This is a genomic window from Flavobacterium sp. EDS (genome assembly GCF_020991525.1).
Taxonomy (GTDB): Bacteria; Bacteroidota; Bacteroidia; order Flavobacteriales; family Flavobacteriaceae; genus Flavobacterium.
This window is the reverse complement of sequence record NZ_JAJMOZ010000020.1, coordinates 1-57,671: the sequence shown is the minus strand read 5'-3', so window position 1 is coordinate 57,671 and position 57,671 is coordinate 1. Positions and strand designations below refer to the sequence as shown.

Here is a 57,671-nt window from a genome sequence, read left to right as displayed (position 1 = left end):
TTAGTTCCCATGAAAACGAAGCGCTTTTGTTTTTAAGTTTATTTAAAGCTATTGGATCACTGCTGCCAGTAATTGAGGCAATATGCCCTTGAGGTTTAATGAGTTCTACCATAATATCCCAATAAGAATTTGTATCTACAAAATCGAGAATAAAATCAACATATTGGAATCCTAATTCTCTAACCGAAGAAATTAAGTCCTTATGATTAACCACATGATCGGCTCCTTGTTTTTTACACCAATCAATAGTTTCTGGGCGGGAAGCGGTAGCGATAACAGTTAAACCTGCTATTTTTTTAGCTAACTGAATCGCAATAGAACCTACTCCACCAGCCCCACCAATTATTAAGACTGTTTTACCTTTGTCTTTTTCAGGATTAATACGAATGCGGTCAAAAAGTATTTCCCAAGCTGTCAAACCAGTTAACGGTATAACGGCAGCTTCTGTGTTAGTAAGTGTTTTAGGTTTTCTGCCTACAATACGCTCATCTATAATTTGATACTCTGCATTACTACCTTGTTTGGTAATATCTCCAGCATAATATACTTCATCTCCTACTTTAAATAAGTTTACCCTTTCGCCAACAGCTTCAACTACACCTACAGCATCCCAACCAATAATTTTTGGAGATTCTAAAACAGTATTTACAGCACTGTTTTGGCGAATTTTAAAATCGACAGGATTTACAGATATGGCATTAATTTTTACCAATAAATCATTTGCTTCAGGTATTGGTTTAACAGCTTCAAATTCAATAAAACTATCTTGCACTGTTAGTGGTAATGAGGTTTTAAATCCTATTGCTTTCATCTTTTTATAGTATTATTTATTATATTTTTCTTCAGCATTATCAATGGGTGTTTTGGGATCATTTTGAACCATTTTGGCAATGTCATCTTTTCTCATAAATACAACTCCCTTTTTGTTTTTTGCATATTTAATAAAGCTATCCATAGCATTAACCATTGCAGGTGTTCCACCTATTCTGTCATGAAAACTAATAGACATCATTCTTCGTTTAGTTACACCTTCTACATAAAGTTGATCAAACTCCATTTTTAATTGTACGAGGAACTGATCAGGGCTCCAATGTTTCCCTTCTACATTTACAATATCATTATTGCGCAATGTGTATGGCATTACTACAAAATTTTTACCATTTACTTTGGTGATAAATGGTTCATCTCGACTTAAATCATCGATATGATACAAAAAGCCAAGCTCTTGCAATACTTTTAGCGTATTAGGACTTCTACGTAACCAGTTTGCATTATATCCAACTCCCCTTTTACCTGTAATAGCCGCAACGGTATCAATTCCTTTTTTTACAAATGCCAGTTCATCTGCATAATTCATATTCCATTGATTATTCCAGGACATTCCGTGAGCAGCAATTTCATGACCGCCTTCAGCAATAGCTTTAGCGATTTCAGGATATTTTACAGCAGCCTCTCCTACTACGTGCGAAGTAACTTTAATATTGTATTTCTTCCACAGATCTAACATTCTGTATATACCTTCATTTGCTCCATATCGAAACCAACTTTCTGCAGGCAAATCAGGCTGGCCTTTTGGTAATGGGTTTCCTGAAAAAGGACTTTCGGCGCCTTCAGGCTGCCCGCCTGTCTCAAATTGCATAGATACAGAAATCACTAGTTGTGCGCCATTTGGCCAATTTTTAGCATTAGTCTCTTTTTTAACTTGTGCATTAGATAATAAAAATAACATCGTAAAAGTTAATGTTACTATTGTTTTAAAATAAGTTGAAATCATATTTTATAGGTTTAAATTTTAGACAAAGTTAGCACAGTTCAATGCCTGTATCTTTGTAAGAAGTCATTGAATAGTTGTAAATTTAGATTAGATTAAATCACTCGAAATAGGTCAATAAAATAAATGTATTTTTTCTACCCAAACAAGGCAGTCCCGCTGTTCATTCTCTCTAACAATCCCATGCAAAGTGAACATGTAAATAGCGTAATTGCTATTGCCATAAGTCCAAAAATTAATAGCAATTTTCGAACAGACACTCTTGCTAAATTCTGCTCATCATCTTTTGAAATATATTGATAGATGTTTTTAAAATTTTTATAGACTACAATCCCTGTAAGACCAATGGCAAAAAAAATTATTGCTGTTATAACTGTCAAAACATAAAAACGGAATTGATTACTATGGATAAAAATATCACTAAGCGTAATTAAACTCAATATAAACATAGCTGCTACAGCTGTATAAACAGAAATTTTAAAGAATGTAAACATAGCTTTCTTAAGTATTAATTGATTAAAATAATCTATTTACTGCTTAAAACGATAAATATAATAAGGCGGTTTACCTTCATCCTTAACTCCTGTAAATGCAGGAGAGCTATCAAGTTGATTTACCGAAATGTACAACCAGCCATCAGGACCTTGATAAACATTATCAGGCCATAATAACTTATCATTATCTTGTATGATATTGGTTAATTTGCCTGTTGCATCCAATTTTGTAATTGCATGCTCCTGCAAGTTAGTAAAATAATGATTTCCATTTGCATCTGTAATTGCTCCATCACTAAATGGTTTATTTCCTACTTTTATAATTGAACTTCCAATTATACTATCATTCTTTCCTTCTCTTAATAATTTTGCAGGTACTTTATACCATGAATTACCATTCATTGCTCCAAAAAATATAGTTTCTCTATCACTAGAAAGTGTAATCGGATCAATAGCTACACGAGCTGGTTTTCCGCCAAAATATGTTATTTTACCTTTAATAATCATGTCTTTATCTTCAGCTTGCAATGAAGTATGATCACTAAACCTGCGTGCTTTTTTTGTTTTTAAATTCAATACAATAATTCCTGGATTAGCAATATCAGCCAAATAAGCAAAATTATTCTTTTCATCGATAGCTACATCCTGAGTAAATGTGCCTTTTGGAGCTACGGACGAAGGCAATTCAATTTTTTGAATTACTTTATTTTTATTAATGTCAAAAGCCCAAAGCCTTGTTTTTCCTAATTCCAGTCCCATATCAATAACCCATAATTGATTGTTTTTATCAAAAATTAAGCCCAGCATAGCATCAAATTGAGCATCATTGGCCTTTGCTCCATTTTTTTGATAAATATTTGAAGGATATGGAATTGCTTTCCCGTTTATAATTTCTACCAATTGTATTTTTTGACTTCCTAATGGATGTATTGTTGCAAAAACACGACCTTCAGCCGATACAGCAACATCACCAGGACGTACATCCATCGCAGCTACTACTTCAAGATTGTTATTCGTTTTATTTGTATCACCAAAGTAACTAGCGGTACCATCTATCCAATCTTTACGTGGAGGAGCAAAAAAATCAATATCAAGTGTTCCATCTTCTAGACATTCAAACTGATGCGGTATATTGCCCGGAATTATAAGTACTTCTCCAGCTTTAACAATATAATCTTTGCCTTGCATAGTTACTTTTACACTGCCTTTTGTTATGTAAGATGTTTGTTCGTTAGGGTGTTGATGTAGTGGTACTTTTGCACCTTTGTCCATCTTAAACAAGGCTAACATTCCTTGTTCACCATATACATATTTGCGTTGCAATTTATTTCCCAATTGCTCCCAGCCCAAGTCATCAAACTTAATATATTGTATTTCTTTGACATTTTGTGCTGTTGTTGTGTTTGTATGCGAAGTCATTACAACAACAACTACTAGTATTGCTAATTTTAATTTTATCATTTTATATTTATTTAAGTATTTAATAAGAGCTTTTTATATCGCTTTGTTGTGGCCAGGGTTTATCAAAGGTTTTATTTTTCTGTGGTAAAATAATCTCATAACCAGAATTTTCATCAATGCTTATTTTAATTTTCACAGAAGATAATTCACCTACAACTAAATGTCCTCCAAACGTTCTATCATCAGATAAAAAATGGAAATGGAAAGGCGATAAATCTATAGCTGCAAATGATGGAGGGTTATAGAAGCCAATCATCGTTCCCGAAATTCTTTCCCTTTTATAAAGAGGTCTCGTTTTCATTAATTCTGCTAAACCAGTAGTATTTTTATCATCAAGTTTTTCAGCGCCTCCTACTGTAATTGATTCAAAAGTGCATTCAATGCGCACTGCATAAGGTTTATTTGCAGATGGAAGTTTGCTTATTATTTCCTGCTGAAGCAATTCGATAGTCTTACTACCGGTAATTTCATAAGATATATCAGCTTTAAAGAATGCGACAGAAGCAAAAGGTACCATTCGCTCCGATTCAGCTTTAGTAACTTGTCCATTAGGAGCTATTCGATAAAAAATACCATCAAGTGCAATCATTTCACCATCTAAATAATTATAAGTACCTAGTCCAAAGTTACCTTTGCTTGCCAGTGTTTTTATAGTAAGATCACCTGTATAGACCCCATTACGCATAGCATCCATTATAGAATAATGAAAAATCGGTTTATCATCCTGAACTTGTGCATTTATAGTTAGAAAGCTGGTGATAGAAATAAAGAAACTAAATATTGTTATTTTTTTTGTCATTGTTTTATTTATTATCCTGTTTATAAAGAACAGATTATAAAAACAAAGATATTTTTTAACAACTAAGTTATGTTGTATGTTTTCATTGTATTTTTGTACAAATTTATTATCCATTATGAAACGTTTCACCAGTTACCATTCTTTAAATGTATTTCGATTGCAACTTGACAAATGGGAATTCCCAATACATAAACACAATTTTTATGAATTCATTTTTATAGAAAAAGGAAGTGGTAATCATATTTTAAACGATACGCTATTTAATTATAAAGAAGGAGATGCTTTTTTATTAAGACCAGAAGATGCTCATTCATTTGAAATAGAAGAAAATACTAGTTTTATCTTTATAAAATTCACAGAACAGCTTTTTATAGAAAAACTTGAAGGTGGTAAAACTGCCAAATGGATGGAAATAATAAAGATTCTACTCCAAAATCCATCTGCAGTAGATGGAACTTTAATAACAGATGAAGAAGATAAAAAGCACATTAGCAACTTATTACAAATATTATTATTTGAGTTTACCAAAACTTGTGCTTACAGTCGAGAAGTTGTATTAGAACTTTTTGGTGCAGTAATGATGATGGTGGCAAGAAGTCATTCAACATCTAAACATGGTGACCAATGTCCAAGTAATACAGAACTTGATAAACTAAATCAAATCTTAGGTTATACCCGCTTACATGCATTGGACGCCGAAAAAATGCGCATTGAAAACATTGCAGAGTTATTTTCAATGTCTCCTAACTACATTAGCATTTATGTAAAAAAACACAGTGGTGTTTCTATTCAACAGCACATTATTCAAACCAAACTAAAAGCTGCTGATCAATTACTTAAAAATGGCCGTCATAATATAAATGAAATTGCTGCTAAATTAGGTTTTACAGATGCAAGTCATTTTAATAAAATATATAAAAAATATAAAAAAGTGAGTCCAACTGGATTTATGAAGCCATGATAGAAAAGACTTCCGTTTTCTTTATAAAGCAAAACACATAATTCCTCCCCTACTACAATCTCTAATTTAAGAAACTCCTTTTTTAAAGTTTCTTATTTTTTTATGTTTTCTCTTTTTAATAGTATTTACGCTATTTAAATCTTGCAATGGTTTTTAAACAAATAAATACGAAAACACTCTTTTTATAACAAATAATCAATAATTTCAGGTTGTTTGATATTTCATTTTATTTATAAACTCGTAATCATAATTAAATTTAATTCATTTAATTATGATTAAAAAAACACTTACTATAATTTTAAAGTTAATTTATTAGATTATTTAATATCAAAATAAAATAAAATAGTATAATCTTATTTTCAGCTATACAGATAACTTTGGTCACATTATTAACAAACCCCAAAAAAAATTATGAAACCAAAATTATTATTATTTATGGCGTTCATTTTCATTCTCAAAGCAAACGCACAAGGGCTTCCTTGTAGAGCAAAAGAAGAAAATGACAAAATCTACAAACAGAATCCTAATGCATTAAAAGAGAAGCAAAACTTTGATGCTTTTAGTAAAAAATTCAGTGCAGAAAGGAAATCAACCTCTAAATTGCTACAAACGTCTTATGTAATTCCAGTTGTCTTCCATATTTATGGAGATATGCAAAGCGGAAAAACAGTTACATATGAGAAAATAGTAAATCACCTGGCACAACTTAATGATGATTTTAACGGACGTAATGCTGATTACGCAACCGTAGATCCATTTTTTCAAACAAGAAGAGGCACGCTAAACATTGAATTCAAGCTTGCTAAGATTGATCCAAGCGGAGGCTGTACGTCAGGAGTCGTTTTTCATTCAGCCAAAAATGGCTATGGAAACGGTGGCGGATACGATGATCAAATTGCCGCTGATGCATGGGACAATACAAAGTATATGAACGTATATATTCAAAATGATCTGTATCAGGATGGAGCGTTAAATAATTCTGGAGTAGCTTGGTATCCAGATTCAGGTATGACAGCAAACAATACCGCAAGGGTTGTTTTTAATGGAGCTTATTTATATGACAACTCCTATAGCAAAGAATTTTCGGCTACTCTAACACATGAATTTGGACATTTCTTAAATCTAATTCACACATTTGAAGGTGGTTGTACAGGTACAGATGAAGTGGCAGATACTCCACTCGAAGACGGACTACATACTCTAGCCTGCACACAAGGAACAAATTGTAACGGTGATCGGGTAAACAATGAAAATTATATGGGGTACAATGGAGCGCAAGGATGTTATAAAATGTACACACAGGGTCAGATAGACCGGATGCTCGCGGCCTTAGAACATCCCGCAAGAAAAACCCTTTGGCAAGAAAACAATCTCATTGCAACTGGAGTTAATTACAGCGGAAGTTTACTAACTGTAAATAAAAGTTCTTTTAAGGAAGCAGTAGCAAATGACGGTTCTTTTGACACATCATCAATAATAACGATATCAGGAACAAAAACACTAGCAATTAGCACTGGAACAATGATTTCAGGAACACATTTCACACATACTTTCCCTGCAGGAATTACCCCCATACTTACAGTTAATTCCAATTCACAAATAACAGTTACCTTAACAGGGAAAGCCACAAGTCATTTACTAACCAATAATACCAAAGGAGCTATTACATTTTTACCCGCAGCATTTACAGGTGGTACAACAGGTTTATCTTGCACAAGCTTATATTTCGATTTTAAATTTGTAAATCCTTATGGGATTTTTTTTGTTGATATGCCCGACGTAACGGTTTCATCAGCTTTAATTTGGAAATATTTTGAAATAGAAAAAGGAGACGATCCTGCTTTTGGTGGTTGGAGATTTGCTGCTAATGCTTTAAAAATTGAAACCTATGCCAAAAAATTAATATGCGAAACAGGAACTAAAAACATTACCCTGCTAGGGGCAAATGCACAAGTAGGCGCTACAAACAATTTCACAGCACCGGGAGCATATCCAAATCAATTGGATCTACGAACTGCAGCCTACACCAACTGGGACGGAAAAACAGGATATGTTGGTTTTGATTATTTGATCGATGGTTTAACCTGTTATGGATGGTTTAAGGTTACTGTTGCGGCAAATGGAGACGGATATACAATCTCAGAATATGCTTATAATACACAGCCAGGAGCATCAATTTATACAGGAATGACACCAAAAACTGCTGTAGTTTTATCTGCAAATACACTATATGAAGCTGACGCAAATGATGGTGGAATCACAACAAATACAGAAATTTCTCTTTCGACCAATAACGGAACATTTACCAAAAGTACTGGAACATTTACAGCTGGTACAGATTATACAATTTCGGGAGTCCCTGCAGGTTTAACAGCTGTTTTAACATTACAAAGTAATTCAAAAGTAAAACTTACATTCACAGGAAAAGCAAGTCCGCACCTACCTGCTAACGATGCTGCAGTAATCGTTACATTTAAAGACGCAGCAATAACAGGCGGAATAACAACTCTTGATAATCCTGCAAAAACAATAAATATAAAATTCGATGCTCCATATGGAATCGTTTATGTAGACAATCCAGATTTTATTGTTTCTCCAGCTACAACATGGGATTATATAAATTTAGGCATTGGTGATAATACAGAATATGGAGCATGGCGATTTGCAGCCAATGCATTAAAAATTGAAACCTACGGAAAAAGATTAGTAGGATTAACGGGTACAAGAAATATTGCGAAAATTGCAGCAGGAACAGCTATAGGCGCATCAAGTATATTTGTAACTCCGGGAGCTTCATACCCAGATCAACTAGACTTACGCACTGCTTCCTACACCACTTGGGATAATCAAACAGGCTATGTAGGATTTGAATACACCAGTAGAGGAAGAACTTGTTATGGATGGTTTAAAATAAAAGTAACAGCTGATGGTGATGGTTACTCAATTACAGATTATGCCTATAATACCAAACCTTTTGAAGCCATAATTGCAGGAGCAACAAGTGGAACAACAGTTGCAGCACCAACAAATTTAGTAGCAACTGCCAATTCTACTTCGCTTCAGGTGGTATTAACATGGACAGATAATGCTACTAATGAAACTGCCTATACTGTAGAAAGAGCTTCGGCAGACGGTATTTATAGTGTAATTGCAACACTTGGTGCAAATGTTGCTACCTACACAAATACAGGATTAACAGCTGGAAATACATATACTTATAAAGTAAGAGCAAATGCTAACACAACTTATTCAGATTACTCGAATGTTGCTACAGCAGTTATTTCAGGTACTAGTGCCTATTGTACAGCTAACGGATCCAATCAATATGAATATATTAAAGATATTGTAATAGGAAATTTTACAAATACATCTGGAGCTGATGCAGCAGGATATGGTAATTATACTTCTAAGAATATTACATTAACACCAAATGCAAGCATCCCTGTGAGTTTAACACCTGGATTCTCAAGTTCAAATTATTCTGAATCATGGGGAATTTGGATAGACTACAATAAAAACAACACATTCGAAGCATCAGAGAAAGTAATTAATGGACTTTCATCAAATGGCACAGTTACAGGGAATTTTACAGTGCAAAACAGTGCGACTGGAACAACCAGAATGCGCATTGTAATGAAGTACAATTCAAATCCAACTGCTGTATGTGGAAATATTGGTGATGGTGAAGTCGAAGATTATACAGTTACTTTTGGACCATCAAATCCAAATCCTGTAACTTTGGCAACGCCTACAAACATTACTAATTCTGGAATTTATGCTCAAGGGTTTTATGCTTCATGGACACAAGTAGCAAATGCAACAAGCTATGAAGTACAATTGTACAAAGCAGCAACTGGATGGGCAAGCACTGGTACATCTACTACTTATTATTTATGGATTCCAAAACAAGGAACAGAGACTGCTTACAGATTTAGGGTAAGAGCAGTTAATACTGCAGGAACAAGTGACTGGAGTAGTTATCTTGATATAAATCTTCCACTTGCAGGAACTGAAGCTAACACTGATTTAAGTACTAATAAATCTTTTACAATGTTTCCAAATCCTGCATCGGATGTTGTTAACTTCTCTTTTGAAAATATAAATAGTGCCAATGCAGTTATTACCATTTACAATAATAATGGAGTTGTAATAGATACTGTACGTAATACATCTAGTTATACCATCAAGAGTTTACCAACAGGGATTTATCATGTTATACTTACTGATGGATCATTTAAACAAAGTAAAAAACTATTGATTAAATAAAATTGTTTACACACAATAAGCAATCCTAAAATGAAACCGTTGAAAGATATTCTTTCAGCGGTTTTTTTATATGTTGTGAAGATTGAAATCTATTTTGAATCTGTGAAGACTTTCTTTTTTAAAGTTTCTGTCAAATTAATTGGTTTAATTATAATTTAAATCTTTTACAACTTCACCGTTTTCCATTTGCCGGTTCTAAAAACTAAAATGCTACTGGTAGCCAATACTATTTCCGAAATTAGGATTGCAATAAATATTCCTTTTGGTCCCCATTCGTAATAAGTCCCCAGTAAATACGATAATGGAAGCTGAATCATATAAAACATTAGGATATAAAGTACCGTCACCGTGTTTACACTTCCGGCTGCATTTAGCGCACGAGAGATTACCATGGTGTAACCGAAGAAAAAGTAAGCAATAGCCATATACTGCAGATAGGTACTTGCATAAGAAAGGATTTGCTCATCATGGGTAAAAAATCCTGCCAGAGTTTTAGCGTAAAACATTAAAAAAATGGCAATAAGCCCCAGAAAACACATATTAAAGGTTCCTGTTTTCCATACCGAAGCTTCTGCCCTTTCTGGCTGTCTTGCGCCAAGGTTTTGCCCGGTCAATACACCAGCCGCATTAGCAATTCCGTAAGCAGGTAAAACACTAAACATAATAATCCTATTGGCAATAATATAGCCGGCCAGTACATTTTCGCCAAGTTTTGCAACAATAACAATCATTAAAAATCTACTTGAAGAAGGTACCAGATTCTGAATCATTCCGGCAGTTGCAAGTTTTAAGATTCGTTTCATTAGGACAGGAACCATCAACATTTGTCGTTTTCCTATAATAATTGTGTCATTATTTTTAAACAGATACCATAACTGGTAACCAACACTAAAGGCATTTGCAATCACCATAGCTATTGCAGCTCCCAATAAGCCTAGCTTAGGAAATGGACCCAATCCGAAGATTAGTACCGCACATAGCAAACCATTTAAAACATTCGAAAATGCAAGGGTTCGCATCGCCATCGAAGCATCTCCGGAGCCTCTGAACACTCCGTTAATCAAAATACGCATGATCATAAAAATGAGTCCTGCAAACATAGTTTTAGAAAAAGCATTGCCATAGCTGACCAAATGATCAGATCCACCTGCAAAACGCATAATCTCCTGGTTAAAAATTACGGCTAAAACACTGCATATCACAGAAAGGAAAATTCCTAAATAAATGACCTGCATTGCGGTCTGTCCAGCTCTACGAGGTTTTTGTTCTCCTACTCTTCTTGAAATCATTGCGGTTGCCGCAATACTCAAACCCATTGCTACTGACTGAATAAGAATTACTACAGAGTTAGTAATCCCTACGACTGTAATGGCATTTTCGCCCAGACTACTTACAAAAAGAAGATCGACTAAAACAAAAAGTGACTCCATACTAAGCTCTAACATAGTAGGTACGGATAATAAAAAGGTCGCCCTGTTTACATTCCCTGAGGTAAAATTCTTTTCAGTTCCTTGCAATGCAATCCTGAATAAAGTAAATATTGAACGTATTTTTACTAGCACAGTTATTTGTTTTAAAAGAGAAATATTAAGATTTTTTTTGAGAATGATAGCGGTACTGAAAATACACGAATCAATTCGCACTGGTGGGGTTATTATCTGCCTTTATTTTTTTGTAAGTGAAGTTCTAAGCCTTATCCTTATTGCTATAGCTGCAGATTTTCTTTTTAAAATTTAGCTCAACTTTTGTTTCGCATGGTTTTCAAGGTAATTTCAAACCCTTTATTAAATATGCCAGGAAACTTTTTTATCTATAGCTGTTCTTCTTTTGGTTACAGAAAGTGCCGACTCCTCAGGATAACCTATAAAAAACAATCCTAAAGATTGTTCATTAGCCTCAAGACCAAAGGTTTTCACGTATTCTATTGCAGCAGCACTTGAATCCCAATAGGAACCCAATTGATACGAAGTTGCACTAATAGCCATATTTTGCACAGCGCAGGAAACTGCAGCCAATTCTTCCCATTCAGGAATATTCACTTTGGTGCTTTTAGAAAGAATCACTCCTATAAGACAGGCCGCTTTAAGTGGGTATTTTTTAAGATAATTATACTTTGCCGCTTTTTTATCGACATCGGCTATATCCTCATACAGATACTTGTAATAGTCTGCCATATAATTTCCATATTTTTCAAGTTGACTTCCTGCAAGCACAATAAATCTCCAAGGTTCTGTCATTTTATGAGTAGGCGCCCATGTTGCATTAGTTAGAATTTCCTGCAATACAGTATCCGAAAGACTTCCCCCTATATAAGAATCAGCATAAATACTTTTTCTAAATCTAATTAGCTGAGTTGCAACTTCAGATGAAGAACCTATGATACTTGTTTCCATAAACTTTAATAAAGATTTAGTGATAATTTAGATAAAATTAAGTACGAAAAATATGCAAAATAAATTTTGTTATTTAAAATTATTATAAATAACTTTGCTGAAGTAAATCGTTATTTGTAATTAGAATAAATAAAAACAAGACAAATATATATAGTAATTCTCATAAAAACAATATAAATCTTGTTATCACATCCAAAAAAAACTATGTAATCTACTACAGAACCAGACAGCCTAACAAAACACAACCTTCTAATGTTAACTAATTACCCCATAATTATGAAAAATAGAACCATTAGCTTCCTACCCTTAACGGAAAAGATCATTATCAAAATCTTAACAGATTAAAGCAATTAAGTATAGCGCTTAAAAAAAACTTACCTAATCAAAAAGCACACTTTGAAAAGCTAATCATATCCATTAAACCATACCCAATGAAAGAAAAATCCCGAATCGTAAGACATGAGAACGGTCAATTAAACCCTCAACTAGTCACATCACATCTTCAACCTGAAATATGGGAAAAAGTAAATAGAATACAGCTAAGAAAAATGCTATGTGAGTATTCACATGAATTATTACTTAGTCCTCAATTACAGAATACTAACGGAGTATGGGGATTTTACTACCTTAATACACAAGATGGAATAACAGAATATCAATTTCGTGCACAAATACTTGCATTAGATCATTGGCATATTGACACAGACTCTATTGCTAAAACAGTACACGGAAATCCTGAACCTCTTGATGCTGTCGCTTTTCTTCTTGAATTTACAGAAGAATTAGGCTTTACTGATCTAAATCTGCCTACTTACCTTGAAGAAGTAATCAGCTGTCTCTATGGTAGTGCTTATATGCATACTAATAGCGAGTTTTCAGCTAAAGATCTAACAGAAGCAAGTTACGCCGATGTAGAACATGCTATGACAGCCGGGCATCCTTGTTTTGTTGCCAACAGTGCCAGAATTGGCTTTGATGCAGTAGATTATCAGAATTACAGCCCTGAAGCAGCAACACCGCTTTCGCTGGTTTGGGTAGCAGGCCATAAAAATTACACCGAATTTACGAGTATTCCTCCTCTTAGTTACCAACAAGTAATGAAGCAGGAATTAGATACAGACTTAAAAGCATCATTTGATTCAATTCTTATAGAAAAAGGGCTTCAGCCAGAAGATTATATCTTTTTCCCTATTCATCCGTGGCAATGGCACAATAAACTGATTTATTTATTTGCGCCAGATATTGCAGCATCAAAATTGGTTTGTTTAGGTGATAGTAAAGATTTGTATATGCCTCAACAATCAGTACGTACATTTTTTAACGTAAGCAATGTTAAAAGATTTTATGTCAAATCAGCTCTCTCTATTCTTAATATGGGCTTTATGAGAGGACTTTCGCCTTATTTTATGCGAACAAACCCACCAATTAGCGAATGGGTTGCGAACCTTGTAGAGAATGATCCTTATCTTCAGAAAAAGGGTTTTACTACTTTAAAAGAAATCGCTGCAGTTGGTTACACCAATGCGTACATCGAAGAGGCTATAAAAGTAGATTCTCCTTATAAAAAAATGTTGTCTACGTTATGGAGAGAAAGTCCGATGGACAAAATAGCAAATGGTGAACGTCTTATGACTATGGCTGCACTGCTTCACATAGATACTAATGGAAACTCATTGCTGGCGGAATTAATTAAATCTTCCCCTTTAGATGCAAAAGAATGGCTTCAAAGCTATTTGCAATCTTACCTTAGCCCGCTTTTACATTGCTTTTATTACCATGATATGCGTTTTATGCCACACGGCGAAAATCTGATTCTGGTATTCCGTGACAATGTTCCAGTTAGGGCAATTATGAAAGACATTGGTGAAGAAGTAGCTATTGTAAATCAGGAAAAAGAATTACCAGAAACAATCAAACGTATCATTATCAATGTTCCTGAAGATCTTAAAATCCTATCAATTTTTACTCAGATATTTGATTCTTTCTTCAGATACCTAAATCATGTATTGGTAGAACATGTAAATCTGCCTGAAGAAGATTTTTGGAGTCTTGTAGCAGAATGCGTAACAGAATACCAATCAGAATATCCTGAACTGGAGGATAAATTCAGAAAGTATGATTTATTTGATTCAGAGATCATTAAAACATGTTCAAATAGATTGCAAATGCAAAACAGCACAAAAATGCTTGACGCTACCAATCCCTTCAAGAATCAACAATTTGCTGGTACTCTGAAAAATCCACTTTCCATTTATCAGACAAAATTAATCTAGTCCTTCTTTAAAACCATAATACGCTAAAACCATGAATATAGATACGCAAATCTCACCAATACAAGCGTCCAGCCATTTAGAAAAAACAGTTTGGGACAAAGTAACTCGTTTGCACCTTAGAAAAATACTTGCCGAATTTTCTCATGAACGACTAGTTATTCCAAAACTAATCGGAAATAAAGACGACTGGGAAATCTATCAGCTGACAAGTACAGACGGAAAAAACGTCTATCAGTTTAATGCTAGAATTTTAGCTTTAAACCATTGGTATATTGATACTCCATCCATTGAAAAATTTACCGAAGGGGAAACTGCTACATTAGACGCGCTAAGTTTTATCATTGAATTTAAGGCAGAACTTGGAATTCCTGAAGAATCGTTACCTGTTTACCTGGAAGAGGTGTGCAGTACACTGGCAGGAAGTGCTTACCTAAATTATTATGGCAAACCAAATTCAAAAGAACTATTAGACGCCAGTTATCAGCAAACTGAATCTACCATGACAGGTCACCCCCGATTCATCGCTAATAATGGAAGAATCGGTTTTACTTCCAGCGATCACAGAGAATATGCTCCAGAAGCGGCTGCACCATTTTCTTTGGTCTGGCTTGCCGGTCATCGCTCGACTGCTGTGTTTACTGCCGTATTGCCTTTAGATTATGATAAAGTAATGTTACAAGAACTTGGTGAAGAAACGTTGAATAATTTTAACGATCAACTTCTTGAAAAAGGGTTAAATCCTAATGATTATTTTTATATGCCGGTGCATCCATGGCAATGGTTTAATAAATTAGCCAATATATTTTCAGCAGATATCGCGACTAACAGACTGGTTTGTATGGGATACAATGCCGATAAATACCAGCCGCAACAATCGATACGAACATTCTATAATATAACCCATCCTGAAAAATTCTATGTTAAAACGGCTTTATCTGTGCTCAACATGGGTTATGTACGTGGACTATCTCCTAAATTTATGGTGTCTAACCCACCAATCAATGAATGGATTTACAACCTGGTAAAGGATGATAATTACTTACAATCGAAGGGATTTATCATTCTGAGAGAAATTGCCAGTTTGAGTTTTGCTCATCAATATTATGAAACAGCAGTCCCGGGTGATACTCCTTACAAGAAAATGTTTGCCTGTTTATGGAGAGAAAGTCCTGCCGATAAGGTTTCTGAAAATCAGCGTTTAATTACAATGGCAGCATTACTTCATATTGATAATGAAGGTAAAGCTTACCTTCCTGAATTAATACAGGCATCTGGTTTAACAACTTCAAATTGGTTAAGACAGTACTTTAGCTGCTATTTGAGCCCTTTACTTCATTGCTTTTACAAATGGGATATGGTTTTTATGCCTCATGGCGAAAATTTAATCTTGATTCTGGAAGATCATAAGGTTGTTAATGCCATTATGAAAGATATTGGTGAAGAGGTTTCGTTACTTAACTGTAGTTTAGATATTCCTGAAGAAGCTTTGAGACTTGCTGTTAACGTTCCTGACGATCGCAAAACCCTGCCTTTATTTACACAGGTATTCGATTCTATATTCCGATTTATAGCGGCAATACTTGTAGAACATGCTGATTTTCCAGAAGACGAGTTTTGGAAGCTTGTAGCAGAGTGCATCTTAGATTACCAATCTGCACATCCTGAATTCAGTGAATCTTTCCAGAAATTTGATCTGTTTGTTAATGAATTTAGCCCTGATGCTCTAAACAAATTACAATTAAATAATAACAGACAATTGAGAAATCGTGCCAATCCATTTCAAAACCTGCCTTATATCGGCATTGTAAAAAACCCAGTAACACCATTTTACATTAATTAATTTAATAAATAATATTTTCGTGAATTATTTTACATCATTAAACAAGTACATACCCGCGTTGCTTATTACTGCTGCGTTCTTATTATTGTCTTTACAAACTCAGGCACAACAAACCCAATTAGGGGTCATCAAGGGTCAAGTTATGACAGAAGACGGAAAGAAGGTACTGTACGGCACTGTTAACCTAAATGGAAAATACAGTGTAAAAATAGACAAGGATGGTTGGTATATGTTTGATAAACTTACATCAAAAATGAACACCCTTACGGTCAATATCATGGGGTTAGCCCCACAGACAAAAACGGTTACTGTAGAAACTGGGGAGGAAATTTTATTGGATTTTAACCTTACCGCAAATGCCGAAATTCTTAATGAGGTTTTTATTGTAGGTAACAAATATAAAATTACTTCAAAAAAGAAAAGTGAGTATGTGTCGAGGCTTCCGATTTCAAACCTTGAAAATTCACAAGTTTATAGTGTAGTAGACAAAGAACTTATCAAAGAGCAAATGGCTTTAACAGTCGAAGAATCTTTTAGAAATGTTCCGGGAGCTGCACCTGCAAAAACGGGGGCTGGAATGCCCTCTTTTTTCTCGAGAGGTTTTCAAACCAGTGAAAATTTCCGTAACGGAATGGCAACTTATCTGCGCACAGGTGTAGATCTTGCTGCTGTAGAACGTGTAGAAACTTATAAAGGTCCAAGTTCTACCCTTTTCGGAGCACAGATGACCTCATTTGGAGGAATTGTTAATTACATTACCAAAAAGCCATACGATCATTTTGGAGGCGAAATAGGCTATACCATGGGAAGTTGGGACTTGAGCCGTATGACATTAGACATCAATACCCCAGTTAAGGATGCCGAAGGTTTACTGATTCGACTAAACGTAGCTCGTCAGACCGAAAATACCTTTCAGGATCAGGGGAACTCTACTACTTTACTTATTGCGCCAAGCATTACTTATCAGGTATCTGACCGCTTGAAGTTTACGCTGAATGCTGATTTTCAAAGTGCACAAGGAATTACTCCAGCCGGTTGGATTACTTCTCCTACATTGGGGCTAACTAGCTTTAAAGATCTCAATCTGGACTATCGCATATCACTTAATGACAACTCTCTCGTAAGTAAGCAGGCTTCTACCAACGTATTGCTTGATGCAGAATACAAAATTTCTGACCAATGGACCTCTCAGTCCAGATATGCTTATAGCGGTGGTTCTTATGATGATCTTTATATTTTTGATTTCATCTGGCAAAGTAGCTCATCTGTAGATCGCGTATTAAGAACATTTACAGATGAAAAAACAGTGCGAAAAAATTTCCAGCAAAATTTTACAGGAGATTTTAAAATCGGGAACCTCAGAAACAGACTTGTTGTCGGTTTTGATTATTTATCTAGTTACAGATCAACCCGATATGACGGATTGGGATATGGCGGTAAAGTATTTGAACCAGCAAACCTCGATAATCTTGGTGCAACACCAGTGATTCGAATAGAGGACGTTGAATCGATTTTAGCAAAAAGAAACACGGGACAAAACCAGACAAAAGAATCTACTTATAGTGTTTATGCTTCTGATGTTCTAAATATAACAGATCAGCTTTTAGTTATGGCCAGTTTACGTGTAGATCGTTATATTGGTGATGGAACAACAAATACAAAATCCCGCACAACTGTAGGTGACTACAATCAAACCGCACTCTCTCCAAAATTTGGTCTAGTATATCAAATTGTTGAAGAAAAAGTAGCGGTTTTTGGTAATTATATGAATGGATTTAAAAACATTGGTAGCAAACTTCAGCCAAATGGAGAAGTTTCAGTTTTTAAACCCCAAGAGGCTGCACAACTGGAAGGTGGTGTTAAACTTGATTTATCAGACAAACTCAATGCAACTGTAAGCTATTACCAGATTGATGTAACAAACAGTTTAAGAAATGATGTAACAACTCAGGGAACCTATGTTATCCAAGACGGAACGCAAAAAAGTAAAGGACTTGAAATAGAAATTATCGGAAGACCTTTTTCAGGTTTCAACTATGTAGCTAGTTATGGATATAATGATAACGAGTTTACCAAGGCAGCCGAAAATGTATTGGGCAAAAGAGCTGCAGGTACTCCAAAAAATGTGGTTAATCTTTGGGCTAGTTACACTATTGTTAATGGTAAAGCTCAGGGATTGGGACTCGGAATTGGGAATTCTTATGTTTCTGATGCTTTTATAGACAACACAAATACCTTTACACTTAACTCTTATAATCTTCTTGATGCGACTGTGTTTTACAACCGTCCGAAATATCGAATTGGTATTAAAGCCAATAACATTCTGGACGAACAATATTGGGTGAGTGACGGTTATTATGCACGTCCACAAAAGCCAAGCAATTTTATGATCAACTTTACTTATAAATTTTAGTTAAATGGAGCATATCGATCAGAGCGCTTTTAAATCTCAAAGAATACTATTGGGAGTAGTAATGACTTTTGCTATTCTGGATCATACCCGACTCTTTTTTCATTACTGGAACACTAATCCGGCAGATTTAGATCATACCACTTTCTCTTTGTTCTTTACCCGATTTATATCACATTATTTTGCGCCAACAGTTTTCTTTATAGCTGGTATTGAATTATTTCACTGGATGGGTAAGAGAACCAAAAAACAAAATGTATGGCAGTTATTTAAACTGGGCAGTGCACTGATCCTTATTGAAATTTTCGCAAACAATTTTCTGTATATGTTTGATCCTTATTATCGTACGATTGGTGTTTTCATCATTGGTTCATTAGGTTTGTGCCTATACTGTATGGCAGGGTTACAATACTTCAACAGAAGGTTAATTTTATCGATCGCTTTGACTATTATAATAGCGCATCATTTACTGGATTCTTTGCAAATGAAAGGAGATTCTATAAATGCTATTTTCTGGTATTTGTTGCATCAACAAAAATTTATACCTCATGGTCAGAGCTTGTATATTGTAAATTATACGCTACTCCCCTGGTTAGGTGTTCTTTTACTGGGTTATTTTTTTGGATTCTTTTGCAGGTCAGAAAGTTCACTAGTAATTAGAAAAAAAGTACTGTTGTGCAGTGGTTTTACTCTTATTGGATTATTTTTCTTATTGCGTGCCCTAAATGGATACGGAGAATCTTTCCCATGGAAAGGAGGAAATTCAGACCTAATCAGTCTGCTGTCGTTTTTTAATCTCACGAAATATCCAGCTTCATTCGATTTTCTGGCAATCACATTAGGTCCGATTTTCTTGTTCTTAGCTTATGCAGAAAACTGGAAAGGTAGAGTTGCTAATTTCTTTTTTACATTAGGACAGATTCCTTTGTTTACCTATCTCTTCAGTACCCTTATCATTCATTTAGCAGCTATGATTTGGTTATGCTTTAATGGAAAACCATTACAAACGATGGTAATAACGACGGCTTCTTATGGCAAAGATAGTCCATTACTTAATTATGGCTACTCTCTGGCTACAGTCTATATTTTGTGGATTGTATTCGTTTTGATCTGTTATTTCATGATAAAAAAAATAAAACCAATGAATCAAGATTTACTATAAAAATTGTAAATAGTACATTCTAGTAAATAAAAAATGCAGAGAACATAGTTAATATGGTCTCTGCATTTTTTTATTCAGGTTAAATTTACGAGGTCATAAAAACCAAAGTGCAATTTTTACCTCCTTGTTTTATTAAGTTTCTAAAATAATGCACAAAAAGTATATTCATGAGATTGTACAATGAACAAATACCTATAAGAAGCTTCATTCTTAACTGCAAAAAATAAGCGAATCCACTTCTGAATCCGCTTATCGTTGTATTTAACAAAAAAAAACATTGACTTTCGCCCTAATCACTTTGGATTAAAACTACAATACTTATTAATGGATAACTCCAAAATATTACATCTAAATCGATTGCAAAGCCTTATAATAATCCTCGCGTGTACAAAACTCAAGATGTGCTTTTTTGTGAGGTAAATCAATTTCAGTCTGGAACACAAATCCGGCTTTTCTGTTCAATGCATGAATTTTATGATTACGTGCATCAGGTTCAACAACAACACGTTGGTTTTTAGCATCACAAAAAATAAAATCCAGTATTACGGTAAAAATCGTCCAGGTAAACTTATTAACGGGTATTTCTAAGGGCGCTACTAAAATATGCATCCCCTTATCCCCTTTTTCTACTTTATAGTACTCTCCAATACTATCTGTTTCGGGATTGTAACATTCTAATAAAAAGGAAATATCACCATTAAAAATCCCCATGTAAACATTCGTTTTTTCCAGAATTTCTCGGTACGAATCGTACACTTCCTGCAAAGAAAATCCATTCATTCCCCAATAAACTGCATATTCACGATTCACCCAATTATGAAGCAAAGGCATATCAGTCTCTAAGTCTATTGGACGCAATTCAAAAACGCCCATACCAGGAATTGTTTTGACAAAAACAATATCAGAAACAGCTTTATTTTCTATATCAATTATTTTATTATTCATTATCTCTTATCAAGTTAAGCTTATTATTATTTTTAATGAATGTGACATAATCTGATCTTACACTTTCCATAAAAATGATGAAACAACAACCAAGATTATCTCAGTCGATTACAGTCTTATTATCGAATAGCTGAGAGCGTTATTTACAGAATCTCTTCAAAAACATTAGACTCTACAACTTCAGCTACAGCAACACCAAATTCCTGAAAAGCAATTTTTGTTTCAATTGCATAATGCTCAACACCCGTAATTTCTTTGATAATATAAGAATTTCGGTAACAAACCATTCCTAAGTCGGGCGTAACGAATCCATGCGTGTGTAATTCTGCATTCTGAACAAAAATTTCTTCTCCATTTTTGTCAATACTATAATTTCGATTGGCAGCAAAACGTCCTTTATCGTCCCATTGAATTCTATCTGTAATTCCTTTTAGGAAAGGAGGCAATTTATAACCGTAACCTGTTGCTAAAACTAATGCGTCGGTAACATGACGGTATTTTTTATCTTGTTCGGTCTGATGCAATTCCAATTCAAAAGATTGTTTACTTTCGTCAAAATCGGCTTTAATACAAGCGGCATTTGTTCTTAAATTCACATCAATTTCTCCAATCACCTTTTTAGCATAAATAGTGTCGAAAATAGTTTCAATCAGGTCTTTATTAATTCCTTTGTAAAGCAATTTCTGCTCTTTTAACAAATAATCTCTCTTCTCAGCGGGAAGATTGTAAAAGTAATCCACATATTCAGGAGAGGTCATTTCTAAAGTAAGTTTACTGTAATCCATTGGAAAGAAACGGGACGAGCGTGTAATCCAGTTCAACTGATATCCGTACACATCAATTTCCTGCAATAAATCATTAAAAACTTCGGCGGCACTTTGTCCACTTCCTAAAACGGTAATCGATTTTTCTTTTTGTAATGCTGCTTTATTCTGCACGTAAGCAGACGAGTGAATTGCTTTTCCTTTAAGAGTTTGACAGGATTTAGGAATATGTGGTGCAGTTCCCGTACCTAAAATTATCCTTTTTGTCTTGTAATAAGTAATCTTGTTTGTTTTGGTGCAAACTGTACTCACAATGTAAACAGACTCATTATCATCATATTCAATCATCGAAACTTCTGTATTAAAAAATACATTTGGGAGTTTCTTGATTGCCCATTGACAGTATTGGTTATATTCGTTTCTTAACAATAAAAAGTTTTCACGAATGTAGAACGAGTACATTTTGCCCTGTTCTTTTATATAATTCAGAAAACTAAAAGGGCTAGTTGGATCTGCAAGTGTTACTAAATCAGCCAAAAAAGGAATCTGAAGAGTGGTATCCTGCAATAGCATTCCGGGATGCCAGTTAAAAGATTCATTTTTATCAAAGAACAAACCATCCAGATTTTCAATTGGCGCTGTGAGACAGGCCAAGCTCAAATTAAAAGGTCCAACACCAACAGCTATAAAGTCGTATATTTTATTTTCCATAAGGGGGATTAATTTATCAATGTATATTCCTGACCGTGAAGAACAATTAAATTTATAATTTCTTCAATATCAGCCTGAGTTGTAAGAGGGTTAAGAAGTGTAAATTTCAGAAATACTTCATTATAAACTTTTGTACTGGTTATAATGGCTTTTCCTTCATTAAAAATGGCTTTGCGGATGTAACTGTTTAAGCTGCAAAAAGATCCTTCATCCGTTTTCCAGGGTTTATAGCGGAACACAATTGTGCTTATTTCAGGATTATGAATTACTTCAAAATCATCTCTCCTTCTTAAGAAATCTGCAGTAAATAGCGCATTATCAATCGCTTTGTCCATGTAGGTACTTAGTCCCTTTGTTCCGATTATTCTTAGAGTAAACCATAATTTTAAGGCGTCAAATCTGCGGGTAGTCTGTATTGATTTCTTCACCATGTTTGGAATTCCTTCGTCTTCCTGTTCTTTTGAGTTCAGGTAATCCGCATGGTATTTTATATAATCTACATACGATTTGTCTCTCATAAAAAAACCACTTGAACTTACTGGCTGATAAAACGTTTTGTGATAATCTATAGTAACAGAATCTGAAAGCTCAATTCCATCTAATTTATGATTATGCTTCTCACTGATCAATAATCCGCCGCCATAGGCCGCATCAACGTGAAACCATAATTTATTCTCTTTTGCTATTGCTGCAATTTGGGTTAATGGATCAATTGAACCAAAATCTGTGGTGCCACCTGTACCTACAATTGCTATTGGAATATTTCCTAAATCTTTCTGTTGCTGAATTACTTTTTTCAGAGCCTGAACATTCATTTTAAAATCAGTATCAACTGCCACAGGAACAACTGCATTTTGACCTAATCCTAATAAACTTAAATTCTTCTTTAAGCTAAAATGACTTACTTCAGAACATAAAACTCTAAATTTTGATGCATCTGCAGGAAGCCCGTCCATTTTAGGGTCCATATTATAATTCTTTTTCACAAAATGATCTCTCGCTAAAAGTAATCCCATCAAATTTGACTGTGTTCCTCCGCTTGTGAAAATCCCATCTGCTCTTTCCGGATACCCCAATTTTTCAATCGTCCAATCTATCAGCTTCAATTCGATAAAAGTAGCTCCGGTACTTTGATCCCAAGTATCCATTGACGAGTTTAAAGAAGAGATAAACGCTTCTGCAACAAGCGTAGGTGTCAAAATTGGGCAGTTTAAATGAGCTATGTACTTTGGGTTATGAAAATGAATACAGTCATTTAGGTAAATGCCTTTAAGCTCGTCTAAAACATATTCTAAACTGTTTCCCTGATCTTTTTCTTCAAGTACTATTGCATCAACTTTTTCTTTAATCGAAGAAATACTTGCACCTGTAAAAGGAGTATCTCTGCTTTCTAAATGATTTGCAATTAGTTTAATTGTTTTTTTCATACTCTTCTTGTAAAGAGAAATCGATTTTTTGTTATTAGAAAAAATATGCTTGACATGTTTTTTTTCTAAAATCTTTTTTAATTCAATTGTGCTTATCTGTTCTCGTGTTTCCATTGACTTGTTTTATTTAGATTCATTCTAAAGAATAGTTTTTAACAAAAGTATATCCCATAAAAACGAAAGTCAATACTATACGAATAGTAAATAAAATTATACAAAAGAGGTACTAGCAATACTACATATGTAGTATAAAATTGGTAAAAAAAAGGATTATTTACTTAGTTTTGAATTATATTAATTTTCTGTCAATTGCATATAAAATAAGCTCTGGAGTGGTATGTCTGCCCGTTTTTTTCATAATATTTTTTCTATGAGTTCTAAATGTATGAATACTTATAAAAAGGTTGGAAGCAATGCTTTTTCCATCATTACCTTTAGCAATCTGCTTTAAGATTTCAGACTCTCTAAAAGTTAGTTTCTCTTTTAAATCAGATGCTGGTGAAATAAGCACATCTACAAGAATATTTAATATTTGCGGACATAAGTAACGTTCACCGTTTTCGATTTTATACAAAGCATCAAAAATAGTTTGCTCCTGACAGTCCTTTGAAATAAATCCATTAATATTTTCTTTGAGAAAACTACTAATCGTTTGTTTATTCTTAAAGTAAGATAAAATGATAATTTTACAATTTGGAGAGTTCAGCCGTAGCTGCTTGAAATCATCATCATAAAATAAAAAAATATTATTCGGATCAATAATTAAATACTCCACTGTATTTTTCTCCAGATGAATAATTAGTTCATCTTTTGAGCCTACCACGGTTAAACTTGATTTCTTCACAAACTTTTTTAGCGTCTGTTTCAATCCGATTATATGCAAGTTTTCAGAATCTGCAATCAGGAAATTTCTCATTATTCATGTTGTTTAGATTTGGTCTAAACAAAAATAACAAATAAATATCACATTATTGTATTAATTTTTAGCACTTATGCGAATACAAAGAAAGAAACTAAGTACAAAAAAAGAAACCTTGATGGCAAGTTTAAGGAATTGTACGCGGATAAAATAGATTCGCTAAAGCGAAAATACAGATAACACGGATTTCCCTCTATGTTACTATTAAAATCTGTTTTTATCAGCGTCTTTTCTTTTGCAAATCCGTGTCATTCGCATCCTTTTATAGCCAATTGTCTAACAGACTCACTACTCTCAGTTTCTTTGAATCTTTGTCCTTGAGAATCTTAAAAAAAACTTTCAGAATAAAAAAATGTTCCTGATAAAATACCAGGAACATTTTTATAATACTAAATATATTGTTTTAGAAACTGTAACCAACAGCTAGATTAAATCTTGTTCCATTTCCTCGAGTATAATTGGCATTTGTGCCATAAAATTGAGAAGTTGTAGTATAATAATCTTTGTTAAGTAGATTCTCAATACCAAGTTTCACTCTAATTTGACTAGTTACTTTATAAGCTGTAGCTAAATTCCACAAATTAAATGATTTAATAGGCCCTTCACCAATAGCGTAAGCTCCTTTGGCATTTGGTTTAAAATAATCACGATCACCTACATACATCCAATATACTTCTACATTTAACCTTTCGTTACCAAATTTTGCATAACCTGTCATTTTAACTGGAGGGATTCTGTTCGATTTTAGATAAATATCATTATCTCCATAAAAACGACCATCACCATCTTTATCTCCTCTACCCTGAACATAGGCATAATTTCCTCCTATCGTAAGTTCTTTAATTACTTGATAATCGGCTTGAATCTCATAACCCCAAACACGCTCTGGTAAACGTTCAGCAAGTAAGAAGCCATCAACTTGAATTAAGTTTGTTCCTAGTTTAGAAGTACTGTAATAATACGCTGCACTCATATTAAACTTCCCTAATTGGCTGCTAAAACCACCCTCGTAGTTATTAACGATAATTGGTTCAGTTTCTAATTTAGAGATAGCATCTTGTTTGGCTGCGGTAAGTACTCTACCTAAATCAAATATTGAAAATGCTTGAGAGAAACTTATAAAAGGATTGAAGAATTTAAATTTAGAATATCTTAAACCTGCATTAAAAACGAATGCCTCATAGTTAAGCTCTCCTCCTTTTACAGCCACGCTCCCTGCTCCATTAGCTCCTGTTGCAAGTGTATTGTAATCTTCTATATTTATTTTGATGTTTTCTGCACGTAATCCTGCTTTAAGTGTCCAATCACCAAAAAATTGAGTAGATAATTGTGCATAAGGAGCTAGATTAACCATATCAATGTTTGGAACCCAAACTCTACCATCAACTAATTTTTGATTTGTTTTATCATTTAGTAAATCAAAACCGTAAGTTACGTCACCTGTAACATTGGTAGAAATTATGACTGGAGTATTTAAATAAACTCTTACTCCCTTTTTAGTAGATGCTGTTTGTGATTGCCCAGTACCATAAAAAAAAGCAGAATTAGAAAAAATGGTTAAGAAATCTTGATAATATAAATTAGCAGTTAAGTTAGTTTTTCCAAAAATATTCTTATTTATATACTGTAAATTAATATTGTGATTATAGCGAGTACCTTCATCCGAGCCTAATCTATTTCCTAGTACACCAATTGCAGGACTTACACCATAAACGCCATTTTTAAGTATAAAATCAGAATCTTGATTAGAACTAAAATAATTGTACATAAAATCAATTCTTTGCTTATCTGTAAGGTCATATCCAAGTTTAGTAAAAACATTATAAGTTTTAGTTTCACCTAATCCATATTCAGGTGAGATAACTTCACCTTTTGCATCACGAAAAACGCCTGTTTTTTCATAAACACCACCTACGAAGTAATTAAATCGCTTCATTTTTCCATAAAACTGTTGCAAAAGTCTGTAACCAATAACGCTATCTCCTTTAATATTACCATTAGTGCCTGCTTCGCTATATCCAGAAAATTTATTTTGTGTCTTACTCGATTTTGTAATGTAATTAATCAAACCACCATCAGCACCGTTACCATAAATTGCTGTAGCGCCTTTAATAACTTCGATGCGTTCAATAACCGAAGGGTCAATCGAACGAATTTCTCTACCTGCTGATTTTAAAGGTGTAGATTGCGGAATACCATCAATAAGAACCAAAGGATTTCTTCCTCTTAACGTTTGACCGTAATTTCCAGTATTATTAGTTGCAGAACCTAAACCAGGAACTGCATATGCTAATACATTAGCAATATTTGGACTTACTATCGATAAGTTGTCTATATCGTTTGCCTTTATTACCGTTACAGATGAAGGAGTTTTTGATAATGTTTCAACCTTTCTGCTTGCCGAAACTATAATCTCATCTAGTTGAGAATCATCTCTTACTTGCTTCGCATTAGAAGCTTTTAATAATAAACTTAGAGTAGTTGTTCCGTTATTTGATACACTTATCTCCTGTTCTATAGTTTCATATCCTTTTAAAGATGCTTGTATAGTATAAATATTACTACCCACTTTATCAAATTTAAAACTTCCGTCAGCACCTGTTGTAGTACTAAATTTAGAAACTTTAAGAATTATATTTACTCCTGCAACTGGTTTTCCGTTAGAGGTGGTTATTTGCCCTTTTATTTTTCCTTGGTGGTGTTGTTGTGCAAAAGAAATAAGGAATGAAAATAAAAAACCAATAATAAATACGATCTGTGTCGTTTTTGAATTATGATATTTCATTAATTTTTAAATTTGGTTAGCTACTTGTTTTTATTAGTTCTAAATAAAAACAACGCAAATGTAAATATTAATAATCCTTTAACAAAAAATATTTAGATTAATTCTACATAGTTTGTGTTAAAAATTTTCTAAAATATATTCTATATCAAACATCTAAATATTTAGAATCAAGTGATAGCAATAATGTTTTATTTAATAACGTTTTTATCACCATTATTCCAACCTCAATGATAAATTACTATTTGCTTTTAAATAACCATTTTTATAATTTTATTCTTAAATTATGAACCTACAACTAATCTGTTTTTTAAAAGAGCACAAAATTAGTTATCCTAATAAATTAAATGAAAACACCTTATCAAATTTCAGATTTTAAAGGACAGTCTGACGAAAATGGTTACGTAGCGCTTAGCGTTTTCTGTAATAAAGTTTTTAGACTAAATGATGATGCTATTTCAGGATTCTTTGATCCTGAATATCGATTTTATAACAGCCCAAGATCTGAAGCAGCGCGAAAAGATATACGAAACAACATTTCTTTTATAACTGTTACTAAAAAAAGAAGAGCTTCTGGAGAAACTTATACTGTAAGAAAAGTTATAGGAGGTATATATAAAGATGATTTAGATTTTTTTATTGCTCAGGCCAAAATTGCTATACTGGAAAATGATCAACTATTTGATAAAGTCTACAAACAATACGCAGAACAAAGAAATGAACAAGTAAAAATTAATCTGGCAAAATATGGATCTCAAAAAAATGAATAATTAATCACTCTTCTATTTCTTTACTTTTTTGCCAAGGAAATTTTCCTTCGATTTCTACTTTCAACGATAAGCTCAAGAAAGTTCTAATTAACACAATAACTCCTAGCGAAAGCACGCGATCCATTGTTGGCTCCGTTACAACCGTTCCAATAATATCTCCGGCAACAAGAATTTCTAAACCTAATAAAATTCCTTTTCCGAGTTCTTGTCTTAATATTTTATAGGAGCGTGGAACTGATCCTTGAAGTGAGAAAATAAACTTGCCCATCGCTAGCACAATTCCAATAATTATAGTGATAATACCAGTTATTTCAATTCCTTTCGCTACATATTCTATATATAATTTTATCACTTCCATTTTAGCTTATTTTCAATGTATTAATAAGTAAATTACCTCATATAACTATAAATCTTTTAGGCATTATATTAAACTAGTTAATTACATTCTAATCAAAAAAAAATGGAATCTAAGTCATTACTTAAATTCCATTTATATGTTTTTTTGACCTTTATTATTTTTAAAAGGTAAAAATATTAGAAAAATTATTCTTTGTCTTTAGTAAAAAAAATAACTTTTCCATCTTTCTTAAGTTCTGTTTCACCATGCCAATTAGTGTATTCATAATTATCATTATGAGCTTTAACACCAGAAGCTGTAGTGTCTTGAATCATTTCAATCTTTTCACCACTTAAATCAATAGTCAACGTACCTTTTTCATTATTGAAGTTTGTAATTAATTGGATTCCTTCACTGTTAGTAACAGTATCAGTAATAATTTCTGTAGAAGCAGCCACTTCTGTGCTTGGTATACTTGTTGATTCTTTATCAAGTTCCGATTCCTTAGACTCGTTTTTGCAAGAAGTGATGATTAAGGATGCAATCATAATTGCACCAGCTAATTGTATTTTTCTCATTGTATATACTATTATCAAATTAATTTTATTATTCATAAGGAATTTCCCTTATTTTAATAAAAACAAATATTGTGCCAGATTGTAACTTTAAATAAGTAGGTATCTATTGCTTCTTAAGCATTTACCTTTTTGACTATTTTAATTTAAAAAATAATCTAGTATTAAATAAGTACTATGTTTGTTAGTCTAAATTATGCTAACTGATACGTATAAACTGCTATAATAATGCATAGTAAATTTTAGTATCTTTACTGTATGATGGAAATAGGAATAGACAGTTTTGCCTCTGCAATGTACGGAGATAATAATACGCTAAGTAGCGTAGATGCAATGGAGCAATTATTACAAAGAATTGAACTAGCTGATCAGGTAGGTCTTGACATATTTGGTATTGGCGAGCATCATAAAAAAGAATTTTTAGATTCTGCAACGGCAGTAATTTTAGCCGCAGCTGCAGCAAAAACAAGTCGTATACGTTTATCAAGTGCAGTGAGTGTTTTAAGCGCCGCAGATCCTGTCCGTGTGTATCAAAGTTTTGCTACTCTGGATTTAATTTCCAAAGGACGAGCAGAAATTGTCGTTGGGCGTGGATCATCAATAGAGGCTTATCCTCTATTTGGGTTTAATCTTAATGATTATGACCAACTTTTTAAAGAGAAATTGGAACTTTTGCTACAAATACGAGATAATGAATTTGTTACTTGGTCAGGTAAATTTCGTCCTGCTCTAAACAACCTTCCTGTTTACCCACGTGCATTACAAGAAAAATTACCAATTTGGCTAGGCGTTGGCGGAACTCCTGAATCTTTTGTGAGAGCAGGAACTCTTGGATTACCATTAATGGTTGCTGTTATTGGAGGACAAACACATCGTTTTCGTCCGTTAATTGATTTATATAGAGAAGCTGGTAAAGCAGCAGGATTTACTCCCAAAGAATTAAAAGTAGGCTTGCATTCGCCAGGTTATGTAGGTGGTACGAATGAAAAAGCAATCACTGATTATTATCCAGGTTATGCCGAACTTTGGACCAAACTTGGAAAAGAACGCGGTTGGCCTCCTGTTACAAAAACACAGTTTGATAGTCTTATCGACGAAAAAGGAGTTTTGGTTGTAGGGAATCCAGAACAAGTAGCTGAAAAAATCATTAGACATAGTGAATCACTTGGTGGCATTTCGAGATTTACTTTTCAAATGGATAATGCTGGACTTACTCATACGCAATTAATGAACGCAATAGAATTAATAGGAACAAAGGTCATACCGCTAATTAGAAAGGCTGAGTAAGCGTTTTTCCTCTTCTTGAAAGCATAAAACAATACAAAATTTAAACAATTGAGTAAACTATTTACATTAATTAGAAGAGATTAATAAAAGTCAATTTATTATAGTTTATTAAAACTGATAAATTATCGCAATATTTTCAATGACTTAGCACTTTTTATGTATTTACAATAACAATTTGAAGTAGAATATTAGGTCGTAAAAAAAATGATCATTTTAACAGCAAAATATTTAGTTCTTACAAACAAAATTTTACTTTTGCGCTCTAATTAAATAAAAGCATATCATGAACGACTTATTCGCCAAAATTACAACTGAATTCGAAACATTCAAAACTGAATATGAGTCTCTAATGGATAAAGGCGTAAAAGCTGCAGGACCAAGAGCTCGTAAATCAACTCTAGAATTAGAGAAATTATTGAAAGAATTTAGAAAAGTTTCTGTAGAAGAATCAAAAAAATAATTCTATCAAATTAAAAGCCCTCTAAGAAATCTTAGAGGGCTTTTTTAATCTTCTTGTTTAAGTAAGTTATCTAACCAATTAAATATTAATATACTAAAGAAGATGTATTTATACTGATTTCAGCTGATTTAGTTTGATCTTCTACAGGAGCATTCAGTGCTTTTTCTTTCAAAAAATTTATTCCTTTATCACGCGAAATCCTATCTTCATACATTTTACTCATTCCGATAATCTTCCCGTTAAAAGCCTTTAAATTAAAATAAACCTTCTCATCTGAAATTGTTTTTTTGAAGAATTTAGTGCTGTCTTGTGAATTCGTTTTTACGGATTCAACTCCTTTTTCACACATAAATTTTCGGGTGTATCCACTGCTTCTTAAAATTGTATCTCCGTTATTGTCAGTAAAATAAAATTGAAACTCATCGTTTTCGTTTTTTACAATTACAAATTTTTCCATTTTTAAAAATTAATTATATATTTTATATTTTAGCTATGCTATTATTTTAATCATTGAATGTTACTGTAAACGTACTTCCCACCCCAACTGCACTTTCAACGCTTACAGCTCCATTCATTGATTCTATTTGGTTCTTAGTGATATATAAACCGATGCCATGTGCATCTTGATGTTTGTGAAATGTCTTATACATTCCGAATAACAAATGCCCGTGTTTTTTTAGATCTATACCCAGACCATTATCAGTTATCGTCAATACTTTTTTTCCATTATCGATAAAAAAATTGAACTCAATTATTAAGTCTCTTTCTGGATGAGCATATTTAATAGCATTAGTACAAAAATTCAATAAAACACTTTCTAAATAAGCTGGATTAAAGTTAATAATTGCATCTTTTGGAATATTGTTTATAATTGTCCCTAAATTTCTATAGTTGTATGCACTAACAACATTTAGTACTTTCTTTAAATAATTGTTTAAGTTTAAAGGCTTAACAACAATATTTACATTATTCTGAATATTAACGATTTGAGATAGATCAGTAATTGTTTTATTTAAATCATCAGACACCGTTCGCAAATAGCTAAAAGCTTCACTATTCTCTATGTTTTTATTTTCTGCATCAATCATATCTAATAGCAATTTTAAATTCCCTGCATGCGAATTTAAATTGTGAGCTACTATATGTGAAAAATTCAGCAACTGGCTATTCTTTTCACTGTACAGTTTCATAGTTTTAACCAATTCTAATTCTTTTTCCTTTTGTGAGGTGATATCTGTATGAGTACCTATAACTCGCAAAGGTTTACCATTACTATCGCGCTCTATTACCTCTCCTCTATCAAGAATCCATTTGTATCTTCCGCTAGAAGTTAATACTCTATGGTAATTTTCATAAAATGGAGTATGATTTTCAAAATGCTCTTTAATTGTTGCATAATACTCTTCCAAATCGTCTGGATGTACAATCTCATCCCAACGCTCTGGATTATCAAAAATAGCGGCCGAATTTACTTCGAGTATTTTAAAAGATTGAGAAGAATAAAAAACAGTATTTGTTCTTATATCCCAATCCCATACTCCAGTATTTGAAGCTTCTAAAGCAAATCTAAAACGCTCTTCTAAAACTTTTAGCTTTAGCTCTTGAGCTCTAAATTCTGATGCATTAAAAAAAAATTCTGAGAAAACAGCACTCTTATCTTCACGAGATTTTGAGCAAATATTTTTTATAGCATTAGAACTACCTCTGTTGTAAAAATCGTATACCATATCATATATTTCTAAACTAATTAATACTTAATTTAAGATGCTCATGGAGCAAAATAAACTCTCTCAAAATCATTTTAATAAATTGCAATAAAATCAAAAAACACATTAAAAAATATCAGAATATATTTATTTCATTATTTACATTACAAATATATTACCAATAAAATCAATACTTTATAGTACAAAAAACTACTTAATATAGAACTTGTACTACAGATTGTAATCTTGTTAGTTGGCTTTATTGCATAAAAAAAAGTGAAGGAATTATACCTTCACTTTTAAAATATTTATGCTAACAAATAATAAAGCCTTTGAAACTAAGTAGTTTCATCATGATATAATTGAAAAATCTTTATGAGTTCGGCCAAATTATCTACTTCTAATTTTTCAAAAATTCTATTTTTATAGGTGCTAACTGTCGTTTTTTTTATTTTTAATAACTCCAGTATTTCTAGATTACCGTATCCTTTAACAAATAATAAAGCTACCTCCATCTCCCTATTTGATAAAGCTTCTAACGGATTTGTTGGTTTTTTTGAAATGTAAGAGTCAAGTATTTTATCTTTTATATTTTGAGTTATATATTTTCCATATGAAATCATTGAATTGATAGCCAATTTCATTTCATCTTCAGAGCTTTCTTTAGTTAAATAACCAGATGCACCTGCATTAAGATACCTCATGGCGTAGATATTTTCTTCTAAAGCAGAAAATATCAAAATTTTTATATCAGGCTGAATCGCCTTAATTTCTGCCAAAATATTTATACTATTGCCATCAGGGAAATTAACATCCAAAATCAATAAATCTATTTTTACTTCTTTTAAAATTTTAAATGTATCTGTAAAAGTTGCCGCCTTGTAAACTGTTGCACTCATAAACAGCTCCTTAATAATCATACCAACTCCCTGACGAACTACAACATGGTCGTCGGCAATTAAAAAACTATAGTTGTTTGAAGCGCTCATTATCTTTCTATTAAATTAATTACACCCTGCTTATTATTCGTAAATATTAAAAAGCAGTAGTGGTTTCTGTAGTATTTTAAGCTGGACTTAAAATTAAATTAAATACAACTATTGTACCTTTTCCTTCTTCGCTTTCCACATTGATTTCACCATCAAATAATTCAACTATTTCTTTGCATAGATTGAGTCCCAAACCAACTCCCAAATCATTCATTTTATTAGAAACATTACCTTGGTAATACAAATCAAATATATTCTTCAAGTTTTCTTCTGGAATACCAGCTCCAGTGTCTTGAATTTCTATTTTTAAATTATATTCATAATCAGAATTTTTATCCAGATCGATAGTAATAGCTATACGGCCGTTCTCTGTAAATTTATTGGCATTACCAACTATATTATAAAAGAGTTGATGAATTTTTGTTGCATCAGAATATACTTCATCGTCAGAATTTAAATTAGAATTTAGTTCTATTTTATTTCCTTTAGTTTCTACTAGTGAAGACAAGGAAGCAATGATTTGATTTATTTCTGTTTTTAAGTGAAAGTTTTTGTTCTTTAGCTTGAGCTCATAGTTTTCTTCTTTAGAATATTCTAAAATCTGATTTGATAATAAAAGCAAAGAATTAGTGGTAAACTGAATAGACTTGAAGGTATCTTTAATTTCAATATCTTGTATAGAAGAGCTTATCTTCTTACTATACATAGAAATTATACTTAAAGGAGATCTAATTTCATGACTTATCATACCCATAATCCTGTTCTTAAAACTTAAACTCTGACGTATCTGATCCTGAGCTATAGTCAATCTTTTCTCATACTCAAAAGCTATTCTAGTAAAGCTAAAAAGTATAATAGAAACAATAAACATTAGTATTATTAAAATTAATAATGTGTAATTTCTAACTGTTATATTTGACTTGTATTGATTCTCTAATTTCTTTTGAGAATCTGCCTGAAGTTCATTAATAGGTTTACTGTAATTAGGTAATACCGTTGCGCTAAGATTTAATAATTTACTATTGAGTTCTGTAAGCTTTAAATCCTGGTTTCTGAGCTTTGTGAATGTCTTTTTTAAATTATTAAACTGACTTTCATAGTATTTATTAGTTGTCAAAAAGACGTTCTTAATTTGATCTTCAATACTTCCAGAAACAAGTTTGTCATTATACTTCATTGTTACAATGATCTTTAACTGTTCTTTTTGTACTTCTGTTTTCCCAGCCAGCGCATCTCCTAATCTAGAAAAAAGACCTTTTTTAGAAACACTGTCGATTTTCATATAAGAATCTGTCTTTATGCTATCTAGAATTTTATTATACTCAAATTTTTTAAAATCTAATATATTTAAAGCTTCTTGATTTTTTGGTTCGGTTTGCAGATTAATAATAGAGTCAATTGTTGATTTTAGAGCAAGGATACCCAACTCTGATTTACTTTTCTCAATTAATACTTTTTTAAACTCTATATTTTTTTCAGTAGCATCATTCAGTTTATTAACCAATTCGCCTGTCTCCATTAATGAAGCCGAATATTTTTCTAACGAAGCTTCATCTTTATTACTTATATAATGATTGTAATATTTTTGAGAATTGATAAATGAATCGCTTATCTCATTGGTCAGTTGCTTTAGGTTTCCTAAATTACTTATTGAGTCAAAATATTTTGACATTTTATCCTCATTTGTAGTTTCATTATGCCAGATTATAACCGCCATAATTTGTAATAGAATAACAAATGCCAGCAAAGTATAATGAATTACTTTTCTATGTTCAAATTTTAGTTTTGCAAAACTAAATCTATCGCTTATCAAATTTTTTTCAATCAAAATATATATTTTTTTAAGATAAAAAATGAGTCAAAAATTACTAACTCATAATAAATGCTTTTAATATAGGTATTTGATGTAGCATCATGTACTACAATTTAAAATAGATACTGCTTTTTTTTAAAATATTAAATTATGACTTACAATAAAAAAAAACAAGCTTAATTGATAACCTTATTTTTATGTAAAAATTAATACTAAACTAAAACTATAACAACTATTTAATAGAGATTTGGGGGGAGTTCTCTTAATTAAATTTAAAAATAAAAATGCTAATACAATTTACATATTTTAATTATATAGAAATAAAATTTCTTTTTTATGAAAAGGATATTATGCAAAAATAAACCGCTAAATTTTATCATTATGTAGAACATTAGAGAATCTAACTCTAGAACTTATTCTACAAATTAAGATCCTTTAATTCTATAAAAAATAAGAATAGGATTGCAATTTAAGCCAAAAAAAATGATTCCTACAAATTTTACAAAAACTTTTATCTAAAAGCTTGTTGCTATCTTAAATGCTTTATTTAATTGTTTATTTTTAAGACAAAAGATAAACATATTTAAATTAAAAATCAGCAATTATTATTTATATAATTTTATTCCATAATTGTTTGATGAAACTAATTTACAAGAAAAAACCCAAATAAAACTTAATATATGTATCCGATTTTGGTATATATACTAGTTTAAGGTATTTTTGCCAAAACGAAAATAATTGGTTATGATAATAAGAAAAGCAACTATAAACGATTCAAATGATATTGTAACATATTTGTTGTTGGCAATGGAAGATATAGTATATAAATTTATTGGTAAAGAAGACTATAACAAAGCTAAAGATTTTTTATTGCATTTTGTAGAAAAAGAAAATAATCAATATTCTTATAAAAATTGCTTTGTAGTAGAAGATGACAATGAAATTGTTGCTGCTGTAAATATATATGATGGAGCTAAATTGCATCTCTTGAGAGAACCTATTGCACAATATGTTAGAACACATTATAATAAGAATTTCAATCCTGAAGACGAAACTCAAAAAGGTGAAATTTATATTGATACATTAGGCGTTAACCCTAAATGTCAAGGAAAAGGTATTGGCTCTAAACTATTACAGTTTTTGATAGACGAATACGTAACAAAAAAGCATAAAACTCTTGGTTTACTTGTGGATGAAGGAAATCCAAATGCTAAAAAACTATATTTAAAATTAGGATTTAAGCCTGTAGGGGTTAAAACATTAGTTGGAAAAAGACTGGAACACCTTCAGATAAAAGGGTAGATTTTTTTATTCTTTTAATTTTATTTGTCATTGCTCAAATCAAACTATTAGCTTAGATATATCGCTTTACATCTTGTGCAAAACAATAACTCCTTTGTCATATTATTAATCACTTTTTTGACCTTCATTATTTTTTTATATTATTACTCAAATAATATAATTTCATTATTTATTTCACGAAATTCTGAGCCTTTTTTTTATAGCGTACTCACTGACAAGTGAGTAAGTTAAATATTTTACAATATTTAACTTACAAAAAATATATTGAACATAAAAAAACAGTATATTAGCAATGTTAAAAGTAAAACATTCTTTACAAATTACTCAAAACCTAAATGAAAGTTAAATATTTTTCTTATAAAATTAATAAGCTCGAAAATAATCTTAACTTTCTTAAGTATAACGTTTATTGAATCAAAAAACTAATTTGAAAATTATTCTCTTTGTTATGAGTTTATAAATTTTGCAAAATATTTATTGACAAAAACATTGAGGATAATCTCGTATAGCTTGAATCATTTGCGTTAGAATAATCATCAAGATATCTTGTTTGCTTTTATAACAACTTTTTAATTATTATTTTTTTGATTATGAAAAAAACTCTATTATTTCTTACTGCATTAATGGTTCTTATATCCATTAATTCTTGCTCTGACTCAGACAGCGACAATTTAGACAATATTAATACAACACAAGCCGATAAGAAGAAACTTATTCTTAAAAAATTTGAAGAATTAGGTTTAGATCCAGCGAATGTTATTTTTTCAGACACAATCGATAGTAGTAATGCTATTACAGTTGAATCTCTAAAAGACTTAGAGAATGTAATGTCTCATGAAATATATTTAGAAAAAAATAAAGAAATTATAAATAATATTAATTCAAAAGAATTCTCTGAAATTTCAAATTCTGATTACTCTAATAATAGGTATTATGACGGGACTAATTATGGATATACTTCTTTTCAAACAGAAGTTCCTGTACCTCAATTATTCAGTCTTTTTAAGCGTAATATGTCTTTGTTTATATCGTTTCAATATGAAAGGTTTGAGTTGCAAAATACTTATGGTGAAAGTGGAATTCGAAATGTTTCTTCAACATTAATAGGTTTAACATTTGGCTACTCATATGATCATATTGACTTTTATCATCGCGGTAGTGGAGCTATGACAGTTCAACTCACAATAAACGGTGTCCTTAATCGTAATATATTTTTTGAGGGCATAGGTACAATTTATAGGAGTAATGTAAAAACAATAGGATATTTTGTTCCAAGAAAAAATAACACTTATGAAGGACAGTTCCGTGTCGTTTCAATATAAGAAAATTAAATATTATTGAACAGTCGATATTATAAGTTAATCTGAATAATTTGAAAAAGTCTAATTTTTACTAATTAGACTTTTCTTGTTCATAGCTCCCTCCTTTTATCTTCATTATGAACAAATTAACATTTATCCTTCGAAATAAAACACTACATTTGCAGCCTTATAAAAAATAATACCACATTACATTAAGGGTCTTTATATCCCTTATTTTTAAGGAACAGCATTGAAATTCACTTTAAAACATAGCCTTTCTAGGCGTAACTTCTTTATTCTAGGAATTGTTTTCGTAGTCCTAACTTTGTTTTCTATTTACATATTAAGCAGTTTAATAACGCAAATATCCGAAAAATCAAATTCGACCAATTCACTACGTAGTTTTATTAAAAAACAAGAAGTTCTAGCACTGGAATTTTCACGTTTTCTAGAAGTTCAAAAAGAAATAACCCAGATTATTGAAATTAGTACTTCTAACAATTTATCGGATAATTTAAAAGTATTAAGTGCCATACACGCCAATCAAAATCTTGTAAAGAACAATTGGTTTCAGATAAATGATGGCAAAATAGAATTTAGCAACTCTAAAAAAAACACCAATTTAACAGCGGAGATAAATGATTTTATTGCTAAAAATGGTGATAAAGACAAATTTAATACTATTACTAAAGATGGTGATAACTTTTTTTGGCGCATTTATATTAAGTCTAAAACTATAAATGGCGAAATAGTACGTTATGGTTATGATATTGATTTAAAAGAATTACGTTTCTATTTTTCAACCGTAGATCAATTGGCCGAAAATTATGCTTTTGTATTTGATAAAGACGGAACTATACTCTATCATCCCGAAATTAAATTTATTAAACAAAATGTTTTTAAAATAACTGATGTCGTTGCATCAGATACAATCTTTGCTCCCAAAAAGGGCTTCACCAAAAGAACTGCTCTTTCAGAATACTTAAAATTAGATATTGTTAGATATACACAACGCCTAAAGGTAGATGATACTGATTGGTATGTTTGTGTAAACTTTCCTGAAAATATTGCTAATGAAGATGTAAACGCTATAAAAAAGTATGCGTCACTAATTTACTTTATAACTACAGCCATCTTACTTGTATTCTTTTATTTGTTTGCGATTTTTACGCGTAAAAGCTTTCAAGAAAAAGAAGATTTGGCTAAAGAAAAAAATAAATTAAGTTTAGAAAATGAAAAAATAAAGAAAGAAAAAGCATTAATTCAATTGCAACAATTAAAGGAACAAATAAATCCACATTTTTTATTTAATTCTTTGAATTCTCTTTATATGTTAATTGAAAGTAATACCAAAGTAGCACGTAAATTCACACTGAATTTGTCTAAAATTTATCGGTATTTAATCAATCCACCAGAACAAAATATTGTTAGTCTTAAAGAGGAACTTCTTTTTATTGAGAAATATATTTTCTTACAACAAACTAGATTTAAGGAAGAGTTTGAATTTACAATTACAATTGAAGACAATAACGCTTTGTTAAAAAAAGTTCCTTATTTATCTTTCCAGATTGCCATAGAAAATGCAATTAAGCACAATATTGCCTCAGATGAAAACCCTTTAAAAATAACAATTATTATTAAAGAAAACATGGTAATCATTACCAATACTCTAAACGAAAAACAAAACTTCGAGAAGGAATCTAAATTTGGTCACAAATACTTAAAGAGTATTTATAATTTTTATTCTAAAAACGATTTTGAGACATTTAAAACGGATGATTTTTTTGTCTGTATTTTACCCTTAATTGAATAAAAAAAGCATTCACTCCCAAAAAAAAGCCACTCACTCCGTTTTAGTTTTTTTTAACGTAACAGATGGAATATTTTAGGCGAAAAATTAACCTAAACTTAACTTCAAATGAGGGAAAAGGCATTATTGAAAAATTTAAAAAACACATTAATTCTACTATTATTAATTAATAGTAGCGTTATTATTGCGCAGAAAAAAGACAAGAAAAGTAGAAAAGAAAAAACAGAACAAGTTAAAGATTCTACAAGTAACAAAAAAGGAAAAAAATATAATGACCTTATAAAAGATGGTACTGTAAAAAAAGGGCTGTTTAATATAATACAAGTTAAAACTGATCTTTATCTTGAAATAAATGATTCTCTTTTTCAAAGAGAATTTCTTGTGGTAAATAAAATTTCTAATGTCCCAATGCAAGTTAATGAGGCTGGACTAAACAAAGGAATGAATTATGAAAACAAGATCATTACTTTTCATAAAGACCTTGTAGCCAAAAAAGTATGGGTTAAATCATCTGTTCCTAGTGTTTCTTCTCCAAAAGGAGATGCAATAACTGCTTCTGTGATTAATAATTTTTCGGAATCTATTATAGAGGTTTTTGATATTGAAGCAAAAAATAATGATTCAACTTCTGTAATTATTAAAGCAAACAAAGTTTTTGATGGTAAACAAAAAAGCTTTAACGATGTTTTAAGCAACATTGGTTTTGGTGGTTCTGTTAAATCGGATCTATCTTATATTGAATTTGCTAAATCATTTCCTAAAAACATTGTGGTTAAATCACAACTTACTACATCAGTAAGTGAAGGTGGTGGTCCTGCCCTATCTGTTACGCTTGGAGTAACTAGCAACATTATTTTATTAGATAAAGTTCCTATGCAACCTCGTTTCTCAGATAAACGTATTGGTTATTTTACAGAAAAACACTGGTACTTTAGTGATGATCAACATGCAATGCGTGAAAAGGAACTAATTACGCGTTGGAGATTAGAGCCAAAAAAAGAAGATATTGAAAAATACCGTAGAGGAGAATTGGTAGAGCCTAAAAAACCTATCGTTTATTATATTGATCCATCTACACCAAAACAATGGCGTTCATACATTATAGAAGGTGTTCGTGATTGGCAAGTAGCTTTTGAAAAAGCTGGATTTAAAAATGCAGTTATAGCAAAAGAGCCTACAGAAGAAGATACAGATTTTGATATTGATGATGTACGTTACTCAGTTATTACATATGTAGCTTCACCAAAATCAAATGCTATGGGACCTGCAGTTGTAGATCCTAGAAGTGGTGAAATTATTGAATCTGACATTATATGGTGGCATAACGTAATGACTTCATTACACAGCTGGATGCGTATTCAAACTGGAGTAATTGATCCTAAAGCTAGAGGGAATAAATTTAGCGACGAACATATGGGTGAAGCTATCAGATTTGTTTCTTCTCATGAAGTAGGACATACTTTTGGTTTAAAACACAATATGGGTTCTTCATTTGCTTATGATGTTGAATCATTGCGTTCTAAAGATTTTACGGCAAAAATGGGAGGAACTGCTCCATCAATTATGGATTATGCTCGTTACAATTACATTGCACAACCAGAAGATCATGTAGAAGCTATTACTCCAAAAATTGGTGAATACGACAAATATGCTATCGAATGGGGATACAGATGGTATGGTGACGAAAAAGAAGAGCACAAGGCTATAAATGATTTAATTGAAAAACATCAAAACGATCCAATTTATTTTTATGGAGAACAACAAGGTGAAATAATTGATCCACGTTCTCAATCTGAAGATTTAGGAAATGATGCAATGAAAGCAAGTGAATATGGCCTTAAAAACTTAAAAAGAGTTGTTAATAGTATTCTAGATTGGACATACGATAAAGATGAATCATATTATGAAACTGGTAAACTTTATATTGGTACTATAGGACAATGGCAACTTTATAACAGACATGTATTAGGTAATCTAGGAGGTGTTTATCTTAACACAACTGTTCATGGTGATAATAAAGCAAGTTATGTTGCTGTTCCTGCTGCAATCCAAAAAAGAGCTGTCGCTTATTTATTAAAAAACAGTATAACTATTCCTGAATGGTTGTTTTTTAATCCAATATTAGATAAAACAAATCCATTAAAGGATTCTCCACTTGGACCATATGAGTATACTCCTTATACCCTAGCAAGAGAATTACAATACGGTATTATCTATAGTATGCTTAGTGATGATCGTTTATTGAGAATTACAGAAGATGAATTATTTCAACGTAATGGAGCTAAAGAAAATGTGTTTACAGTAACGCAATTATTTAAAACCATGCGTCAAAGTATTTTTGCTCCAACAATTCAGAATAAGTCATTAACGATTATGGAGCGTATGACACAAAAAAATTATGTTGATGTACTTATCGTTTCTACAAATAAACTTTTTGAAAAAACAGACGGTAAAAAACTAATCGAAATAAAAGAGAATCTAAACATCCCCCATTTATGTAATCAATTAGATGAATCAAGAATGGCGCGTAACATCAATCAAACCTCTCTTAAGAGAGTTTCAGAAGTTACATCTGATAAAAAAGGAGAATTAAAACAAGTATTACAATTATTGAGAACTAAGAAAAATATTGGAAATCAAGAAACACAAAACCATTATTTTGATTTGATTCAACGAATAGAGAGAGCTTTAAATACCACTTTATAAAACTTTTATCCCAATTAAACCAGAAATGAAAAAATTAATTTACATCTTAAGCATATTCCTGACAGTAGTCGGGTATGCTCAAGAAACTAGAACGATTAAAGGAAAGGTAATAGATTACCAAGACAAATTACCTATTCCAGGTGCAACAGTTTATGTTGAGAACAGCTCAGTATCTAACAGTACAAACCAAAAAGGTGTTATAGAAAGCGCTAGTATTGGAACTGTTACTGATTTTGATGGTAATTTTGAATTAAAAATAGACAAAAATACCACTGGTGTACGTGTGACTTACATGGGATACCAATCTTATACTATTAATATTACCTCTCAAAACAGCTATACTATTTCTTTAAAAGCTGATTTAAGTGAACTTAAAGAAGTTGTAGTAACGGGATACCAAAAAATTGAAAAAAGAAAATTGACTTCGGCTGTAGCCAAAGTTAATATGGCTGATATTCAACAAGCCGGTGTTGCGAGTTTAGATCAATTATTAATCGGTCAAGTTGCTGGTGTTGCTGTTACTCAAACAACAGGAGCTCCTGGTGCAATTGCAAAAATCAGAGTTCGTGGTACTGCATCGCTTTCAGGTTCACAAGATCCTTTATGGGTATTAGATGGTTTACCATTAGAAAGTAACGATGTTCCTAAGAATTTTGACAAAGACAATATCGATGAATTAAATAACTTTTCTATTGCAGGATTAAACCCTGACGATATCAAGGATATTACTATTTTAAAAGATGCTGCTGCTACTGCAATTTATGGTGCCAGAGCTGCAAATGGGGTAATTGTTGTTACTACCAAAAAAGGTAAAAAAGGTACTATGAAAGTAAATTTCATCGCTAATACTTTTGTTACTCAAAAACCAGATTTTTCAAAATTGAATCTTTTAAATGCTTCTCAAAAAGTAGATCTAGAATTAGGATTAGCTAGTAGATCTGACTTAACCTACAGAGATGGTGGCGGAGAAATTTCTCGTATCCTAAATAAGTCTAATGAATTAGGGGCTTATAGAGCGGGAGGTTTTTCGGCATTGTCATCAGACACACAGAATGCTATTAATAATTTAAGAAACAACAATACTAATTGGGGTGATTTATTATACCAAACGGCTATAAATAAGCAATATGGCTTGAGCTTTTCTGGTGGTGGCGAAAAATCTGATTACTACTTCTCTTTAGGAGCTTATAATGAAGAAGGTGCTACAATAGGAACTGGTTACGACAGATATAACGTTACTTTAAAAAATAATTTTGAAGTAACAGATAAATTAAATATTGGTATTGGATTATTTGGATCTGAAAGTAAAACAAAATCATACATAACGGACACAGATGGTTTTACAAATCCATCAAATTATTCAAGAACAGTAAACCCATATTTAACTCCTTTTAATCCTGATGGAAGTTATAACTATGATAAAGATATTAGCGGTTATTCTGATACTTACATCCCTTTTAATTTTATTGAAGAAAGAGAAAACTCTTCTTACGAATTAAAAAACAGAGCTATTAAAGCTATTCTTGATATCGATTACAGAATTACAAAAGGCTTAAAAGCAAGTACCCAAATTGGTTTACAATTTGATAATACTTCAAGTGAAAAATATGCGGGTAAAGACACTTATTTTACAAGAAAAGAAAGAGAAAAAACACGTAGATTTAATAATGGTAAGCCAAGTTATTTTCTTCCAGAAGGTGGAATAATTCAAAATAACAATACCGATTTTTTCCAATACAACTGGAAAACGATGTTAAACTATTCAACTGTTATCAATGAGAAACACGAGTTGGAATTGATGGCAGGAAGTGAATTAAGAAGAAATTACAATACTAGTATTGCAACCAAAGCATTTGGTTACGATCCAAAAACATTAACTTCAATCCAAATCATTTTCCCAAGCGCCGATCTTGCAAATGATGCGGCTTATAGAGCCTACAAAAAGTCTGAGAATGAAAATGCTTTTGCATCTTTTTTTGCAACAGCATCTTACACCTATGATAGAAAATATACTTTCTTCGGAAGTGTACGTTATGATGGTTCTGATTTATTTGGTGTAGATCCAAAATACAAATACTTACCACTTTGGGCCGCTTCTGCTTCTTGGTTAGTGTCTGAAGAAGATTTCTTAAAAGGCAATGAAACACTATCTAACTTAAGATTGCGTGCTTCTTATGGATTGCAAGGAAATATAGACAAAGGAACATCTCCGTTTGTGGTAGGTGATTATGGTATTGTAAGTCTTTTGCCAGGACAATCTGAACCTACTATTACTATATTATCTCCTCCAAATGATAAACTAAGATGGGAAAAAACAGAAAATACCAACTTTGGTATGGACTTAGGTTTATTCAATAACCGTATTAGTATCGTTACTGATATGTATGGAAGAAAAAGTAGTGATTTAATTGGTGTTCAATCACTTGCTGTTGAAAACGGATTTGAGTTCACTACCTTAAACTGGGCGCAAGTATCTAATAAAGGATTTGAGATTGCATTAGCAACAAAAAATATTGATCGTCCAAATTTTAAATGGACAACTAATATTAATTTCTCACACAATAAGAGCCATGTTGATCGTGTGCAAATTAGAGAAAATGAACTTACTCCATCACTACAAGGATACCCAGTAAGAGCGGTATTTGCTTTAAAAACAAATGGAGTTGATGAAAATGGATACCCTTTGTTTGTAAATAAAAAAGGAGAAACAGTTAATACCCAAACCTTCTTTCAGTTATACGATGCTTTAGCTGATGTTATACCTGGAGAGTTTGCACAATCTAAACTCGATATTAAAGAGATAAGAGATTTATTTACTTATGCTGGAGATTTAGATCCTAAGTTTACTGGTGGTTTTACCAATACTTTCAAAATTCATGATTTTGATATTACAGTTGCTACCACTTTTAATATTAAGCAAACAGTTGTGGAGACGCCTCCGTACAATGGTGCAATGGTAGATCGTGGAAAAAACTTTACTACTGATATTCTAAATGCTTGGTCACCAAATAACACAGGATCAAACTTACCAGGAATTGTTGGGAATAACGGCGCTGGAGACTCTTGGATGGCTTACAAATGGTATGCTGGAGCAAATCCAATAAATACCAACAAATACTTAGATACTTGGGTACATGAAATGAGTTATATGCGATTAAGCAGTTTACGTTTTGGATATACTTTGCCTAAAAAAGCAGTAGAAAAAATGTTTTTTGATAGTCTAAGATTCAGTATTGAAGGAAGAAATTTATTTGTAATTAGCTCTGATTACAAAGGATATTTTGATCCTGAGTCTTATGGTAATATCTATGCTCAGCCTATTCCTAAATCATTAACATTAGGATGTAACATAACTTTTTAATTAATTTAAGATGAAAAATATATCAAAATACCTATTCCTTTTTGTAGCTGCAATTGTGGCTTCAAGCTGTGATGATTACCTTGACGTAAAACCGGTAGGGAAAGTGATTCCTGAAACACTTACTGATTTTAGAGCTGTTCTTACTAGAGGATATGCTGTATTTCCTTTACATAAATCACTTACTGCTTTAAGAACAGATGAAATGATTCTTGAAGAGGAAAGTAATGATTATGCATTCTATAAAGATAACTATATCTGGAATGATGCAAATCCCGACCTTATTGCTACAAAATTTCCATATGGTGCATTATACAATTGCATTTTTTATGCCAATGTAATTATTAACGAAGCTAACAACAAACTTGAAGCTTCGCCTGAGAAAGATCAATTGATTGGGGAGGCTTACGCACTAAGAGCATTTGCTTACTTTGACTTAGTTAATCTATTTGCAAAACAATATGATGCAACGACTGCAAATTCTGAGAGAGGTGTTCCATTGGCATTAGAGATAGATTTAGAACAAGTCTTTAAACCAGAAAGCGTAGCGATTATTTACGGGCAAATTATTTCAGATAAAGAGGCCGCTAAAAAACTTCTTAATAAAGATACTCAAGCAACAGGACTAAACTATCGTTTTTCTAAAGCTGCATTATACGCATTGGAGTCTCGTGTTTACTTATATCAAAAACAATGGGCTCAAGCTTTACAAGCTGCAGACAAAGGATTGGCTATTAATAACGCATTAGTTGATTTAAATGCTACTCCTATTTTGCCAAATAATTATGATACTAAAGAATCAATAATGGCTCTTGAAAATACATTTGAAAACAAATTAAAAAGATCTGCTTATCCAGCTCCAAGCTTAATAAATACATATGACCAAGCTAATGATTTGCGTTTTAATGTGTACTATAAAGCAAGTGGAAATGGGTTTATATTTTTAAAAGGTGGCGAAATATACCAAAAAAACACGTTTAGAACTTCTGAATTGTATTTGACTAAAGCAGAAGCTTCCGCACAGTTAAATGATCTTGCTACAGCAAGAACAACTACATTGATTTTTATTAAAAACCGCTATAATACCACAGGTTTCGCACAATTGAGTACAAAGATTAGTGCTATGAATCAAACAGAACTTCTTGACTTTATATATCAAGAAAGACAACGTGAGTTTGCTATTGAAGGACAACGTTGGTTTGATTTGAGAAGAACTACTCAAAAACAAATCGTGCATACATTGAGTGGAAAGACTTATACTTTGATCCAGAATGATCCGAGATACACATTGCCTTTCCCATTAGATGCAAGATTAAACAATCCAGAATTGTAAATTAACTAGCTCCGTTTTTAACGGAGCTTTTTTTTTAACTTTGTAAAAAAAAAGAATAAATGAAAATAGTAATTATTGAAGACGAACATCTTGCTTCAAGTTATCTAAAATCAATTCTGGAACAGCAAAGTATTATTGCCATAACTGAAGTAACTTTGATAAAATCAGTAAAAGATGCTATTGTTTTTTTCAAAGAAAACACGGTTGATCTTGCCTTTATGGATATCCATCTTGGTGATGGTAAAAGCCTTGATATATTTGAAAAAGCAACTATTTCATGCCCTGTAATTTTTATTACTGCTTACGATTCTTATGCTGTAAAAGTCTTCAAACATTTTACTATAGATTACCTTCTTAAACCCTATGAGGAAGAAGAATTATTAGAAGCCTTGTCAAAATACAAAAACATAAAAGAAGCATTTAATCCTAATCCTATAGTTGAATCACTTGTTACACTTGAAAATCAAACTAACATTCAACATCATTTTTTAGTAAATCATAGAGATAAACTAATTTCAATAAACGATCAAACCATTGCTTATTTCTATGCTACGGGTAAACATCTGTTTATTTACACCAACTCTGGAAATAGTTATTTTTACAACAGCAATCTTAAAGAACTAATCAATAAATTAGACCCTGCCCTTTTCTTTAAAGTAAACCGGAAATATATTTTAAACAGAAATCATATTCAGGATATTGTGAAACATTCTAGTCAGAAAATTGAATTGCTTTTAAATATTTCTATTCCCGATACAGACCCTATTATTTTGAGTAAAAAAGAAATTAATAATTTCAAGAACTGGCTTGATTCCTAACTCAAATTATACTTTAATCGGAATATAAACAAATGTGATTCTCTTATAGAGGTATACAATTAGACTTGTTAATTAGTACAATAGTGTTTTCATATATTTGTGTAAACGACAAAGATTTTAACCGAACATCTTTATCTAATAAATACAATTATGAAATTACAGCACATACAAATTCAGACTAATGATCTCTCCAAAACTATTGCATTTTATACTCAAACACTAGGTTTTCAAATTATAGAAAACAATTCTACCTCAGTTTGCTTTCAAATAGGGAGTTCTATTTTAAAGTTTATTGAAAACAAAAATTTTGATTCCATTTATCATTTCGCCTTTAATATTCCTAATAATAAACTTGACGAAGCTATAAAATGGTGCGACAATAAAATTGACTTAATTCGTATTGAGGACGAAAAAATTATTACTAGATTCGAAAATTGGAATGCCAATGCAGTTTACTTTTATGACAATAATGGCAATCTATTAGAATTCATAGCACGACATGATCTGGATAATTCAGAAACTAAATCCTTTGATATAAAATCTATACTTAACATTAGTGAGATTGGTATCGTATATGAAAAACCACTAGAATTAGGTCAAGATTTGATAAACAAGCATCAGCTAAGTTTCTTTAGTAAGAATGCCAATAGCGAAGTTTTTGCAGCCATTGGTGATGATGAAGGTTTATTAATCATTGTAAAACCGAATCGGAATTGGTATCCAACCCAAACACCATCAGAAAGTAATAAAACAGAAATTCGATTAGAAAATAACAATAAAATCACTGAATTAATTTTTTAATTTCTCCACTCATAGATGTTTGTTAAATATCACGCGGGGATGCTACGCACAAAACCTAATATACATTTCCTTTGTATCTCTGCGTCTTTATAGCTTTGAATCTATCAACATCAAAAAAAACTAAAAAAAGTTAAATAATTATACCGATTGGTATATATTTGTATTTTAATATCAAAATTAGTTATGAGTAAAGCTGCTAGAACCAAACAATTTATAATAGAGAAAACTGCTCCTATTTTTAATATGAAAGGATATAGTGGTACATCTATAAACGACATTACAGATGCAACTGGACTTACAAAAGGGAGCATTTACGGTAATTTTGAAAATAAAGATGAAGTAGCAATTGCTGCTTTTAAATATAATATAAAAAAACTTCAAGATGCATTTGCTAAAGCAATTGAAAAAGAAAGTACCTATAAAGGTAAATTATTAGTTTATCCCAGATTATATTCTGACTATTTTCATTTAAAAATTACTGAAGGTGGCTGTCCAATACTAAATACTGCCACCGAAGCAGACGATACTCATCCTGTACTTAGACGAGGTGTAGAAAGAGCTATTGTTTTTTGGAAAGACAAACTAGTTTTTTTTATAGAACAGGGAATTCTTACTGGAGAATTTAAAGCTAAAGCTATCGACTCTGAAAGAACCGCTTTAACCATTATCGCCATAATTGAAGGCGCTGTGATGATCAGTAAAGTAACGGGGAACTTAAAGCACTTATCCGACATCATGATATCATTAAACAGAATTATCGAAGACTTAGAAGACTAAAACTCAAACTCGATTTTTTTTAAACAAAAATATACCGTACGGTATAATAAATGCTAATTCTTTTTTTTTATAAAACAAAATATACCGATTGGTATAATTAATTTATATTTTATGACACCTTTAAATCGCAAAATTTTAATAATTACAGTTATTTTGGCAGCTATCATGGAATTGATAGATATATCAATTGTAAATGTGGCTCTCTCCCATATGAGTGGGAATCTTGGAGCAACATTAGAAGACACTTCATGGGTTATTACCGCTTATGCCATTGCGAATGTTATTATAATACCGCTGACAAGTTTTTTAAGTGCTAACCTCGGACGACGTAATTACTATATTGGTTCTTTAATTTTATTTACATTTTGTTCCTTTATGTGTGGGCATTCTTCAAACATATGGATGTTGGTGTTTTTTAGATTTATGCAAGGAATTGGCGGAGGTGCATTATTATCAATATCTCAAGTTATTATCTTTGAATTATTCCCTAAAGACAAACAATCAACAGCAGGAGCTATTTTTGGTGCTGGAATATTTATAGGACCAACTATAGGTCCAACACTCGGTGGTTATATAACTGAAAACTACGATTGGCCTTGGATATTTTTAATCAACATTCCTATTGGTATTCTTGTAGCTATTTCTTGCTATTTCTTATTGAAAGAACCAACTATTAAGCCTGAAATGGCAAAAGTAGATTGGACTGGAATTATTTTATTGGCCATTGGGGTTGGCTGCTTACAAACAGTACTTGAAAGAGGTGAGGTTGAAGATTGGTTTGAAACTAAATATATTGTTGTTCTATCAGTTGTAGCATTTCTAACATTAATAACTTTTATATATTGGGAGTTAACCATCGAAAAACCCGTAGTTAATCTTCGTGTACTTAAGAGTAAATCATTGAGTATTGCTGCTATTCTGACCTTTGTAACAGGATTCGGAATGTTCATTTCTATATATATTAGTCCAGTTGTGGCGCAACGTTTATTAAGTTTTTCTCCTACTCAAACAGGCTTACTTTTACTTCCAGGTGCAATACTGGCTTTATTGGCACTAAAAGTTTGCGGTACTTTATTACAAAAGGGAGTATCTCCTGTATTAATTATTGCAGTGGGGTTTCTACTCTTTATCTATTTTAATTGGAGAATGTCGGGAATAACATTAAATACTAGTGCTGCAGAAATTTCAACCGCACTAATTTTTCGTGCACTGGGATTAGCATTATTAACAGTGCCACTAACTATGCTTGCTGTTTCATCTCTAGATGATAAAGATGTGGCTCAAGGAGCTGCTTTAAATAATATGATGCGACAGCTGGGAGGGTCATTTGGTGTATCGGTTATAAACACCTATATCGTTAATCGCTATGCCTCACATAGAAATGTATTGATATCAAATATTACACCTGATAACTCCACTGCAATGGATAGAATTAATGGGTACATAAAATATTTTGAAAATAAAGGTTTTGCTTATAATGAGGCCAAATTAAAGGCATTAAAATTGATGGAAGCTATTGTTAGTAAACAATCTTCATTATTGAGTTATAGAGATGCTTTTTTTCTAGTAGGACTCTTTTTTGCAATTACCTTACCGTTATTATTATTTGTGATGAATAAATCAAAAAAAGCTAAATCAGATATTATGCTTTCTGATCACTAAAAACTGGCTTAGAATATAGTTTCTAAGCCAGCCTAAATTTTATAACCAACTTATCTTGCTCTACTATTTTCTGTTTGCTCCAGCTCCTTTTTCTTGTAATCTGTTTTTTTAGAATTCCCAAAACTATACGTTGCAATTAGTTTAAAGTAATTGGTAGTATAAGTTCTGTGATAATAAATCTCAGTTTGTCCTACTTCATAATTTCCGGATCGATTAAACCCCTTAAAAATATCATTTGCAGTAAAATTCAACTTTAAAGCATTATCTAAAAAAGATCTTTCGATTCCTAATAACACTGTAGAACGCTTGTTATCATCTCCTAAACCATAACTTTTATCACCTAAATACCAAGCAAGTAACAGAATTTTAAAAAATTTAGGAATTGTAAAAGTATTATTTGAATACAAATATATCTGAGGCTTAGTTGTTCCTAAAGCAAATGAAAAAGTATTATCAACAAGTTTAGAATAATTCATACTAACAGTATTAGTTGAACTCCACCATTTGGTAGCAAACGATCTAGAAATTGAAGCGAAATAACTGTCTTCCTTATCCATATTAATTCCCCTTAAAATGTAGCTATTAGGATTGTTACCTCTCAGAGCTGCTCCTGATATTGGGTCAATTTTATAAGTATATCCCAATTTAAAATCAAATTTTTTATACAAAGCACCAACTTCAAAAGCATGTATTTTTTCGGGTTTAAGATTAGGATTACCTTCAATAGTTGTAAATGGATCTTGATAAATAACATACGGATTAAGCCCTTGATATCTTGGTCTTGTAATTCTTGAAACATAAGAAGCATGCAATTTTAAATCATCTGAAATTGGCATATTCAATAACAAATTAGGAAATACATTTGCATAATTTTTTTTGAATTGTTGACTTCCATTTGCTGTTGTACTTAATTCATAATTGGTCCATTCGCCTCGAACGCCAACCGAAAAATTAAATTTATCCATCAGAGAACTACTATAATTAAGATAGGCCGCCCCTATTTGCTCATCATATTTAAAATCACTCGAAAGTGCATCATTAAGTTCAAATTCAGTGTTATTATCATCCGAAATTAAAAAAGCTGAACTGGTCTTAATGGCAGCAGAACTAAACTTTGTACCAACCTCTAACTTACTATTATCACTAATTTTTTTTGTGTAATCAGCTTGAGTATTTACGATATTGATGGTATAGTCGGCATTGTTTTTTAAGAATCTTTCAGAGTTAAGCGCATCAACCAAACCGTTTTCATTAATTAAATCTTTTACTTTACTATTGTAATTAGAATATTGCAATCCAATAAATAATGATGATCCATTGGTGCTATTAGCTACATTATAATTTAAATTAATAAATTGGTTCAGTCTAACATCATTTTTAGCAACATCTGTAGCGTAAAAAATATCGTTATTAGTAGTCAAAATTGAATTACGACTTTCTACTACTCCACCCAAATCTTCAATATTTCCACTATACTCAAACGAAATATAATTTGAATCCGAAAAAGAATATTGAAGTCCAAATCCAAAATTAGAATAATTATTAAATCTACGCCTCCAATCTGTGGTGAGTGCAGATTTCATAAATTCAGTAGGATCAGTTCTTGTTCTGGTTGTATATAGCAGTTCTCTATTTTTTCCTAATTGTAATCCATAATTACCTATAACAGAAAATTTCCCTTTATTATAATTAAAATCAAACAAGGAATTTGTGCTTGTTCCCGCAAATTCTGAAACAGTAATTTGTTGGCTTGCCGTTCCCTTGATTCCGCTTTCAATATTTCTCTTTGTAATGATATTAATTACCGCTTTTCCTTCGGCATCGTACTTCGCTGACGGATTAGAAATAACTTCAATCTTTGTAATTTGCGAAACTGGGATTGCTGCAAAACGTTCGCTACTAATCAAAATTCCGTTTAAATAAATAATAGCTTCCCCCTTTCCTAATACACTAATTTGTCCTTCGGAAACCACCACATTTGGAACTCTGCCTAATAATTCATTTACTGAACTACTGGTAGAAAGCAATGTATTAGCTACATTCACCTCAATAGATCCATTAGGTCCGTATTTCAATAAAGAAGTCTGGTTTTTTATGACTACTTCATTTAGCTGATTGTTGTTTGCATTAACGAGTATCGTACCCAAATTTATATTTTCTTTTCCATCATAAATAATACGCTGGAATGTGTCGGCAAATTCTACAGAAGTAAGTTTTACTAATACTTCTTTTTGGTTGATATCTGATAGTTGAAAAACACCATCTAAAAAATCATTTTGTTTAATTAAAGTTGAATCACGAACGGACAATAACGATATGTTTCCCATCATGGGTTCATTGTTGTGATTGACAATTTTACCCGAAATATGCTGTATTGATTGTGCTTTAACTCCAGTGGCAGAAATAAGAAAGCAATAGATATAAATAAAAGCTACGATTAGTGTTCTCATAAAATAGTACTATTAAATTTTTGATTTTTTGTTGGTACAAAAGTCAATCGTAAATAGCAATATGAGGTAATCTAAGTAGAAATCTGGAGTACGGATTTATAAATCTGTACCCAGTTTCAAGTCAATAAAGCTTGTTGTTGATAGCTTAATGGCGTTGTTCCTGTATGTTTTTTAAATGAGGCAAAAAAGGTTGATTTAGAATTAAAACCTACATCGTAGCCAATAGATTCTAACGTAAGTTTATCATTTGAAGCTATTATTTTGCAAGCTTCGTTTATTCTAAATTCATTAACGTAACTGGTAAAATTCTTTCCCAGATTAGTATTTAAAAATTGAGATAATTGATGGCTCGTATTATTTATTTCTTTGGCTAAATCCTGCAATGTCAAATTTGGATTTTTATACAGTTCTTTTTCTATCATTGCATTCTCAAGTTTTTGCAATAAAATTATTTCTTCGGCTGAATCTATCTTTTTACCTGAATGTTTTGACGAATTGAGTAAAAATAAATCATCCGTTTTTTTTCTATACAAAAGAATCGAAATTATTAGATACAAAATGAAAGAAAAAATTATAGATCCACTTATGTATGAAATAGATGGTGCATTAATTAAGGCTAGAAAATAAAATGTAAAAAGTAACACATTCCCTAAATAAATCATACTTAACCATATTTCTGCAGGACTTGCTTTATACATTCTGCTTACAATAATTTTTAGTATTGCTTTAATTGTAAAACCTGAAAAAACAATATAAATAAACCATTGTAAATAGATAAATTTCACAAAATAAAGATTCCAAAGTTTCGGGTAATCTTTGTATGGATATAGTATTCCTACAGTAACAATTAATAACAACCAAAAAATAAGCGTGAGCTTCCATCTTTGAGGTATGCTATTTATATTTTTAACTGAAGCTTTAAAAAAATAATATAAAAATGGACCTATAAAAAAGCAGGCCGAAAGCCCAATTTGAAGATATGTTCTTGGCAAAGTGGGATCAAAATATATAAATACAGATTTTGCAATTCTGATACTTAATGCAAATAAAAGTGCGCCTAAAAAATAATTTGCAAAATACTTTTTCTTTGTAAAGAAAAAGAAATAAACTCCTAGAATAATTCCGTTAAAAGCCCCTAAAGCACTAAAAAAGAATAAAAGTTCTTTGCCTGTATCCATAATTTATTCTAGATTATATAATGATTACTCTATTGACAAAGCTAAAAAAAAGATTGATGTAGGGTGATAATAAATTAATTAAAAAATTATGGTATAACTTACTATTATGAATTGGTATTAAAATAGTAAACATAAAGTATCACCTAAAGTCAATAAAAAGCCCACCTTTAAGATTGGGCTTATTAATTCAATTTTGATGTATACCGGCTAACTTAAAGTAATTAAGGAACTAGTACAGCTCTTCCTTTTATTTGCCCCTTTCTTAATTTATCATAAACTTCAAGAGCTTGGTCTAAACTATATTTTTCTATTTCAATATGAATTTTCTTTTGTAATGCCAGTCCAATTACCTCCATCAGTTCAGTTCTTGAACCCCAATACGGATTTGTCATACTTACACCAAAAGGTAAACCTTAATATCTAAATAAGCACAGCTACAATTACAACAGAACTTAAAAACCGATATTATTAATTGGATCCGTAAAACTGCAACCACAATCACGACGCATGTTTTTAGACTGCTTAAATGTATATTTTATATAAAATTGATGTGATGATGGAGCATATTTTCCTAATCCGTTGATATTGTGATCGTATGCATATCCTGCCTGAAATTCAGGAAGTACATTAACTCCTACGATCCCAGTTATAGCTGATTTCCAACGATATGAAGTTCCAAAACGAAACTTTTCCTTGAATTCAAAATTTAGTGCAAAATCTATTGCTAATGGTGATCCTTGCACTTCTTTTGCTAAAATTGAAGGTTTAAATAATAATTCATCGGTAAGTGCTGTTTGATAACCTGTCGTAAAATAAATTTGAGGTTTTGTAACTGATATTCCTTTAACGGTTGGGTCGTAACTTTCCTTTATAAAATTGGGCGTAGATATTCCTATAAACCATTTTGGAGTATTAAATAAAAAGCCCACTCCTATTCTAGGAGATATTCTGTTTACAATATTATTCTCAAAACTCAAATCATTATTATTCTGTAAATCAAGCAAAGTATAATCTACATTAAGCATATTAAAACCAGCTTTAAGTCCAAACGAAAGCATATTAATTTCGTCTGTAAAAATAGTATATGAATAATCTCCTGTTATAACTAGTTCTTCCGTTACACCTATTTTTTCACTCGACACATTGATACCTGCTCCCATATTCATCGTAAGTGGAATATTGACATTTAGATTTTTACTTTCCGGTGCCCCTTTAAAACCCGTGAATTGCGTTCGGTGAATCAATAATACACTTCCGTCGAAGAAACCTGCAAAAGCAGGATTAAAACTTGACATATTAAGTTTATAATCTGAAAACTGTGCATCTTGTTGGCCTCTTGCAGAAAATAGAATTAAAGTAAATGCAAAAGCTAATATGTAATTAAATTTCATTTGTTTATTGTAGTTTGGATATTAAGGATTTAGATGTAAGAAACCAGTTTTAGTAATGCGTTTATTATCATGATTAGTAAAACTAAATACATAATAATAAGTGCCATAAGGAAGTAAGCTGTTTCCTGATCCTTTATTACCGTAGCCTTTAAATAAATTATCATTATATCCATAACGACTAGTTTCGAATACTAGACTTCCCCACCTATTAAAAATTTCAAGTTTATTATCAGGAAAAGTCGTTGCTCCTTCTACAAAAAACGAATCATTCTTACCATCTCCATTAGCCGAAATTCCATTATTTACTGAAACATCACAATAACGTACATGAACTGTTACTTCTAATCTTTTTGTGCTTTCACATTCAGAACCTGTATATGATGCATAGTATTTATGGTTATCTTCTAAAATGGTAGTTGATGTTAATGGACTACCACCAGTGGCTGTTGAATACCATACAACTTCTTGTTCATTTGTTATAAGATCTGTAATCATTACTTCTTTTCCTATACACACATATTGTATCTCTGCTCCCGTTGGAGACGGAGCATCTTTAATATTTATTTCAACTGGAATGCGATTACTATAACAATTACCATATACTGTTGCTGCGTAATATATCCCATTGGTAATAGTTGTATTTTGGGACAATGCTTGAGTAGAAATAGCATCAACAAACCATTTAACATTAGCTGCATCATTTATGGCAATATCCCGTATTGTAGGATCATCTATTAAGCAAAACTCTTGTGCTAAACTTTCAAAAGTTGGTTCAGGTACAGGCAGAATAGTAACTTTAGCTGTAGCCGAATTTCTATTTCCAGATTGATCTATTACGGATAACGTTACAGTATTGGATCCTATATTGTTACAATCAAAAAGAGTTTGATCAAGAATCATATTGGCAATAGTACAATTATCTGTAGAACCGTTATCAATCTGATTAGGTGTAATACTAACAGTTCCATTTACATTAAGAGAAATCGTAATATCTTGTGTAATTACATTTGGATTTATTTTATCCTCAACTGTCACCACAGCAACTCCAGACGCTGAGTTACTATTAACATCTGTAACTGTTAATATTACGATATTTGGCCCAATATCACTACAAGTAAACGTTGTTTTATCGAGTATCATACTATCGATAGTACAAACATCATCAGAACCATTATCAATCTGCGTTGGAGTTATTACTGCAGTCCCCGTGGTATTCAATTGGACTGTTATATTTTGTGTTACTACCGTTGGCGCAATCAAATCTTCTACAGTGACTACTGCTGTGCCTGTAGCTGAGTTTCCATGAATATCAGTAACAGTTAATGTTACTGTATTTGGTCCAATATTAGTACAATCAAAATCCAATTTATCCAATGTCATAATTGGAGCAACAGCACAATTGTCTGTAGAACCATTATTAATTTGCGCTTCAGTTATACTTGCATTTCCTGTTGCATCCAATTGAATGG

The 57,671-nt window shown here is 31.8% G+C and carries 42 protein-coding genes (1 of these 42 running past the window's edge); 19 read left to right on the top strand and 23 right to left on the bottom strand.

From position 1 onward, the window contains the following. The 5 genes from LPB87_RS19180 to LPB87_RS19160 form a co-directional block, all read right to left on the bottom strand. Nucleotides 1-811: the 5' portion of a zinc-binding alcohol dehydrogenase family protein gene (locus LPB87_RS19180; protein WP_230728960.1), read on the bottom strand. Its footprint begins 203 nt before the window's first position; 811 of the gene's 1,014 nt are visible here — the first part of the coding sequence; it begins with the start codon at nt 809-811; its stop codon lies beyond the left edge, outside the window. A 12-nt stretch (nt 812-823) separates the two neighbouring features. Continuing rightward, nucleotides 824-1,774, bottom strand: a complete 951-nt coding sequence (locus tag LPB87_RS19175; protein ID WP_230728959.1) for a polysaccharide deacetylase family protein — start codon at nt 1,772-1,774, stop codon at nt 824-826. Nucleotides 1,775-1,908: 134 nt separating this feature from the next. After that, on the bottom strand, nt 1,909-2,265 hold the full coding sequence (locus LPB87_RS19170) for a hypothetical protein (RefSeq protein ID WP_230728958.1): 357 nt from the start codon (nt 2,263-2,265) through the stop codon (nt 1,909-1,911). 36 nt (nt 2,266-2,301) lie between these two features. Next, entirely contained in the window at nt 2,302-3,726 is a 1,425-nt protein-coding gene (locus LPB87_RS19165) for an L-dopachrome tautomerase-related protein (protein ID WP_230728957.1), read from the bottom strand. A gap of 19 nt (nt 3,727-3,745) precedes the next feature. Continuing rightward, complete coding sequence (locus tag LPB87_RS19160; protein ID WP_230728956.1) at nt 3,746-4,639, bottom strand: acetolactate decarboxylase; 894 nt, start codon at nt 4,637-4,639, stop codon at nt 3,746-3,748. A 1-nt stretch (nt 4,640) separates the two neighbouring features. Between LPB87_RS19160 and LPB87_RS19155 the strand changes: the two genes are divergently transcribed. After that, a complete protein-coding gene (locus LPB87_RS19155; protein WP_230728955.1) occupies nt 4,641-5,486 on the top strand; it encodes an AraC family transcriptional regulator in 846 nt (281 codons plus the stop codon). Nucleotides 5,487-5,897: 411 nt separating this feature from the next. Continuing rightward, the gene (locus tag LPB87_RS19150) at nt 5,898-9,752 is read left to right on the top strand and encodes a M43 family zinc metalloprotease (protein ID WP_230728954.1); all 3,855 of its coding nucleotides are present in this window, start codon (nt 5,898-5,900) and stop codon (nt 9,750-9,752) included. Nucleotides 9,753-9,916: 164 nt separating this feature from the next. Here the strand turns inward: LPB87_RS19150 and LPB87_RS19145 are convergent, their stop codons facing one another. Together LPB87_RS19145 and LPB87_RS19140 are read right to left on the bottom strand one after the other, a co-directional pair. After that, on the bottom strand, nt 9,917-11,314 hold the full coding sequence (locus tag LPB87_RS19145; protein ID WP_230728953.1) for an MATE family efflux transporter: 1,398 nt from the start codon (nt 11,312-11,314) through the stop codon (nt 9,917-9,919). 222 nt (nt 11,315-11,536) lie between these two features. Beyond that, the gene (locus tag LPB87_RS19140) at nt 11,537-12,145 is read right to left on the bottom strand and encodes a nitroreductase (protein ID WP_129538557.1); all 609 of its coding nucleotides are present in this window, start codon (nt 12,143-12,145) and stop codon (nt 11,537-11,539) included. Nucleotides 12,146-12,576: 431 nt separating this feature from the next. Between LPB87_RS19140 and LPB87_RS19135 the strand changes: the two genes are divergently transcribed. From LPB87_RS19135 to LPB87_RS19120, 4 genes are read left to right on the top strand one after another with little or no spacing between them, the layout of a single operon-like run. Beyond that, nucleotides 12,577-14,418 carry an IucA/IucC family siderophore biosynthesis protein gene (locus LPB87_RS19135; RefSeq protein WP_230728952.1) on the top strand — a complete coding sequence of 614 codons (1,842 nt, stop codon included), beginning with the start codon at nt 12,577-12,579 and terminating at the stop codon, nt 14,416-14,418. 31 nt (nt 14,419-14,449) lie between these two features. After that, entirely contained in the window at nt 14,450-16,258 is a 1,809-nt protein-coding gene (locus LPB87_RS19130; protein ID WP_230728951.1) for an IucA/IucC family siderophore biosynthesis protein, read from the top strand. Nucleotides 16,259-16,277: 19 nt separating this feature from the next. After that, nucleotides 16,278-18,671 (top strand): TonB-dependent siderophore receptor, encoded by a 2,394-nt coding sequence (locus LPB87_RS19125; RefSeq protein WP_230728950.1) that lies wholly within the window; start codon nt 16,278-16,280, stop codon nt 18,669-18,671. Between the two features lie 4 nt (nt 18,672-18,675). Beyond that, the gene (locus tag LPB87_RS19120; protein ID WP_230728949.1) at nt 18,676-19,830 is read left to right on the top strand and encodes a hypothetical protein; all 1,155 of its coding nucleotides are present in this window, start codon (nt 18,676-18,678) and stop codon (nt 19,828-19,830) included. Between the two features lie 348 nt (nt 19,831-20,178). On the opposite strand, the gene LPB87_RS19115 is transcribed toward LPB87_RS19120, so the two are convergent. The 5 genes from LPB87_RS19115 to LPB87_RS19095 all read right to left on the bottom strand — a co-directional run bounded on the left by LPB87_RS19115 (nt 20,179) and on the right by LPB87_RS19095 (nt 27,381). Next, nucleotides 20,179-20,775 (bottom strand): GNAT family N-acetyltransferase, encoded by a 597-nt coding sequence (locus tag LPB87_RS19115; RefSeq protein WP_230728948.1) that lies wholly within the window; start codon nt 20,773-20,775, stop codon nt 20,179-20,181. A gap of 143 nt (nt 20,776-20,918) precedes the next feature. Next, entirely contained in the window at nt 20,919-22,250 is a 1,332-nt protein-coding gene (locus LPB87_RS19110; RefSeq protein WP_230728947.1) for a lysine N(6)-hydroxylase/L-ornithine N(5)-oxygenase family protein, read from the bottom strand. 8 nt (nt 22,251-22,258) lie between these two features. Then, nucleotides 22,259-23,677 (bottom strand): aspartate aminotransferase family protein, encoded by a 1,419-nt coding sequence (locus LPB87_RS19105; RefSeq protein WP_230728946.1) that lies wholly within the window; start codon nt 23,675-23,677, stop codon nt 22,259-22,261. A 289-nt stretch (nt 23,678-23,966) separates the two neighbouring features. Then, complete coding sequence (locus tag LPB87_RS19100; RefSeq protein WP_129538565.1) at nt 23,967-24,593, bottom strand: response regulator transcription factor; 627 nt, start codon at nt 24,591-24,593, stop codon at nt 23,967-23,969. Between the two features lie 406 nt (nt 24,594-24,999). Next, nucleotides 25,000-27,381 carry a TonB-dependent receptor gene (locus tag LPB87_RS19095; RefSeq protein ID WP_230728945.1) on the bottom strand — a complete coding sequence of 794 codons (2,382 nt, stop codon included), beginning with the start codon at nt 27,379-27,381 and terminating at the stop codon, nt 25,000-25,002. Nucleotides 27,382-27,725: 344 nt separating this feature from the next. Between LPB87_RS19095 and LPB87_RS19090 the strand changes: the two genes are divergently transcribed. Next, on the top strand, nt 27,726-28,148 hold the full coding sequence (locus LPB87_RS19090; RefSeq protein ID WP_129538567.1) for a hypothetical protein: 423 nt from the start codon (nt 27,726-27,728) through the stop codon (nt 28,146-28,148). Nucleotides 28,149-28,152: 4 nt separating this feature from the next. Here LPB87_RS19090 and LPB87_RS19085 read toward each other — a convergent pair whose 3' ends face one another. Next, entirely contained in the window at nt 28,153-28,506 is a 354-nt protein-coding gene (locus LPB87_RS19085) for a DUF1622 domain-containing protein (RefSeq protein WP_230728944.1), read from the bottom strand. A gap of 185 nt (nt 28,507-28,691) precedes the next feature. Next, complete coding sequence (locus tag LPB87_RS19080; RefSeq protein ID WP_129538569.1) at nt 28,692-29,063, bottom strand: hypothetical protein; 372 nt, start codon at nt 29,061-29,063, stop codon at nt 28,692-28,694. A 258-nt stretch (nt 29,064-29,321) separates the two neighbouring features. Between LPB87_RS19080 and LPB87_RS19075 the strand changes: the two genes are divergently transcribed. Both LPB87_RS19075 and LPB87_RS19070 read left to right on the top strand, forming a co-directional pair. Beyond that, entirely contained in the window at nt 29,322-30,347 is a 1,026-nt protein-coding gene (locus LPB87_RS19075) for an LLM class flavin-dependent oxidoreductase (protein WP_129541046.1), read from the top strand. Nucleotides 30,348-30,630: 283 nt separating this feature from the next. After that, nucleotides 30,631-30,807, top strand: a complete 177-nt coding sequence (locus tag LPB87_RS19070) for a histone H1 (protein WP_129538570.1) — start codon at nt 30,631-30,633, stop codon at nt 30,805-30,807. A gap of 85 nt (nt 30,808-30,892) precedes the next feature. Here the strand turns inward: LPB87_RS19070 and LPB87_RS19065 are convergent, their stop codons facing one another. The 4 genes from LPB87_RS19065 to LPB87_RS19050 all read right to left on the bottom strand — a co-directional run bounded on the left by LPB87_RS19065 (nt 30,893) and on the right by LPB87_RS19050 (nt 35,330). Next, nucleotides 30,893-31,264 (bottom strand): YegP family protein, encoded by a 372-nt coding sequence (locus LPB87_RS19065; protein ID WP_129538571.1) that lies wholly within the window; start codon nt 31,262-31,264, stop codon nt 30,893-30,895. A 46-nt stretch (nt 31,265-31,310) separates the two neighbouring features. Continuing rightward, on the bottom strand, nt 31,311-32,534 hold the full coding sequence (locus tag LPB87_RS19060) for a PAS domain-containing sensor histidine kinase (protein WP_230728943.1): 1,224 nt from the start codon (nt 32,532-32,534) through the stop codon (nt 31,311-31,313). Between the two features lie 317 nt (nt 32,535-32,851). After that, nucleotides 32,852-33,502 (bottom strand): response regulator transcription factor, encoded by a 651-nt coding sequence (locus LPB87_RS19055; RefSeq protein ID WP_230728942.1) that lies wholly within the window; start codon nt 33,500-33,502, stop codon nt 32,852-32,854. Between the two features lie 76 nt (nt 33,503-33,578). Further along, entirely contained in the window at nt 33,579-35,330 is a 1,752-nt protein-coding gene (locus LPB87_RS19050) for a HAMP domain-containing sensor histidine kinase (protein ID WP_230728941.1), read from the bottom strand. 729 nt (nt 35,331-36,059) lie between these two features. Between LPB87_RS19050 and LPB87_RS19045 the strand changes: the two genes are divergently transcribed. The 10 genes from LPB87_RS19045 (at nt 36,060) to LPB87_RS19000 (ending at nt 51,183) form a co-directional block, all read left to right on the top strand. Beyond that, entirely contained in the window at nt 36,060-36,617 is a 558-nt protein-coding gene (locus LPB87_RS19045) for a GNAT family N-acetyltransferase (protein WP_129538575.1), read from the top strand. Between the two features lie 590 nt (nt 36,618-37,207). Then, nucleotides 37,208-37,939, top strand: a complete 732-nt coding sequence (locus tag LPB87_RS19040) for a hypothetical protein (protein ID WP_230728940.1) — start codon at nt 37,208-37,210, stop codon at nt 37,937-37,939. 229 nt (nt 37,940-38,168) lie between these two features. Further along, nucleotides 38,169-39,731 (top strand): histidine kinase, encoded by a 1,563-nt coding sequence (locus LPB87_RS19035; RefSeq protein ID WP_230728939.1) that lies wholly within the window; start codon nt 38,169-38,171, stop codon nt 39,729-39,731. Between the two features lie 105 nt (nt 39,732-39,836). Beyond that, complete coding sequence (locus LPB87_RS19030) at nt 39,837-42,434, top strand: zinc-dependent metalloprotease (RefSeq protein WP_230728938.1); 2,598 nt, start codon at nt 39,837-39,839, stop codon at nt 42,432-42,434. A 25-nt stretch (nt 42,435-42,459) separates the two neighbouring features. Continuing rightward, nucleotides 42,460-45,795: a SusC/RagA family TonB-linked outer membrane protein gene (locus LPB87_RS19025; protein WP_129538578.1), complete on the top strand. Its 3,336-nt coding sequence runs from the start codon at nt 42,460-42,462 to the stop codon at nt 45,793-45,795. Between the two features lie 10 nt (nt 45,796-45,805). Further along, the gene (locus LPB87_RS19020; RefSeq protein ID WP_129538579.1) at nt 45,806-47,125 is read left to right on the top strand and encodes a RagB/SusD family nutrient uptake outer membrane protein; all 1,320 of its coding nucleotides are present in this window, start codon (nt 45,806-45,808) and stop codon (nt 47,123-47,125) included. 59 nt (nt 47,126-47,184) lie between these two features. Further along, nucleotides 47,185-47,943: a LytTR family DNA-binding domain-containing protein gene (locus LPB87_RS19015; RefSeq protein ID WP_230728937.1), complete on the top strand. Its 759-nt coding sequence runs from the start codon at nt 47,185-47,187 to the stop codon at nt 47,941-47,943. Nucleotides 47,944-48,093: 150 nt separating this feature from the next. Beyond that, nucleotides 48,094-48,744, top strand: coding sequence for a VOC family protein (locus LPB87_RS19010; protein WP_230728936.1), 651 nt, complete (start codon nt 48,094-48,096; stop codon nt 48,742-48,744). A 183-nt stretch (nt 48,745-48,927) separates the two neighbouring features. Continuing rightward, nucleotides 48,928-49,521 (top strand): TetR/AcrR family transcriptional regulator, encoded by a 594-nt coding sequence (locus LPB87_RS19005; protein ID WP_230728935.1) that lies wholly within the window; start codon nt 48,928-48,930, stop codon nt 49,519-49,521. A gap of 111 nt (nt 49,522-49,632) precedes the next feature. After that, nucleotides 49,633-51,183 carry a DHA2 family efflux MFS transporter permease subunit gene (locus LPB87_RS19000; RefSeq protein ID WP_255673270.1) on the top strand — a complete coding sequence of 517 codons (1,551 nt, stop codon included), beginning with the start codon at nt 49,633-49,635 and terminating at the stop codon, nt 51,181-51,183. 50 nt (nt 51,184-51,233) lie between these two features. Here LPB87_RS19000 and LPB87_RS18995 read toward each other — a convergent pair whose 3' ends face one another. The 5 genes from LPB87_RS18995 to LPB87_RS18975 form a co-directional block, all read right to left on the bottom strand. Then, nucleotides 51,234-53,633 carry a TonB-dependent receptor gene (locus tag LPB87_RS18995; protein WP_230728933.1) on the bottom strand — a complete coding sequence of 800 codons (2,400 nt, stop codon included), beginning with the start codon at nt 53,631-53,633 and terminating at the stop codon, nt 51,234-51,236. Between the two features lie 116 nt (nt 53,634-53,749). Continuing rightward, nucleotides 53,750-54,811 carry a helix-turn-helix domain-containing protein gene (locus tag LPB87_RS18990; protein ID WP_230728932.1) on the bottom strand — a complete coding sequence of 354 codons (1,062 nt, stop codon included), beginning with the start codon at nt 54,809-54,811 and terminating at the stop codon, nt 53,750-53,752. A gap of 221 nt (nt 54,812-55,032) precedes the next feature. Further along, nucleotides 55,033-55,203, bottom strand: coding sequence for a hypothetical protein (locus LPB87_RS18985; protein ID WP_230728931.1), 171 nt, complete (start codon nt 55,201-55,203; stop codon nt 55,033-55,035). A gap of 60 nt (nt 55,204-55,263) precedes the next feature. Next, nucleotides 55,264-56,202, bottom strand: a complete 939-nt coding sequence (locus LPB87_RS18980; protein ID WP_129538586.1) for a type IX secretion system membrane protein PorP/SprF — start codon at nt 56,200-56,202, stop codon at nt 55,264-55,266. Between the two features lie 21 nt (nt 56,203-56,223). Then, nucleotides 56,224-57,671 (bottom strand): gliding motility-associated C-terminal domain-containing protein (locus LPB87_RS18975; RefSeq protein ID WP_230728930.1); only part of this gene is annotated, 1,448 nt, incomplete at its 5' end.

Bases quoted from the DNA above. Each gene is read 5' to 3' on its own strand.
- LPB87_RS19090 (WP_129538567.1), top strand. From the start codon at position 27,726: ATGAAAACACCTTATCAAATTTCAGATTTTAAAGGACAGTCTGACGAA.
- LPB87_RS19060 (WP_230728943.1), bottom strand. From the start codon at position 32,534: ATGGTATACGATTTTTACAACAGAGGTAGTTCTAATGCTATAAAAAAT.
- LPB87_RS19155 (WP_230728955.1), top strand. From the start codon at position 4,641: ATGAAACGTTTCACCAGTTACCATTCTTTAAATGTATTTCGATTGCAA.
- LPB87_RS19085 (WP_230728944.1), bottom strand. From the start codon at position 28,506: ATGGAAGTGATAAAATTATATATAGAATATGTAGCGAAAGGAATTGAA.
- LPB87_RS19020 (WP_129538579.1), top strand. From the start codon at position 45,806: ATGAAAAATATATCAAAATACCTATTCCTTTTTGTAGCTGCAATTGTG.
- LPB87_RS19165 (WP_230728957.1), bottom strand. From the start codon at position 3,726: ATGATAAAATTAAAATTAGCAATACTAGTAGTTGTTGTTGTAATGACT.
- LPB87_RS19000 (WP_255673270.1), top strand. From the start codon at position 49,633: ATGACACCTTTAAATCGCAAAATTTTAATAATTACAGTTATTTTGGCA.
- LPB87_RS19115 (WP_230728948.1), bottom strand. From the start codon at position 20,775: ATGAATAATAAAATAATTGATATAGAAAATAAAGCTGTTTCTGATATT.
- LPB87_RS19160 (WP_230728956.1), bottom strand. From the start codon at position 4,639: ATGGATAATAAATTTGTACAAAAATACAATGAAAACATACAACATAAC.
- LPB87_RS19065 (WP_129538571.1), bottom strand. From the start codon at position 31,264: ATGGAAAAATTTGTAATTGTAAAAAACGAAAACGATGAGTTTCAATTT.
- LPB87_RS19170 (WP_230728958.1), bottom strand. From the start codon at position 2,265: ATGTTTACATTCTTTAAAATTTCTGTTTATACAGCTGTAGCAGCTATG.
- LPB87_RS18990 (WP_230728932.1), bottom strand. From the start codon at position 54,811: ATGGATACAGGCAAAGAACTTTTATTCTTTTTTAGTGCTTTAGGGGCT.
- LPB87_RS19135 (WP_230728952.1), top strand. From the start codon at position 12,577: ATGAAAGAAAAATCCCGAATCGTAAGACATGAGAACGGTCAATTAAAC.
- LPB87_RS19030 (WP_230728938.1), top strand. From the start codon at position 39,837: ATGAGGGAAAAGGCATTATTGAAAAATTTAAAAAACACATTAATTCTA.
- LPB87_RS19100 (WP_129538565.1), bottom strand. From the start codon at position 24,593: ATGAGAAATTTCCTGATTGCAGATTCTGAAAACTTGCATATAATCGGA.
- LPB87_RS19105 (WP_230728946.1), bottom strand. From the start codon at position 23,677: ATGAAAAAAACAATTAAACTAATTGCAAATCATTTAGAAAGCAGAGAT.
- LPB87_RS19075 (WP_129541046.1), top strand. From the start codon at position 29,322: ATGGAAATAGGAATAGACAGTTTTGCCTCTGCAATGTACGGAGATAAT.
- LPB87_RS19150 (WP_230728954.1), top strand. From the start codon at position 5,898: ATGAAACCAAAATTATTATTATTTATGGCGTTCATTTTCATTCTCAAA.
- LPB87_RS19040 (WP_230728940.1), top strand. From the start codon at position 37,208: ATGAAAAAAACTCTATTATTTCTTACTGCATTAATGGTTCTTATATCC.
- LPB87_RS19140 (WP_129538557.1), bottom strand. From the start codon at position 12,145: ATGGAAACAAGTATCATAGGTTCTTCATCTGAAGTTGCAACTCAGCTA.
- LPB87_RS19175 (WP_230728959.1), bottom strand. From the start codon at position 1,774: ATGATTTCAACTTATTTTAAAACAATAGTAACATTAACTTTTACGATG.
- LPB87_RS18980 (WP_129538586.1), bottom strand. From the start codon at position 56,202: ATGAAATTTAATTACATATTAGCTTTTGCATTTACTTTAATTCTATTT.
- LPB87_RS18985 (WP_230728931.1), bottom strand. From the start codon at position 55,203: ATGACAAATCCGTATTGGGGTTCAAGAACTGAACTGATGGAGGTAATT.
- LPB87_RS19070 (WP_129538570.1), top strand. From the start codon at position 30,631: ATGAACGACTTATTCGCCAAAATTACAACTGAATTCGAAACATTCAAA.
- LPB87_RS19110 (WP_230728947.1), bottom strand. From the start codon at position 22,250: ATGGAAAATAAAATATACGACTTTATAGCTGTTGGTGTTGGACCTTTT.
- LPB87_RS19130 (WP_230728951.1), top strand. From the start codon at position 14,450: ATGAATATAGATACGCAAATCTCACCAATACAAGCGTCCAGCCATTTA.
- LPB87_RS19120 (WP_230728949.1), top strand. From the start codon at position 18,676: ATGGAGCATATCGATCAGAGCGCTTTTAAATCTCAAAGAATACTATTG.
- LPB87_RS19045 (WP_129538575.1), top strand. From the start codon at position 36,060: ATGATAATAAGAAAAGCAACTATAAACGATTCAAATGATATTGTAACA.
- LPB87_RS19015 (WP_230728937.1), top strand. From the start codon at position 47,185: ATGAAAATAGTAATTATTGAAGACGAACATCTTGCTTCAAGTTATCTA.
- LPB87_RS19010 (WP_230728936.1), top strand. From the start codon at position 48,094: ATGAAATTACAGCACATACAAATTCAGACTAATGATCTCTCCAAAACT.
- LPB87_RS19025 (WP_129538578.1), top strand. From the start codon at position 42,460: ATGAAAAAATTAATTTACATCTTAAGCATATTCCTGACAGTAGTCGGG.
- LPB87_RS19080 (WP_129538569.1), bottom strand. From the start codon at position 29,063: ATGAGAAAAATACAATTAGCTGGTGCAATTATGATTGCATCCTTAATC.
- LPB87_RS19055 (WP_230728942.1), bottom strand. From the start codon at position 33,502: ATGAGCGCTTCAAACAACTATAGTTTTTTAATTGCCGACGACCATGTT.
- LPB87_RS19095 (WP_230728945.1), bottom strand. From the start codon at position 27,381: ATGAAATATCATAATTCAAAAACGACACAGATCGTATTTATTATTGGT.
- LPB87_RS18995 (WP_230728933.1), bottom strand. From the start codon at position 53,633: ATGAGAACACTAATCGTAGCTTTTATTTATATCTATTGCTTTCTTATT.
- LPB87_RS19005 (WP_230728935.1), top strand. From the start codon at position 48,928: ATGAGTAAAGCTGCTAGAACCAAACAATTTATAATAGAGAAAACTGCT.